The sequence below is a fragment of the Sphingobium sp. BS19 genome, assembly GCF_027925545.1.
In the GTDB taxonomy this organism is placed as follows: Bacteria; Pseudomonadota; Alphaproteobacteria; order Sphingomonadales; family Sphingomonadaceae; genus Sphingobium.
On sequence record NZ_BSEF01000013.1, the window covers coordinates 1 to 57,671 of the forward strand.

A 57,671-nucleotide genomic window follows, 5' to 3' on the forward strand; every position below is an offset into this window, starting at 1 on the left:
CCTCAAAAAGCCCCTTGCTCCCGTCGTGGTGAAAATCACCAGCGGAGGCGCTCGTCCAGACTACGCCGTCAACAACGAACCCAGCCCACAAAACCTCGGAGCGGCGGTCTCATGAATAAGACGGGCTAGAGGATGTCTGGAGCGATCTGCCACAGGCATTCCGCAGCGTATCGGTACCTGGCTTTCCAAACTACTTCATGGTGAACGGTCCCAACGGAATATTTGGCCATTCGTCCGCTATCCATTCTGCGGAAATTTCCACCGAATACATTATCCGTTTGATTGAAGCAGCAGAAGAGATGGAACTAAAGTCGATCAATGTTCGGCAAGACGTGTTTAAGGAATACAATAAAAGCGTTCAGGAATATTTCAAGGATACGACTTTTAACGGGAACTGCGACAGCTTTTACCATGATGAAAAGCATCGGGTCTGGTTCTTCTATCCTGGCGATCACATTGCCATGGAAACTGAACTGCGTTCCACGACGCTGGAAGATTTCGACGTCGTCCGTTGAGCGAGACGCGTTAATGAGAATGAGGGAGTAAAGCTGATGTCGGCGATGGTTGATGGCGGCAGCAACGGAGCCACGGTTAACGCCCGGCAAAAGCTGATTGAGCGTCTCGGCTTTGATCCAGAAGAGATGCGCCGCAAATATCGGGAGGAGCGCGACAAGAGATTGCGTCCCGAGGCTGATCGGCAGTTCACGAAGATGGAAGGCGGGCTGGAAGAACTGGCTACGGATCCTCATGTCAAAGAGCCCATATCGCGTGCGCCGCTGCAAGATGAAGTAGAAGCTGTGGTGGTGGGAGGAGGTTTGTCGGGTCTGGTAATCGCGACTCGTCTTCGTCAGTCCGGGCTTAGGAAAGTTCGCATTATTGAAGCGGGCGGAGACCTGGGTGGGAGTTGGTATTGGAACGACTATCCTGGCATCATGTGCGACGTGGAATCCTATATCTACATGCCGATGCTCGAAGAGATGGGCTATGTTCCGACTGAAAGATACGCCTCAGGACCCGAAATTCAGCGACATTGCAGAGCGATCGGCGAAAAGTTTGGTCTGTATGAGGACGCATGCTTTCAGACGCAGGTCACTGAAATGCACTGGAGTGACGAAGATGCGCGCTGGACCGTTCAAACGGACCGCGACGATGTTATCACTGCTCAATTTGTGATCGTGGCCATCGGCGGTCTCAATCGCGGACGATTGCCGCAGCTGCCAGGGCTCGAAAAGTTTTCTGGCCGGACATTCCATACCAGTCGCTGGGACTATGACTATACCGGCGGTGACTACAAGGGCGGCTTGACGGGGCTGAAGGACAAGCGCGTTGGAATGATCGGGACTGGAGCTACTGCAGTGCAGGTTGCGCCGCATCTGGGGCAATGGGCAAAAGAGTTCTTTGTTTTCCAGCGTACGCCCGCCTCAGTTGATATACGCGCCAACCGGCCGACAGATAGTGAGTGGGCAAAATCGCTCGAGCCGGGATGGCAATATGATCGCATGGAGAATTTCAATCGCATTACCAGTGGCATTCCGGTTGAACATGACGCGGTCAATGACGGCTGGACCGATAACTTTAAAACTCTGTACCTCGGCGATGGAGCAAAGAAGTTCGAGGATCTCGGACTGAGCCCGGCAGAACTTGGCGAGGCTGCTGATTTCCAGAAGATGGCGGACATCCGTGAGCGGGTCGCTTCGATTGTTAAGGACCCTGAGACAGCACAGGCCCTGATGCCATATTTTCCGCAGTTCTGTAAGCGACCGTGTTTCCATGACGAGTACCTTGAAAACTTTAATCGCCCTAATGTTCATCTCGTCGATACTATGGGTCGCGGGGTAGAAGCCTTCACCGAAAAAGGCGTCATGGTCGGTGGCAAGGAATATGAGCTCGATTGTGTTGTATTTGCAACCGGCTTTGAACCGAACGTGCGGGCGCCTCGCTTCACCAATGTTGGCGGATTTGAAATCTATGGCCGCGACGGCTTAAAGTTGTCGGAGAAATGGAGCGCTGGCGCGCGCTCGTTGCATGGACAGCATGTCCACGGTTTTCCCAATTTGATGATTGTCTCACCTATCCAGTCGGCTTACGCCTTCAACTGGCTGTATATCATAAATGGCCAGGCAGCCCAGGTTGAGTACATTATCAGAGAAGCGAAAGCACGTGGCTTGCGTACATTTGAAGTCACTGAGCCTGCTGAACAAGAGTGGGTTAATAAGATCATCGAACGGTCCGGTGTTCAGCGTGATTTTCTTGCATCTTGTACTCCAGGTTATTTCAATGGTGAGGGAAAGTTGTCCGACACCATCGTAGTTGACAGTGCTTATGCGGGTGGAAATGTGGACTATTTCGAAGAACTGAAGAAGTGGCGAGAGGCAGGGACGCTTTCTGGCCTGCAGCTTGAAAATTGATGACGGATTTGCGGAGAATTTAGCGAATGGAAGACTTGTTTACGCCACTGACGTTCGCGCGCGGACGAGAAATGCCAAATCGGTTTTTGCTGTCGCCTATGACGACCCGCCAAAGCAATGATGACGGAACGCTCTCGGACGAAGAATTTGAGTGGTTGATAGCGCGCGCGCGCGGTGGCTTCGGGATGACGATGACGTGCGCTTTGCATGTGCAGGCAATCGGACGGGGGTTTGCCGGCCAGCTTGGGATATTCGACGACAAGCATGTCACTGGATTGTCGCGCCTGGCCGAGGCGATAAAAAGTCACGGTTCGCTTGCGATAGCTCAAATCTATCACGCTGGGATGAGAGCGCCGAAGGAATTGAACGGAGCGTCGCCAGTCTGCCCTTCAGACAACGAAGCTACCGGTGCAGTCGGTTTGACGCTTTCGCAGGTAGAGCAGGTCGTTGAAGACTTTGTTGTGGCGGCCCGCCGCGCCGAGAGGGCTGGATTTGATGGTATCGAACTCCACGGCGCACACGGCTATCTCATAGGCGAGTTCCTCAGTCCGGTCATCAATCGCCGTACCGATCGCTATGGCGGAAGCTTTGAAAATCGTGCCCGCTTGTTGCAGGAACTCATCTCCGGCGTGCGCCAGAGCTGCGGCTCGCAATTCAACCTTGGCGTTCGCCTGTCGGGGGAATTGTTCGATCTGCGGTTGGCGGAAATGAAGGAACTGGCGCAGGATCTGATGCTGGGCGGGCAAATTGAATATCTCGACATGTCTTTGCTGGACGTGTTCAAGCAGCCCAAGGAGCCGGAACACCAGGGAAAAACCATTCTGGAACATTTCACGTCGCTTGAACGGGGTGGAACGCGTCTGGGTGCCGCAGGGATGCTGTGGGACGGAGAGCATATCGCCAAGGCATTCGCTGCCGGGCTGGACATGGTTGGCATAGGTCGCTCGGCGATCGTTCATCATGATCTCCCTATGCAGATGCGGGCGGACCAGAATTTCCATCCAGTTAAGCTGCCCGTCTCTCCGGAATACCTTGCCGGACAATGTGTCAGTCCCGCCTTTGTGGATTACCTGCTTGAGCTTTTCCCGGGCATTGCTGCCAATAGCGCAGCGGCGGCTGAAAATGCATCCGACGACATGCAAAGTCTGGTGTCTTCGGCAAGTTGATGGCTCTCTGACCACCGCCTGCATGCCCGATCCACGAAGCTGACCAATAATCAAACGATCTAGAAACCAAGAGAGGCAATCATGGACAAGCGGTTCGAAGGCAAAGTGGCGGTGATCACCGGTGGCGCATCGGGAATGGGTGAAGCAACCGTGCTCTCCTTCCTGCGCGGCGGCGGCAAGGTCGTGGTTGCCGACCTCAACGTTGAGGTAAATACTTTCGATGCGTTTGGCGATGCGGTCCTGCTGCACCGTACCGACGTTGGTGATCAGGCGCAGGTGCGGGCGCTTATCGAAAAGGCTGTCAGCCACTTTGGCCGGATTGATTGCCTGGTCAACAACGCGGGGATCGGCTGCCTTACCCTGTCGGAAGATCTCACGGCTGAGGAAGTGGACAAGGTATTCAAGGTGAACGCCGCCGCCGTGGTCTTTGCGTGCGGCGCAGCCATTCCTCACATGCGTCGGCAAGGTGGCGGAGCCATCGTCAACAATGCTTCCATATCAGGACTCTTCGGCGACGCGGGCATGCCAGCCTACAACATGAGCAAGGGAGCGACCATAAACTACACGCGCTCGCTCGCTGGAGCCGTGGGGCGCGACAACATCCGGGTGAACTGCGTGTGTCCGGGCTACACGGCTACGCCTATGTCGGAGGGACTGAAGGAGTTTCCCGAGTTGATCGACGCATGGAACGGGGCGATTCCGCTGGGCCGCGCGGGACACCCATCTGAAATCGCCGAAGCCATCGCCTTTCTACTGTCGGATGCGGCCTCGTATGTCCATGGTGCTGTCCTCCCGGTCGATGGCGGCGTTACCTCGCAAACTGGGCTTGCCGACCTCCGCCCCTTCCTGGCGGATATGGCGGCCTGAGCGCGCTCGATGTTCCGATGAAGAGGGATCGGTGAGGATCCAAGGGTAGCGCGCGTGGAGCAGCTACCAATGGAGCGTGGCGACTTCTCGACGGATAATGAACGGATCACAAAGGACAGTGACTATGAATAAGCGGTTCGACGGCAAAGTGGCGGTGATTACCGGCGGCGCATCGGGTATGGGGGAAGCAACCGTGCTCACCTTCCTGCGTGGCGGCGGCAAGGTTGTGGTTGCCGACCTGAATATAGAAGTCGATACCTTCGCCGAATTCGGTGATAGTGTCATCATGCATCGCACCGACGTAGGCGATCAGTCGCAGGTGCAGGCGCTCATCGAAAAGGCTGTCAGCCACTTCGGTCGGATTGACTGCCTGGTCAACAATGCGGGCACCGGCAACCTCACCGCCTCGGAAGATCTCATGGCCGACGAACTGGACCGGGTGTTCAAGGTCAACACAGCCTCCGTGGTCTACGCCTGCGGCGCAGCCATTCCGCATATGCGCCGCCAAGGTGGCGGATCCATCGTGAACAACGCCTCGATTGCCGGGCTGCTCGGCGATGCTGCCATGCCGGCCTACAACCTGACCAAGGCCGCAACGGTAAACTACACACGCTCGCTCGCGGGGGCTGTGGGGCGCGACAACATTCGGGTGAACTGCGTGTGCCCCGGCGACGTTAGGACGCCGATGACTACTGTGCTGGATAGCATTCCCAAATTGCGCGCGGCCTGGAACGCTGCGGCCCCGCTCGGACGCGCAGCAGAAGCATCCGAGATCGCCGAAGCCATTGCCTTTCTGCTGTCTGACGCAGCCTCGTACATCCATGGTGCCATCCTCCCTGTCGATGGCGGTGTTACCTCGCAAACTGGGCTAGCCGACCTCCGCCCATTCCTCAATGAAATGAAGGGATAGCCCAGCTGCCAATCGACTCTTAGTTTTACAAAAGCGCGCGAGAAACGCGCTTTTGTATCCGTCTTGTGCGGCATCGCTCGACACACACGCGTTGTGACGGCTGCAATCGGCAGAAGGAGTGACGGCGCGTTCGCGGTCAACATGGAGGAGGGGGAGGGCGTTTGTCGCGGGCCTTGAGACGGGGCGGAACCATGAGCGCCAAATGTTCGGACGACCGATCGAACGCGTGATGCAAGGAGCGATCCATGAGATATTTGCCACTCGAAAAGATTTGCAAGACCTCCCGGCACACGACTTTCTATAATGAGGCTGGTCCTGTCGACGGCACGCTAATTATATTTGTGCACGGCTGGCCAGAACTAGGCGTTAGCTGGCGGCATCAGCTCGCATGCTTTGCCAATCTCGGTTTTCGCGTGATAGCGCCAGATATGCGCGGCTATGGTCGCTCCAGTCTATATGCGCAGCACGAGGATTATGCTGTCGAGCATATCGTCACTGACATGGTTGAGCTGCTCGACAGCCTGAATGCTGAACGGGCCATCTGGGTTGGGCATGATTGGGGAAGCCCTATTGTCTGGAGCATCGGTGCACACTATCCTGAACGATGCCACGCTCTGGTCAACCTGTGCGTGCCGTATATCCCGCAAGGATTTGCACGTGCGAACCTCATTCCACTGGTCGATCGCACCATCTATCCGGAGGAAATTTTCCCATCGGGACAATGGGCCTATTGGGACCATTATGTAGCAGATTTCAAGGGCGCGGCGCGCGACTTTGAGGCAAATGTCGGCGCGATCATCAGGGGGCTGTTCCGACGCGGCAATCCGGATGCCGTTGACGCGCCCGAGGTCACGGCCCGTGTCACCAATGAAGGCGGGTTTGGTTTTTTTATCGACATGCTGCGGGACTTGCCACTCGACGAGCTGTTGATCACGCAGGAAGAGCACAGCCAATATGTGGCAGCACTGACGCGTGCGAGCTTCTTCGGGCCAAACTCTTGGTATCTTAACGACGCTCGAAACATCGCCTACGCGGCCCGTGCCCATAATGGCGGCCGGATTGACCTGCACTCCCTTTTCGTATCGGCAGCCTATGACGTTACCTGCAAAACTGCGGGAACGCGGCTCGGCGACCCTATGCGGCAGTCGTGCTCCCACCTTACGCAAATGGTCATAAAATCCGGTCATTGGATGGCGCAAGAAAAGCCGGTCGAATTGAACAGCGTCCTTGCACGCTGGCTTATCGAAACCGTGCCGCATCTATGGCCGAAGCCCGCTTAATCTTCAGCCAAATGGATACTTGCGATGCGCCGAGCCCTCTGGCGCCAGCCGTCTCGACGCGCAAATGCGGGCGATCGGGCCGGGCCGACTTTCACATATGCTCGCTGACGATGCCCCCGTCGATCCGGTAGATAACGCCGTTGGCGTAGCCTGCTTCACCCGAAGCCAAGGACGCGGCAAGCTCAGCGACTTCATAGGGGCTGTTGTCTCGTTCAGGCGCGGCCGCGCCTCCCGCGCGCGTCTCGCGGTTTTCCGGTGTCTGGCCGGCAAGGATCGACGCGATCATCCTTCCCGCCACTCGGCCGGGTGCAATACCGTTCACGCATATGCCCAGCTTGGCACATTCGGCGGCTGCAGCCCGGGTTAGTCCGATAACGGCGTGTTTACTGGCGACATAGGCAGAAAGATTCGCCCCCCCCGCTAACCCGGCAGTGCTCGCCATATTGATGATGCTGCCCCGGCCCTGTGCTGCCATGCAGTGAATGACGTGCTTCATGCCTAGGAATACGCCCACCACATTGACCTCGAGAACGCGCTCAAAATCGACAAGAGGGTAATCTGAAATAGGGGCAACTGGCCCTTCGATACCTGCATTGTTGCACAGTATATCTATGCGTCCGGTTTCGCTGAGCGCACGGTCTGTGAAAGCACGGACGCTTTCCTCATCGCTCACGTTGCCTTCCAGGGCCAGCAGGTCGGTGTTGTCTGAACACCCCAATAGTTTGTCGAGGGCCCTGCTGTCGCGGTCGACTGCGACAACAAACGCTCCTCGCGCATGAAGGCGCTGCACCATCGCGCGACCGATGTCCCCTCCAGCGCCAGTTACGATCGCTGTTTGACCCACCAATGAAGATTTCTTTGACATCGATTTCCTGCCCAATCAGCCGGCTGTATACCCGGCATCGACCATGTGGACTGAGCCGGTCAGTGCCCGTGCATCCTCGGATGCGAGAAAACAGACTGTTGCGGCAACGTCAGTAACCTCTGGCAGTCGACGAAGAGCATGAACCTGTGCCAGTGCGGCCCAATCTTCTTGCGATCGATGGTTCGTCATCGGCGTTTCAATGAATGTGGGGCAAACCACGGACACCCGAATGTTCTGAGGTCCCCAACTGAGCGCAGCTGTACGCGTTAGACCGACCACACCATGTTTAGCGGCAACATAAGCTCCGCCTTCGGGGTAGCCGACGACACCCAGCATTGAAGCGATGTTGATGATCGCGCCTCCGCCTGCGGCTTCGAGATGTCTGTATTCGGCTTGCATCGAGTAGAAGACGCCGGAGAGGTTGATTGCAATCATGCGATTCCAGACGTCGGACGGCATATCTTTCATTGGTCCGCCACTGCCACCTATCCCGGCGCTGTTGACCGCAACATCGAGCCGTCCGAACGCCTTGGCCACCTGGTCAATCGCGGTTGCGATTGCAGCGGGTTCAGAGACATCCGCCTGAACGCCTATGGCGCTACCGTGCCGCTCGCGAATCTGCTGGGCTACCTCGTTTGCAGCCTCACCATGGAGATCGAGAACGCCTATCGAAGCGCCTTCCGCAGCGAAACGTTCGCAACAGGCCAGTCCGATACCCGAGGCGCCGCCTGTCACGATTACGACTTTCCCGTTAAATCGACCAGCAAACGCGTTCATAAACTCTTCCTTATTGTTAGGTGTCATTCCGGTAGGCGATTTGAACCGCGATCAGCGAACTCACTGCAAAAGCCCACCAGTACATGACCTTGCATGCGTCGATGAAGCGCCAGCATGAATGACTTTTGTCCCGGCATCGCCGTCGAACAGTGCGCCAGGCTTGCGTTCGGGTCCAGCCATGAACTGCCGTTCGGCTAGTCTGCGATCGTTAATTCCACATACTTGGCAGTCACCGACTGCCAATCGGGCTCCGTTGTGGCAGTCGGTTAGCGGCCTAGCCGCGAGATTTCGGCCGGAAAGCCTTGATTTACATGGGCGGCGCTGTGCGCGAACGATGTCGGGGCTCATGGCAATTCCGATGATGGACCGTCGCAGCTGGTGCAAAAAGGCGCGTCATCCACTTTCGATGGGGTAGTTGACCGCGAGAGGTTGTCAAAGCTATTGAGACCGTATAGTAGAATTTGAGTCTGAATAACAGAAAGAATGGTCAGTGAACACTGCGAGCCAAGACATGTCAGAACTCCCCCTTGCGGGGATCACTGTGATCGATCTTGGGCAAGTCTATCAAGGTCCTTATGCCACGTTCCTGATGGCGAAGGCTGGGGCCGACATCATCAAGGTCGAGCCGCTTGGTGGTGAACCTGCTCGCGTTCGTGCCGAGGTTAGCGCTGGCGCGACGCTGCCGTTCGAAATGTTGAATGCCAATAAGCGCAGCATCACATTGAACCTTAAGACAGACCACGGACGCCAGCTTCTGCTGGATCTCGTGCGCGACGCTGACGTTCTTGTGGAAAACTTTGCGCCCGGCGTAATGGACAGGCTGGGCGTGGGTTGGGAAAAGCTGCGCCAGATCAATCCCCGGCTAGTCTACGGTTCAGGCAGCGGATACGGTCTTTCGGGTCCGGACCGCGACAACCTCGCTATGGATGTGACCATCCAGGCGGTATCCGGAGTGATGAGCGTTACCGGTTTGCCGGACGGCGAACCGTTGAGGGCGGGGCCAGCTATAGCCGATTTTCTCGGTGGCATTCATCTCTATGCCGGGATCATGACGGCGCTCGTCCAGCGCGGTCGAACCGGCAAGGGGCGGCTGGTCGAAGTTGCTATGCAGGAGGCTGTCTTCCCGACCCTCGCCTCGTCGCTGGGGCTGGCGCATGAAATGCAGGCCGAGCCACCGAGGACCGGCAATCGGCACAGCGGGTTGGCTGTGGCGCCTTACAATGTCTATCCGACTAGTGACGGCTTCGTCGCGATCATCGCTTTACGTGAGGGGCATTGGGATGCCTTGCTGACCCTGATCGGGCGGGAAGATCTGCGCGACGATCAGCGTTTTACGTCCAACGCGTCGCGTGTCGCCAACGTGGAAGAAATGGACGAAGTCGTTGCAAGCTGGACACGGCAATTCTCCAGCGCCGAAGTGTTCGAAAGGGCCAAACTGGGGCGTGTGCCATGTGCTCCGGTGCGCACCGTGCTCGAAGTGCTCAACGACCCACATATGCATGAGCGGGGAATGCTCGAATGGGTGGATAATCCGCGCCTCGGCCGCGTTGTGCTGCCTAACAGCCCGCTTCGCTTCCACGGTGCGGATTTAGTTCCACCGACGCCGAGTCCTGAACTTGGAGAGCACACTGCCATGATCCTTGCCGAAAAGCTGGGGCTGAGTGATCAGGATATCGCAGAACTCAAGCGCGAAAAAGCAATCTAGATTTGTTGGGGGCGCCGGGCGGAGTTTGTGATCGCCCAAGCCTGTAAGACCAAATAGCTGGGAGAGATCGAATGACTGACTTGGGCACCCTGGGAGCGTGGGAGCTACCCGAAGAGCTTCGTGCTCTTAAAGAAATGACTCGGCGCTTCATGGAAGAAGAGGTCCAGCCGCTCGAGGACAAGGTGCCGCACGATACCTACAAGTTCCCGCCCGAGATGTTGAAGCCGTTGCAGGACAAGGCCCGCGAGCTCGGCCTTTACGCATTTCGCGCCCCTGCGCAATATGGCGGTGCCGGTCTCAACCTGCTGGCCCAGGCGGTCGTCGCCGAAGAGGGTGCGCGCTGCCGCATGGGCTCTTATACCTGGGGCGGCGGGGCATTCGGCGACGATCCGCCGGACATCATCTGGTGCGGCAACGACGAGCAGATCCAGCGCTGGGGCGTGCCTACCGTTAAGGGTGAGCGCAAGGCCTGGATCGCGATCAGCGAGCCATCTGGCGGTTCCGATCCTGCCCGGGCGATCAAGACCCGCGCTGTGCGCGACGGCGACGACTATGTGCTGAACGGAAGCAAGACCTGGATCACCGATGCGGCCAACCGCGACTGGGGCATCGTCTTCGCCCGCACTGGCGATGCCGCCGACCGCCGGGGCATCACGGCCTTCATCGTTGAAAACGGCACGCCAGGCTTGTCGTTCAACGAGATCAAGGTCATCCGTTCCTACTCACCCTACGAAGTCTACTTCACCGATTGCCGCATCCCTGCGAGCCAGCGGCTGGGCGAGGAAGGGGAAGGGTTCAAGCTCGCTGACCGATTTCTCGCCGACAATCGGATCGCCTATTCGGCCAACTGCTTGGGCACCGCCCAAGCCGCGCTTGAGCTTGCAATCGAATGGGTCAAACAGCGGCATGTGTTCAAGTCGGCGCTCGCCGACAAGCAGGCGATCCAGTGGATGATCGCCGATAGCGAGATGGAGATCCGGGCTGCACGGCTGCTGACCTATCAGGCGGCGTGGAAGGGCGATCTCGGCCAGCCATTCAAACTGGAAAGCTCGATCGCCAAGGTAACGGCCACGGAGACGGCTGGCAGGGTCGTCGATCGCTGTATCCAGATGTTCGGCGGACTGGGCGTGACTCAGGCGATGCCGCTCGAGCGGTGGTACAGGGAGCTTCGCATCAAGCGGATTGGTGAGGGGCCGTCTGAGGTGCATCGGATGGTGGTTGCTCGCGAACTGCTAGGAAGCCGCAGCTAATTGCCCGAATGCAGCTTGGTCCCGAACGTCGTCCAATTTCGGTATCATGAAGGTGGGGGAGTTCAGGCGCTCGGCCAAGGTAGCTTCAACCGCCGGTTGCTGGTCCACACAGTGGGATCGATGAGATCTGCGTCTCTGGCAACCGGTGGTAACGGCTACGTGTTAATAAGCTTGGGTTTGCGAATGGCCGCTGCCACCATTGACCGAGTTCGTTAGTTCTATCACATAGAATTTTCTTCCACATAACAGAAGGATTGGGAGGGGAGATGCAGTCTGTTTCTTGCGTATCACGCATCTCCTCAAAGGATCGTTTTGCGTGGGCGAAGGTATTGCCTCGTGTCCCTGGCAAACGCGCGCGGGCAGAGTTTGCCGCTCTCGCAATTTTGCGACCGGTGCAGTTGGCTTCGCTGGCTGCGGCAACAGATAAGCTGCGGTGCTCAATCGTCACTGACGTAACATAGGACCGCCAAAAATGTCGAGCGCTGCCGCTAGCACATCTAAGGCACGGGACGAACAATCCTTCGATGTCGAACCGGTTGACCGGGTCGCAATGTACCGGCGCATTGCCTGGCGCCTGATGCCGTTTTTGATCATCTCCTATGTGATCAACGCCATCGATCGAACCAACATCAGTATGGCGCAACTCCGGATGGAGAGCGATCTGGGCTTTACTGCCGAGATTTACGGGATCGGTGTCGGCATATTCTATCTTGGCTATGTGATGTTCGAGGTGCCGAGCAACGTACTTCTCGAACGTGTCGGCATACGCAAAACGTTGCTGCGCATCATGGCCTTGTGGGGCATTGTATCCTCGTGCACGATGTTCGTAACAACACCGACGCAGTTCTACCTCGTCCGGTTTCTGCTGGGGATTGCGGAAGCGGGCTTCTATCCGGGCGTGTTGCTTTACATCACGCTTTGGTTTCCGTCTGCATATCGGGCGCGCATCACCGCAATGTTCATGATCGGCATGCCACTCGCCAGTGCGATCGGGTCGCCGCTCTCGGGTGCTATCATTGTCGGCATGGAAGGGGTTGCCGGTCTTCATGGCTGGCAGTGGATGTTTTTGCTCGAAGGTCTGCCAGCAGTTTTCCTCGGATTCGCTGCCATTTTCATTCTCACAGATCGGCCTGACGACGCTCAATGGCTTGCACCGGCCGAGAAGGCGGCTATTCGCGTCGACCTCGCTGCCGACCACGGTGTTCAGTCGCCAAACGGGCGCGAAGGCGTTGGTAGTCTGTTTCGTGACCCGCAATTCTACATGCTCGCCTTCGTCATATTCGGTGCTTACGCGCTTACTGGCGCGTCGCTCTGGACGCCCTTGCTTTTGCGTGATGCGGGAATAGCGTCGGTTGCAGGCATTGGCTTTCTTTCAGCCGCCCCTCCGCTTGTCTCGATCGCCGCGATGTATCTTTTTGCACGGCGATCTGACAAAATGCGTGAGCGTCGCTGGCATTTTTTTGCAACCCTGCTGATCGGCGCTTCAGCGCTATCGCTTCTTGCGGTGCTGCCGCTGAGCCCGTTGCTGGTGATCGTGCTTCAGACCGTTGCCATGTGTTGCAGCTTTGCGGGCGGGACACTGTTGACTGGCATTTTCGCAGCCTTCCTGCCCGACCGTGCACGCGCTGCTGGCATCGCGATGCTTACCTCGACCGGTGCCAGCGCAGCGATTGTCACACCGATGGCGATCGGCCAGCTGCGCGTTGCAACAGGCGACTTTTCGATTGCGTTGGTTATGCTGAGTGTTGTCGTGGTGGTGGCGGCACTTGTCTTTATAATGGGAATTCCCAAGAGCCGCATCAACGAGCGTCTGGCGGCGGCGTCATAGTGAGCGAATGTCCCGCCTCGCTTACGAGAGTATCCGGTGGGGTGTGTCGTCGCGAGCATCATGTCTCTGGCGCGACGCAGCAAAGTCGGCCGTTCATGTCGCCACGTGCTTCCTTTACAGGGGGAGTAGAGTGAACGTCCTATCAGGTGCCGGCGCGCGCATACGCCATCAGGTCAGCGATGCTGAATGGAAGAAAAGATTGGATCTAGCGGCGCTTTACCGCGCCATTCACATGTTCGGCATGACCGACATGATCGCCAATCACATCACGGCCAGAGTCCCGGATGAACCCGATCATATTCTGTTGAACGCATACGGCTTGATGTATGACGAGGTCACTGCGGCGAATCTATACAAGGTTGATCTGGATGGCAGGGTAATTCTCGCCCCAGAAGGCGATTATCGCATAAATTCCACGGGGTATGTCATTCACGGCGCCATCCATTCCGTTCGGCATGATGTCGATGTGATTGTCCATACCCATACGAGAGCAGGTGTTGGCGTAGCCTCGATGGCCTGTGGTCTGCTACCGCTCTCTCAGCATGCCGCCATTCTGGGAGAGGTCAGCTATCACGATTTCTGGGCGCCGTCGGTCGATTTCGCTGAGCGCCAGTCCCTGATCGATGACCTCGGCGAAAACAACCTGATGATATTGCGCAATCATGGGCTGCTCGCCTGTGGCCGCTCGGTCGCCCACGCTTTCGCCAATATCTTCAGGTTGGAGACCGCGTGCCGTATTCAGATCGACGCTATGGCGAGTGGTATGGATAATGTCCTGTTGCTGGAGAAAAGTCATCTCGAATCCACGCAGAAAGTGGTCCGGGGAGATCTCGGTTCGGCCAGTGCGGCTATCCAGTGGGAAGCGGTGCTGCGGCGTCTCAGCCGAACCTATGGATCTTTAGAGGAATAGTCAGACGTATCTGGAGCGATGCCGTGGCCGTAGATTTAAGAACTGTGAAAATGTCGCCGTTATCGGCCAGCCTTGGTCCGCGGGTTTGTGCGTCGATCCCGCTGGATGATCTGCCGCCCGTGTTTATAGAATCGAAGGCAGGCGCTTTAGATACTATTGACGATGTCGCAGCTTGGGTGACCGAGCAACGACCGGAATTGGACCGGCTGATTATCGAACATGGCGCGATCGTGCTGCGAGGTTTTCCGGTTCGCACTTCCGCAGACTTTGCGACTATCGTGGCATGCTTTCCTGCTTATGAGGGCAACTATAAGGGCGGTGCGGCCGCACGTCGCCCTCTTGACAAGGGTGTTTACGAAGCAACCCAACGAACGGGCGAGCAAACGATCCAGATTCATCAAGAGATGTTCTACGTCCGGGATTATCCGCCGCGCCTGGCGTTCTTCGCGCGAAAGGTTGCGGAAAAGGGCGGTGAAACGATAATCGCCGATATGCGCAGGGTTTCGGCCAACATTCCGGAAAAACTTCGCGAGAGGTTTGCTAGCTCGGGTATTCTGACTGTCCGCAACTTCGCTCCACCGACCGGATCGATGGTCGAAACCGAGCTTATGGATCGCCGCGGCTGGGACTTCGCTTTCTACACGGACTCGCGCGAAGAAGTGAACGAGGTGTGCGCGAAGCGTGGGATGGAGCCACATTGGCACGACGATAATAGCCTGACAGTCTACAGTCGGCTTCCAGCCTTTGTCCGCCACCCGGTAACGGGCGAGATGATCTATCGTAGCGCGATCCACACGAATCCGGACCAGCGAGCGACGCGCGAAAAGAGCGAGTCCGCTATAAAGCTCCGCGCATCGCAGAAAATCCCTAGCGATATTCTGTTGGGCAATGGCGAAGCACTGAATGACGAGGAGGAAACCGCGATGCTGCGGGTGGTCGATGACGCGACGATCGCGTGGCAGTGGGAAACCGGCGACCTGATGATCGTCGACAATTTGCAGATCGGTCATGGTCGCAACCCGTTTGTCGGCGAGCGGGCGACTGACGTCGCGATGATGAACTGAAACTATCGCAGGGAATGCTTCTGGTTAGTCGCATGTGAACACGCTGCCGAATTTGAGTTGTCACACTCCCACAAAATTAAGCTCTGCCACCTGAAAGGAAATAAACATGAGAAAGTCTAAAAAAGTCATCATGACCTGTGCGGTAACCGGATCGGTCCACACTCCGTCCATGTCACCCCATCTGCCGATCACGCCCGACCAGATCACGGCCGAAGCCATCGCTGCGGCGGAGGCGGGAGCGGCGATGATCCACTTCCACGTGCGCGATCCGGAGAACGGCAAGCCGACCCAGGATCCGAAGCTGTTCGGCCAGGTCCTGCCGCGGGTCAAGCAGCAGTCCAACGCCATCCTCAACATCACCACCGGCGGCGGACTGGGCATGTCGATGGACGAACGGTTGGCCCCGGCCATTTGGGCCAAGCCTGAAGTCGCCACGATGAGCATGGGCTCCATCAACTTCAATGTCGCCGGCGTTGCCGAGAAGATTACGGAGTGGAAATACGACTGGGAGCAGCCGTATATCGAGATGACCAGGGATTTCATCGCATCCAACACCTTCGCGCAGATCGAGCGCGGCATGCGTGAGCTGGGTGACCTGGGAACCCGGTTCGAGTTCGAATGCTACGATGTTGCGCATCTCTACAACCTTGCCTATTTCGTGGACAAGGGCTTGGTGAAGCCGCCGTTTTTTGTTCAGGGCGTTTTCGGAATTCTCGGCGGAATCGGGGCAGACCCGCAAAACGTGCAGTTCATGATGGCGACCGCGGAACGCCTGTTTGGCGACGACTATCTATTCTCGGTACTCGCTGCGGGTCGTCACCAGATTCCGCTGACGACCTTCGGCGCCCTGCTCGGCAGTTCCGTCCGCGTCGGCCTTGAGGACAGCCTTTTTCTGGGCCGAGGCCAGCTGGCGACTTCAAATGCGGAACAGGTCGCCAAGAGCCGTCGTATCCTCGAAGAACTGGGTCTCGACCTGGCCACACCGGAAGAAGCGCGGGCCATGCTTGAGACGAAGGGCGGCGATAACGTGGGCTTCTGATGTTTTGGCTGCCCGTGCGCAGACAACAGGCAGCAGGTAGCCAAGGCACGAATAAGCTGGGGCCCCGTCATCGGCATTTGTTCCGGTGACGGGCGTTCCAGAATGCTTCAGAAGCTTGGGTAAGCGGGGCAGGGCTGATAAAACTGAGAGCGCAGATAGTTGCTCCCCCGCCCATCCGCAGACTGACGCGACTCTTCGCACGCGATCGCTCATCAGGTTGCCGCGGGTGTCGCCTCAATTCTGGCTTTTTCTGCAACGAGATAGCTGTGCGGGCCGGTACTAGAATAGTTAAAGGAATGACGATGGAACCGACGCAGTTTCCCCCAGCGGCTCCGCGCAAGATGTTGCATCAGCGATCAGTGCGTTGCGACGGCTACCTGCGCGCTGATGGTCAATGGGAGGTCGAGGCGAGTCTGCGTGACACGAAATGCATCGATTTCGTGCAGATCACTCGCGGCCCTCAGAAGGCCGGTGCCGCCGTGCATGACATGAAGCTTCGGGTTACCGTCGATGACCAGCTAACAATCACGGCAATCGAATCGGAGATGGCCACGACCCCAATGCTTGCGTGTCAGGACGCCCGTGAATACCTGCATGAACTCATCGGCGTTCGCTTTGTTTCCGGTTGGCAGAAGGAGGCGCGTGCTCGAATCGGCCATCGGCATGCCTGCACGCATCTCATGGACCTCCTGGTTCCAGCAGCCACAACATTTTATCAGACTATGGGCTGGGGGAAAAACCCGGAGGGGGGCGGCGAGTTGGATCATGTAAGGGCGAGTGGCGATCGCCCTGGTTTCCTAGACCGCTGTTATGGCTGGCGCACTGATGGTCCGGGCGTGAGCGAACACTTTCCTCAATTTGCTGACAAGTCGGTCGACGAACGCAGCGAACCTTAGAGGCAATATAATGATCGATCAGCCCGGGCGTTGTTGAAGCGACAGTCTGGCAGGTGCCTTAACGCAGTTGTGTTGTTTTGCGCATTGGCGCGGAGCAAGCCGCAGGGACGGCACATTTCGCTTGGCCAATTAGAAATGTTCTATTATTCAGAATGACATTCCACTAAGGAGGAAATCCATGTCGATCGACTTTTCGCTCAGTAAAGAAGGTGTTGCCCTTATCACGATCAATCGTCCTGAGCGGATGAACGCAATGGACCCCGAGCATTACGAAGGTTTGACGAACGCTTGGTCCCGTGTTCGTGACGATGATGATGTTCGCGTTGCCGTAGTGACTGGTGCCGGAGACCGGTCATTCACCGTCGGCGCTGACCTGAAGTCGGCCGTCTGGACGCAAAGAGCGCCAGCTTCCAAGTTCTTCAAGACTCAGAACGACATGCTCCTCAATCGCGGCCTGGAAGTTTGGAAGCCAGTCATTTCCGCGATTAACGGCTACTGTCTGGGCGGCGGGGTCACGTTGATGCTGGCGACCGACATGCGCATTGCCTGCGAAAGCGCAACATTCAACGTGGCGGAGGTAAAGCGTGGCGGCGTGCCTGCTAACGGCGGGACCCAACGCCTTATCAAGCAATTGCCGTATGCCGTGGCCATGCGGCTGCTGCTCACGGGGGACACCATAACCGCACATGAGGCCGAACGCTGGGGGCTCATCAACGAGGTTGTGCCAACCTGGCAGGATGTTCTGCCAAAGGCCATGGAATATGCCGAAAGGGTCGCAGCCAACGCACCACTAGCCGTACAAGCGGCGAAGGAGTTGGCATTGCGGTCGATGGACCTGCCCTTGTCGCTTGGACTTCGCTTCGAACAATCGTTCGTGTCCTACCTGTTCAACACGGAAGATGCCGTAGAAGGACCCAAGGCATTTGCCGAGAAGCGCAAGCCCAACTTTCAGGGGAAGTGAAGGTTGCAGAGATTTGCCTCGCCGGAGAGCACCGTCCTGCCAAGTATCATGTCGTTTCACAGCGACGGGCAACGGTTAGGTTGCGATCCAGGCAAGACAAGTCCGGCGCAACGTCGATGTGATCGCCGGTCGGTCCGATTGAAGAGGATATGCCATGAATAAACTTTACCCTGATGCCGCCACGGCGCTGGAAGGGCTGTTGTTCGACGGAATGCAGATTTGTGCCGGGGGCTTCGGGCTCTGTGGCATCGCGGAGGGGCTGATCGATGCCATCCGGGACTCTGGGGTGAAGGATCTCGTCATCGCGTCCAACAATGCCGGTATCGATGGTGAAGGTTTGGGGAAGCTGCTCCGCAGCCGCCAGGTGAAGAAGATGATCAGTTCCTATGTTGGCGAGAACAAGGAGTTCGAACGCCAATATCTTTCGGGCGAACTGGAAGTGGAATTCTGCCCTCAAGGCACATTGGCGGAGCGCTGCCGCGCAGGCGGAGCCGGCATACCGGGATTCTATACCAAAACTGGCGTAGGCACACAGGTTGCGGATGGCAAAGAGGTCAAGGTTTTCGACGGACAGGAATATATTTTGGAGCGTGGCATCTTTGCCGACCTTGCCATCATTAAAGGATGGAAGGCTGACGAAACCGGTAATGTCATTTTTCGAAAGACCGCACGCAACTTCAATCAGCCAATGGCGACTGCAGCGAAGATCTGCATCGCCGAAGTCGAGGAAGTGGTTCCCGCAGGTAGCCTCGACCCTGACAGTATCCACCTTCCTGGCATATATGTGAAACGCATGATTGTCGGTGCGTCCAATGACAAGAAGATCGAATTTCGTACCGTTCGCCAGAGGGAGGCGGCCTGATGACCAAACATGACGACCGGATGAAAGGCTGGACCCGGGATGAGATGGCTGCGCGCGCTGCGAAGGAGTTGCGCGATGGATTTTACGTAAACTTGGGCATTGGCATTCCTACCCTCGTCGCGAACCACATTCCCGATGGGGTGGAGGTGACCCTGCAGTCCGAGAACGGTATGCTTGGCATCGGTCCTTTCCCCTTTGAGGGCGACGAGGACCCGGACCTTATCAATGCAGGCAAACAGACGATCAGCGAGTTGCCGCACAGCTGCTATTTCAGCTCGTCCGACAGTTTCGCCATGATCCGCGGCGGGCATATCGACCTGACGGTGCTGGGCGCGATGGAGGTGAGCGAGAAGGGCGACATCGCCAACTGGATGATCCCGGGCAAGATGATCAAGGGCATGGGTGGCGCGATGGATCTCGTCGCCGGGGTCAAGAAGATCATCGTCGTCATGGAGCACACGTCCAAGGACGGCAGCCCGAAGCTTATACCCGAATGCACCTTGCCGCTGACCGGCAGGAATGTAGTCGACATGATCATCACTGACTTGTGCGTGTTCCAGCGTGCCGACGACGATTCGTCTTTCCGGCTTATAGAACTGGCACCCGGCGTAACTGCGAAGGAAGTCGCGGCGAAAACGACGGCAAAATACGATATCGCGCTATCGGCTGCATAACGGCTGGCGTTGCTGGACGCAGCGCATGGTGCTCAGTACGACCACGCTATTGCCATGCGTCTCGGCAATATATAATTACAAGAATTCCGATAGATCAGAGTATCTATCAAATAGATTAGGTTAACTCGTGTTTTTATATAAATGTGTATATTGATAGTTGTTATTTATATATTCAATATAAACGAGATATTTATTGCAGTAGTAGGTATTAATCTATATTAATGAAATTATATTTACATGTATAAGTGATTTTTAGAATCGGTGTATCTGTGAAACATGCGGTGAGATCATGCTCGGATGAGTGGGTGGGCCGTTATGTGAGGCTATCACCGAGCAATAGTCCGAGTGCGTGAACTGCCATAGTTCAGAAGCGTTGGCACCAGTATCAGGAGAAGGTTATGCGAGGCACAGATGCGAGGTAAGGTCGTCATCGCGGGTATGGGTCAAACGAAGTTTGGCAGCCTTCCGGGCCGCACGACCATTTCCTTGGTAGTGGAGGCGGTTCGTAACGCGCTTGAGGATGCAGGCATCGAAAAGGATCTTGTCGATGCGCTGCTGGTTAAGCCGCCGACTTCCCTTCCAGGCATGATGACCGGGCAGAAAGTGGCCGAAGCAATGGGCCTTAAGCCTAAATTCGGCATGGCTTGGGATCAGGGCGGCGGAGCGGTCACCGGCTGTATTTCCTATGCGAGCTTTTTGATCGAGGCTGGCTTGTGCGATGTTGCGGTCGTCACCTTCTCCGATAATCCGAAGTCCTTCAGTGCGGCATCGTATAGCGCTGCGCTCGGCGATACGGCCACGTTCGGTTATGTGGCGGCAGCGGCGAGCTACGCGATGGTTGCGCGGCGCCACATGAAACAATTTGGCACAACAGAACGCCAGTTGGGTGCCATTCCCGTGAATGGGCGGCGCAACGGAACTACAAACCCAAATGCGCAGCTCCGTGTGCCTCTGGACATTGATGAGTATTTGGAAAAGCCATTCCTGATCTCGCCGTTCCGACGCGACGACTTCGCTCTGGTCAGCGACGGCGGTGCCGCTTTGGTGCTTATGAGTGCGGAGCGCGCCAAGCAACTCGGGGTTCCTGATCCGGTTCCGATCCTTGGCTTCGGCGCCGGCCAAGAAAGCTGGAACGTCGAACTGCGGAATGATCTGACCACAACTATGGCCGCGACATCGGCGGCGATGGCGTTTCAGATGGCCGGCCTCGGACCGCGGGATATGGATACGGCTCAGCTCTATGACTGCTTTTCAATCGTGCCGATCATCACACTCGAAGATTACGGCTTTTGCGCGAAGGGCCATGGCGGGCGCTATGTCGAAGAGGGTGCAATCGGCCTGGACGGCGAAATCCCCATGAACACCGCAGGCGGACTGCTCTCGGAAACAGGCATGCCAGGCATGCAGATGGTTTTGGAGGGAATCCGCCAAGTGCGTGGCACCGCAGCAAATCAGGTTAAAAATGTCAGAAACAGTATCATCAGCACACAGGGAGGGATCATGCAAACGCACGGAACGCTGATCATCGGTCGTTGACCATGGATCGGGATCCTTCACTGCTGCCGCTACCGGACGACGGTCCGGTCCAACGTCCATTTTGGGATGCCGCCAAGGACGGCAAGCTGGTGTTTCAGCGCTGCCAAAATTGCAATCACGCCTTTCTTCCAGGGCGTGAGGAATGCCCGCGATGCTTGAAGCCGGACTTGGTTTGGGAAGAAGCTTCGGGGCGGGCAACGCTTTATTCCTGGGTCGTCTATTACCGTCCTTACGGCGAGGCTTACAAGAGTCGCGTCCCCTACACGGTTGGCATCGTAGTATTGGAAGAAGGCCCTCGGTTCGCAAGCAATATCGTTGATGTGGCTGATCCTGAGGCGCTGGAGATTGACCAGCCGCTGGAACTCAAGATTGAGGTCGACGATGGGATCGCGATTCCCCGCTTCAAGCCTGCGGTCGCAGTGTAGGGTGCGACACCGCACCACTCATTGCGGCCTTCTGCCTTCCAGACGCCTGCCGTTCCGATAATTGACGTGACTATGCTGCGGCCATTTAGGAAATGCGCTTCGGCACGAACGAAGTAATTGGGCGGCACCGCGTGGAACGTAGTCGTGCAGGCTGCAATGTAGGGGATAATTGCTGACCGACACGACAAGCGTATTCGAAAATGTTCGCGAATGCTCAAGAACGGCTGTAACCATGCGCCGCTTGTCTGAAGGGGGAAGGTCAGACCGACGGCAATTGGACGCATATTGACTTTCATTGGAGTATGTCCTTGTGCACAGTCAAGGAGATTGCATAATGGGTCAGGGCGAACAGGGTGACGAAAAAGGCGCGTCGGAACGGCTCGATACGACGTTAGTCAAGGGACTGCGTATTCTGGAATGCTTGGCTGAGGCTAGCGAGCCATTGGGCGTCTCTGCGCTGAGCGATATCCTAGGGATCGGGCGAAGCAACATGCACCGCCTGCTCAAGACGCTGGCCGCGACCGGCTATGTAGCCCAAGAGCCTCGTACGCGTCGATATCTTGCAACGTTGAAGTTGTGGGAACAGGGTTCGGTGATCGCAGAGCGGAGCCGCCTCAGACGTGCGGCACATCCCGTGTTGCGCAATCTAAACGCCGAGACGGGCGAGGTCGTATTCTTGTCGATCTTGCACGGCAGCGATATCCTGTATGTCGACAAGATCGACCCTGTGGTTCGCTTCTCCACGGCTGCGCGCTCCGGACTTCGTGTGCCCGCGGTCTACACCGCGAGTGGAAAGGCCTTGCTTGCGCACCAGCCTAATTGCGCTGAGCTGGTGAACGAGAGTTTGACGCGGCTCAATTCATTCGATGCGAACCAGCGTGCAGACCTCTTAAAGGAAATGGAAACAATCGCTGAAGAAGGTTGCGCATACTCGTTCAGCGGTTGGACGGCACATGCCCAATCGGTTGCCGTCGTAGTGCCTAACGCCGACTTCCCTCCGGTGGCCGCAATCGGCACGGTGGTCCTTAAAGACGGGGGGGGCGGATCTCTCGCGCGGATGCGCCGGTTTGTACCGATGCTACAGCGGTCCGCAGCGGAGCTCGGCGCGGCTGTGGCACCCATCGTCAATCCGATGTGATTGCGGTTCACCCGATCCGCCCTCAAATTACCGCAAGCTTAGTCTAAGGACTTCCTCGCGTTGTTTCGGCAACGGCGTGCTTCGCTTAAGCAAACTGGATGGAGACCAAAAGAGAGTTGGGACAGCGCCCAATAACATGTCGGCGTCACTCCGATAGCCCATCGCGGCATCTCACGCTTTATCGTTGACTCATGGGTACTCATCTTTTCTGATGCTTGGGAACGTCTCTCCTTGGCTTGGAATTGGTCACGCAACAATGACATCATCGGGGCCGCTGGACGTCCTATCGACCTGGTCCGATCACTTTGCCAAACGCGCCTGCAATGCACTGGCGGCGCTCTATCGCGAGGATGCCGTGCTCTATGGATCGAGCGACAGCTTGCTGTCGGGACGGAACGCCATCCGGGACTACTTCGCTGCACTGCCTGCGGAAGGGTCGGCCAGTGCCAGATTTGACGATCTTGTCCTTGTACGGTTGTCGGGCACGACTGCGGCGGTTGCCGGCATGGTCCATTTTTCGATCGGCGCAACCTTGCTGACAGTACGCATTACCTTAACTTTCGTCGAAGACGGCGGCGTGTGGCGGATAGGCATGCACCATGCCTCAACGCCTGGGATGTTATCGAACGTTCGGCGCTGAATGCAATTCCAAGCGATTCCGAAGATGTCCGACCCGCGGTCATTTGACGGAGAGCCTCCACAAAGGACAACACCCTATGTCAATGATCGACTCCGATCGCGATGGTCACATCCTGACGATCACTTTGAACCAGCCCGAGAAGCTGAACGCGCTGACAGCAAAGGCGTGTCATGAACTTGCGGCGCTGTGGGACCTCTATGAGGCCGACAATTCCCTGCGCGTGGCAATCGTCACCGGGGCGGGTCGCGCCTTCTGTAGCGGTCATGATCTTGCCGACGACATGGAAGCCGGTATGCCGGAGACGGGCTGGGCAGGGCTTTCGCGCCGGAATACTATGGACAAGCCGATCATCGCCGCGGCGAACGGCCTGGCTCTGGGCGGCGGCTTTGAGCTTGCCCTCGCTTGCGACCTGATCATAGCGGACGAAAAGGCAAAATTTGGTCTGCCGGAGCCACTCGTTGGATTTGCAGCACTTGGGGGCGGGGCGAATCTGTTACCTGTGAGCATGCCTTGGCATGTGGCGATGCGGTATTTGCTGACCGGCGAGATGATGGACGCGCAAACGGCGCGACATTGGGGTTTGGTAAGCGATGTGGCTCCCGCAGGCACCAGTCTCGATGTCGCGCGCAAATATGCAGAGGCCATTCTGCGGGCCGCTCCCGCCGCGATCCGGGCCACAAAGGCGGTGGCTCGGGCGGCCGTGGAGCCTGCCGCTAGAAAGCAGGAACTGTACGAGCTTTCGATGACGTGGTTCAAACACATCTTGGAACTCGAAGACACGCGTGAAGGCGAGAGTGCCTTCAGGGAGAAGCGCACGACTCGCTGGACAGGTCGCTGAGGAGTAGCGCCGACTTCAGGGAAGCTAGGCGGGAGCCTGCTAGCTTCGCGCGGTCCCTCGCCTTGTGATCAAGCGCGTTCTTCTTGTTTGCTCGAATGCTCGCGAGCAAATGCTATGTACCAAGCGGCCGTATCGGGATCGTGTTGCAGCGCCGAAGCGAATTGACCCGTTTCAATGTGGGCTTCAAGCATCTGGCGGAGGGGAACTTCCAGTCGCTTACCCGTCGCGGTGTACGGCACGGCAAGCGCTTCAAGGATCAGGTCCGGCACGTGGCGCGGGCTAAGCTTGTGCGCGACCAAATCTGCGATGTGAGTGCGCAATTCGTCATCCAGCGTACGCCCTCCCGCAAGTCGGACGAATAGCAGCAGCTGGGCGCGAAAGTGGCCTGCCGAGGGGCAAACGGCAATCGCATCGGTGACCAGGCTTTCGCCGATGAGTGCTCGATAGATTTCGTTGCTACCGATCCGTACGCCATGCCTCTTGATAGTGGCATCCGAGCGACCGGAAACCCGGCATCCGCCGTCCTCGAAGATGGTAATGATATCCCCTTGCCTCCACTTGCCGGGCACCTCGGAAAGATAGGTTTCAGCAAGCCGCACGCCGTTTGGGTCGTTCCACAGGTATAGCGGGGCATTGGGGAAAGGAGAGCAGATGACGAGTTCGGCGGGGTGCTCCCTCACTGGTTTCATGCTTGCGTCGAATGCTTCCACATTCATCCCGAGCATGCGAGCGGAGAGTTCCCCGGCGCGGGTCGGCAGCAATCGCACGCCGCCCGCATAACCACCGCAAATCTCGGTTGACCCCGCTTGCGAAACGATTCTCGTGCTCGACGGAAGCGCTGTCACCAGCCAACTACAGACAGCCTCCTCCGCCACGGCCCCTGCCAGAACAACCACTTCGAGCCGCGTGAGCGCATGATGGGCAACGGGAACGTAGTCCTTGTCCATCATCCTTGAAATGAAGCCGGGGCTGGTGCCGAATACAGTCGCGCCCGATTGTTCCGCAATCGCCCAAAGCCTGTCGATATCAGGATGGAACGGGCTGCCGTCGTAGATCACAACAGGTGCGCCTAGGCTCAGGCCGCCTAGCATGAGGTTCCAGACGATCCAGCTGGTAGTACTGTAGAAGAATAGTACTGATTGGTCAGATACTTCTATATGGAAGCTGAGATCCTTCATCGTGCCTAGCAGTGCACCGATATGGCTGTGCACGATGGCTTTGGGTGGACCCGAGGTTCCCGATGTGTAGACGATCCAGAGCGGATGATCCGCTGGCACAGCTTCGAACCGAAACGCTTCAGACGCAGGAGCAGGTGTCGCGGTGAGAGATGTCCAAGTAGATGCGTCGCAATGTTCTGAGGCAAGCCGATCAGTATTGTCCGAGATTACTATGACGTGTTCGAGGGACGGTAATGCACCGATGATTTCGTTCAGCGTTGCACGTCTGTCATGGTCCTTGCCCGCATAGCGATATTGCGAAACAGCCAGGAGCGCTTTCGGTTCGATCTGGCCAAACCGGTCAATGGCGGCAGCCGCCCCGAATTCAGGGCTGCAGCTGGACCAGACCGCGCCGATCGCCGTGGCAGCAAGCATGGCGACGGCAGCCTATGCGATGTTGGGCACATACCCAACGACCCGGTCACCGGGCTGAATTCCCATGGCCCGCAATCCGGTTGCGACTTGCCGTACGGTTGAACCCAGTTTCGACCAACTCCAGTCGGATCGGCTGCCATCTTCGGCATGGCAGATGAGCGCCGTCTGATCTGCGCGGCGGGCTTCATGCCGCAGCAGATGTTGCGCAAAGTTCAACCGCGCGCCGGGAAACCATCTCGCGTCTCGTATCGCATCGCCGTGCAGGACTGCTTTATAGGCTGCGCTAGCTTCGATGCCGAAATAGTCCCAAAGCGCACCCCAGAATTGCGCCGGGTCGCGGATTGACCATTCCCAAAGCTCGGCATAGTTGCTGAAGGACAGGCTGCGCTTGTCGGTCAACCACCGCATAAGCGCGGTTATGTTGGAGCGTTCCATATCCTCCGGGGAGGGCCGCCACAGTATCCTTCCTCTGGGCGCAGAAATCGGTGATCCTGCCGCTACTGTGCCAGCAGGGTCGATCCTGTCCCGATGTGGCGGCTGATCAACCAAACTCCTTCTCCCAATTGGACAATACCGGCCCCGTATTTTGCGGGTTTTACCATTCGGGTATCGCTACAATTTTAGTATTGGCACCTGCAACTACCTCGACTCTTCTCGGCCTTCGTACACCGTGCCGACTGAATAGATCAGGTCAGTTTCCGTGAAGCGCAGCTTTCATCTCGGCAAATAGGGTGTCGATGCGATGTTCCAGTTCCGGATGGGTAAAGAGCCAGAATTTATCGGTGCCGAGAGCATCCGCGACCTGTTTGGCCACTTGGGCCGGGTCCAGCCCGTTCCGAAGCATTTCGGTAAGTTCGTCCAGATTTTCTCCGACTGGGCGACCGTCTGGCGAGCGGCTGGCATTGGATTCAAGGATATTCGTTCTCACTGCCCCAGGCACAAGAACGGAAACACCGATGGGGCGGTCAGACATTTCATCACGCAGCGCTTCGCAGAGGACCGCGACCCCGGCCTTCATGGCGGCATAGACGCCCGTTCGCGCGGTCGGCGAGAAGATCGACATGGAGGAGGTGGCAATGATGTGTCCCGGCGTACCCGCTGCGAGGATGCGACGTGCGCCATGGGTAAGGCCATAGAACGCGCCATCAAGGCTAACGGAGCGGGACCATTCCCAAGCGTATAATGGCGTTTCGGTGAAAGGAGTCGTGCTGCCCATAACGCCAGCATTGCTGACCAGCACGGCGAGCGGCCCGTGGCGTGCCTCTGCAAGGTCCAGCGCAGCAACCCAGCCTGCTTCGTCGCGAACGTCTAGTTTGATCGCAGAGGCTCCCTCGATGCCTGCAGCGACGCGTTCCGCCCCTACAAAATCGATGTCCGCGACAACAACCTGCATCCCGCGAGCGCCGAGTTCTTCGGCAATCGCTCGACCGATGCCGCTGGATGCTCCCGTGACAAACGCCATTTTTCCTGAAAACTGTTGATCATGCATCGCTATGTTACCTTCTGAATTGCTGCGGTATTGCCGTGGGTCGCGTCGTGCGATCCAATCAGGCTTCCCGGCCTGCCAAAAATCCACCGTCCACGTTGACGACCGAACCCGTCACGAAGCTGGCCCGCTGCGAAACGAGGTAGACAATTGCGTCTGCGATCTCGTTTGGCTGGGCAACCCGCCCCAATGGATGGACGGCAGCCGAATGAGCAGCGCCGACAGCATTGCCGAGTAGCTTCGAGGTCAGATTGGTAGAGACGATGCCGGGCGCGACGGCATTCACGCGAATATTATAAGGTGCGAGCTCCAGCGCGAGTGTTTTAGTCAGCCCGACAACCCCGTGCTTCGACGCGACATAGGAACTGCGGTTCATTATGCCCGTCAGGCCGGCAACAGACGCCACACTGACGATCGCGCCGCTGACGCCGGCATCCACCATCCGCCGCGTGACGACCTGCGTGAAGTGGAATACGGCAGTCAGGTTGATGTCCACGACATTCTTCCAGTCTTCCAGCGGAATGTCGAGGATGCCGCGCCATTCGCCAATACCGGCATTATTCACCAGAATACGGATCACGCCTAGAGCCGCTTCGGCGTCGGCGGCGGCCTTGATGACATCCTGCTCGCAACCGACATCGCAGGTCAGGCCAATGGCATTTCCTCCGTGCTTGATGATGTCCTCTGCAGTGGCACGCGCCGCATCGCCGTCCCGATCAACGACGGCGACTGAGGCACCGACTTCACCAAGTAAAAGAGCTGTTGCGCGCCCGATGCCAGCCCCGCCGCCGGTCACGATCGCGGGCATTCCGGTCAGGCCCAAGTCCAGGCCAACCATTAGCCGGACACCCGCGCGTGAGACTGCGTAGCGGCGCGTGGCCCATTAGATCGGTCGATCATACTGTACCGCATCATCACAAACTCTCCTGAATTGCTTTAGTCCATTCGTTTTAGACGGTAATGGTCTCCTGTCTAAATGCAACGAATGGCTTGTATCGGCTTATGCTTTAGCGCCCCGCTGATAATGTAGCAGGCGCCCCAATGTTTCGACCTGATGGAGCAGCGGGATCGGCGTTCCATTGGCTTGGGCGATGGCTCCGGCGATACCGATATCCTTATGGAGGATGTCAATCTTGCCGGCATAATCCGGGCGTATATAGCCGCGAGACAGCTCCATATAGGCTTCGATCAGACCTTTCAGTCCGCCCATTTCCTCAGCAGCGGACGCACGCCTGTATTCGCCCAGCACGGTGGAATCCGCAAAACCTCCGGTCAGAGCCTCTGAGAGCGTCTTGGCGGACAGTCCAGCCGCTTCCGCAAACGCAAATGCTTCCGCGATAGCTGCGGTGGTGATGAAGCCGATGATCTGGTTACTGGCCTTGGCGAGTTGCCCCATCCCCAGGTCACCTACATGGGTCAGCCGCTTTGCGAGGCTTTCCAGGATAGGCGCGGCTGTTTCAAAATCTTCGCGGCGTCCCCCGACCATTATTGCAAGAGTGCCTGCCCGGGCGCCTGGTGGTCCCCCGGAAACCGGCGCGTCAAGCCAAGTTGTGCCTGTCTGCGTGTACAGGCGATGCGCAAGGGCCTGGGTGTCCTTGGGCGAAATGGTGGAATGATCGACAATGATCCGTGGCGCAGCGCTTGCGCTGGCTATTCCATCTGGCCCGAAAACGACGTCCGCCACTGCCTCGGCCGAAGAAAGGCACAGGCATACGATATCGCACATGGTCGCGAGTTCGGATGCAGAATGCGGGACGGGGAAACCTTGCGCTGCAAAGGGGTGTGTGCGGGCAGTAGTGCGGTTCCACACCGCCACTTCGTGGCCTGTTTCGTGCAGGCGCATCGCCATCGAAGCGCCGATGTCGCCCAGACCTATGAAGCCCACTTTTGGGGTATAGTTATTTCCCGTCATGGCCGCGCTTCAACCAGTACCAGCCTGATGTGCCGTTCTTGTCTCTGGTGTGGCTGAGCAAGCCGTTGTGCGCTGTAAGGGCACTGTTGGTAGCCATCAGCACGGTAGTATCGACCTCAAGCGCGATCGCGTCTCGGGTAACGCAGGTCATGGAGCGTGTCCTCCTCATTGCTGCATCCATGTTATAGATCGGCACTGCTTGGCACCAGTGTCGCTGGCTGCTATTTTCTTATCGTATGAGAAAGGGAACGCCACAGATCGCCGTAGTCAGGCGTAGCCTCGCCCTGCTTGATGAGGTTGTTGCTGACCAGCGCGGCCTGACCGAGATCGCCCGTGATCTGGGTATTCCACTGTCGACAGCCTATCGCCAAGTCGCGACGCTGGTTGCTGAGGGCTATCTGGTGCGGTCAGCCAATGGCCAGCACACTGCCGGTCACCGTCTGCTGCGCCTGCTGGGCAGAGTCGATGAAAAGCAAATGATCGCCAACGTGGCAGGTCCTGCGCTGCACCGTCTGGCTGCCCGGGTCGGCGCGATCGTTCAGCTTGGCACGCTTGATAATGAGATGGTCACCTACAGGATAAAAACCGGGCAGGGTGCCGGCAGACTGTTCACCAAGGTGGGCATGCAGATGGAGGCCTATTGCACCGCGATAGGCAAGGTTTTGCTAGCGGAATTGTCTGAGCGTGAGCTTGATGCGTACCTCTCCAATGGGCCGTTCGTGCCACTAACCGAGCGAACCATCGTCGGACCACAGCACCTGCGTGAGGAATTGGCAAAGGTACGTGGCGATGGGTATGCGGTCGATAATGGTGAAGCCGCTGAGCGGTTGTTCTGCCTCGCGGTCCCCGTGCGCTCGGCTGTCGGTCAAATTCAGGCGGCGGTTTCGGTTTCACGAAGCAATCGGTTGACCGCAAAAGATAGGGCAGACGTGCTGGAGCTTTTGCACGAGACCGCTGCGGAGATCGAATATACGCTTGCGGGAATGGAATTCCCAGCCCGTCCGATTAATTAGTGGGTGAATGGCAATGTTATTCTGGTCAACTATCTCATCCCACCACATGGGCGTCGAATGCGACCGGGCAAATGCAGCGAAGATATGAATAACCTGATCGGACGGGAAAGTTCGCTCGGAATGCGGATGGTCGGTCGCAAACAACAGCGCCGACATCCTGATTCCATGACGGATCGCCATCGATGAGCCAGTATCGTCCAGATCTGGTTTGGCATGCGGGAAAGCTTGGACCCGACGCCGTTCGCATGGCCGATAGCACGGCCGCTAACGAGCGAAAAACATTCAATTATATATCTATCACAAGGCTGAAGATGAATTTAGAGGCGAGATTTTGGGAAGGCAACTTGCCTCGTTCCCCGATGGCTAGGGAGAGTGGCAACATCATGGCCGTAGAGCGGGAGAACCCGGCGCGCGTCCCTTTGCTCGAGGGCTGCCAACTTTGGCATCGCTCATTCAGCGGCGGTGGAGACGCCTGATGTCGATCACCATGCCTGTTCCAGATATTGCTACCCTTCAAAAGCGGGAAGCAATCATTGCTGCGATGCGCGCCATCGTGCCGGGTGACGGTGTGATCGATGAAATCGATGCGTTGCGCCCCTATGAATCCGATGGGCTCACGGCCTACCGCCAGCCCCCGATGCTGGTCGTTCTGCCCGACACGGTAGAGCAAGTTTCTGCCGTGCTGCGCTGGTGTCATTCCGAAGGCGTAAAGGTTGTGCCGCGGGGGTCTGGCACGTCGTTGTCGGGCGGCGCCTTGCCGCTGGCTGACGCGGTTCTGCTCGGTATGGGGAAATTCAAGAAAGTTATAGAGATTGACTATGACGAACGAATTGCCATCGTCCAACCGGGAGTGACAAACCTTGCGATCACGCAGGCGGTAGAAGGCAGGGGCTTTTACTACGCGCCGGACCCATCGAGCCAGATCGCCTGTTCGATCGGTGGTAATGTGGCTGAGAATTCAGGCGGTGTGCATTGCCTTAAATACGGCCTTACCACCAACAACGTGCTTGGCGTGGAACTGGTGCTCATGGACGGCGAGATTGTCCGGCTAGGCGGCCGGCATCTCGATCCAGCCGGGCTTGACCTACTGGGGGTGGTTGTCGGGTCTGAGGGGCTTTTAGGTGTCGTGACCGAAGTCACCGTGCGCATTCTGCCCAAGCCGCAGACCGCGCGCGCCATCCTGCTGGGTTTCCCCGACGCGGAGCGGGCGGGTGCCTGCGTCGCCCAGGTGATTGCAGAGGGCATCATCCCGGCGGGCATGGAGATGATGGACAAGCCGGCCATTCACGCCGCGGAGGCATTCGTTAAGGTCGGTTATCCGCTGGACGTTGGCGCGTTGCTGATTGTGGAACTGGACGGCCCTGCCGCCGAATGCGATCATCTGATCGAGGAGATCGATCGCATAGCGGCCGAGAATGGCGCAGTCACCCGGCGCGTGTCCAACAATGAACAGGAGCGGCTCGCCTTTTGGGCCGGACGCAAGGCTGCATTCCCGGCGGTCGGACGCCTTGCGCCTGACTATTATTGCATGGACGGCACGATCCCGCGCCGTCGCCTGCCCGATGTGTTGCGGCGGATGGAAGAGCTCTCGACTCATTACGGCCTTGGGGTCGCCAACGTGTTCCATGCAGGCGATGGCAACCTCCACCCGCTGATCCTGTACGACGCCAACCAGCCCGGGCAGCTCGACAAGGCGGAAGAATTTGGCAACGACATATTGCGCCTTTGCGTCGAAGTGGGCGGAGTGTTGACCGGCGAACATGGCGTGGGTGTGGAAAAGCGGGATTTGATGCCAGAAATGTTCAGCGAAACCGACCTCAACCAGCAGCAGCGCCTGAAATGCGCTTTCGATCCGCTGTTGCTGCTTAATCCGGGCAAGGTCTTCCCCCGACTGCACCGTTGCGCCGAACTGGGCCGCGTCCATGTGCATGGCGGACAACTGCGCTTTCCTGACATCCCGCGCTTCTGATGTCTGATATCAAGCCTCAATCCGCACAGGATGTGTGCGATGCGCTCGCCGACGCCAAACGCGATGGCGTTCGCGTCGAAATTCGTGGCGGCGGCACCAAAGCGCTGATTGGCGCGCCTCGCGACGTACGCGTTATCAGTCTCGCGGCAATCACTGGCGTGGTCGATTATGATCCGGCCGAGCTGGTCCTCACCGTGCGCGCCGGAACCCCGCTGGCAGAGATCGAGGCGCTGGTCGCCTCCGAACGGCAGATGCTGGCATTCGAGCCGTTCGATCATGGTCCGATATTCGGAGAAGCGTCAGGCGCGGCGACCATCGGCGGTGTGATTGCCTCTGGTGTGGCCGGATCAGGGCGGATAACGGCCGGCAGCGCACGCGATCATCTGCTTGGTTTCACGGCCGTTTCCGGGCGCGCTGAAACTTTCGTCGCGGGTGGCAAGGTCGTGAAGAACGTGACCGGTTTCGACCTGTCGAAGCTTTTTGCGGGGAGCTGGGGTCGGCTGGGCGCGATAACAGAACTGACGGTGAAAGTTCTGCCGAGGCCGCGCGTGTCCGCCACACTTGCGATAGAGGGGCTGGATTGCCGCGCATCCTGCTCTGCCATGGCCAGCGCTCTTGGCAGTCATGCGGAGGTATCAGCCGCCGCGCGTCATCCCGATGGTACCACGCTGTTTCGCGTGACAGGCTTTGAACCCTCGGTCGAGGCGCGCTGCGCGATGTTGCCGCAATTGCTCGGCGATCATGGCGCGATGGAGCGCATTGATCCGACAGTGGCCGATGCCCTGTGGCGGGATGCGGGCACGGGCGTTTCGCTTCGCGGTGAGGTGCTGTGGTGTCTCCATGTTCCTCCGGGTCGGACGCCTGAAATTATCGAACAGCTCGCACCGCACGGTGCCCGCTGGTCGCTGGATTGGGGCGGGGGACGGATTTGGGCTGCCGTTGACAGCGATGCGGCGCCTGTTCGTGCCATCGCCCAGGCAGCGGGAGGCCACGCCATGCTGATCCGGGCGCCATTGGAGATGCGGTCGACACTATCTGCACATCATCCGCGCCCGTCAGGCGTTGCCGCGCTGGAGGCGCGAGTACGCCGCGCCTTCGATCCCGACAGTCTGTTCGAGACCGGACGATTTCTGGGTGAGGAGACGACCGATGCAGACTAATTTCGCGCCCGAAACGCTGGCCGATCCAGCCATGCAATCGTCGGAGTCGGTCATCCGCAAATGTGTTCATTGCGGATTTTGCACGGCGACCTGTCCGACCTACACGCTCCTTGGCGATGAACTGGATTCGCCGCGCGGGCGCATCTACCTGATGAAGGACATGCTCGAAAATGAGCGGGTGCCGACGGAAAAGGTCGTCAAGCATATCGACCGCTGCCTGTCCTGCCTGTCCTGCATGACGACCTGCCCCTCGGGGGTTCACTACATGCACCTGGTCGATCACGCGCGCGCCTATATCGAGGAGCACTATCGGCGGCCCCTGGTTCAGCGTTTCTATCGCGCGCTGCTGGCGTCCATCCTGCCGCATCCCGACCGCTTTCGACTGGCCCTGCGGCTGGCGCCACTGGCGCGACCATTCACGCCCGTCCTCCGGCAATTCAGAGCCTTTCGCCCGCTCATCGCGATGCTCAACCTCGCACCACGGTCGCTTGAGGCCAAGGCGCCCACTGTGGCGTCACCCGCCTCCCAGAGCAAAGGCCGGGTGGCAATCCTCCAGGGCTGTGCCGAACCAGCGCTGCGCCCGGAATTTCGCGCGGCTGCGGTGCGCCTCATCAATCGCTGTGGGTACGACGTGATCTTCGCGGCGGGTGAAGGCTGCTGTGGCGCATTGGTACATCATATGGGCCGCGAGGAAGCCGCCCTCGAAGCCGCCCGGCGTAATGTTGATGCCTGGACGCGGGAGATCGAGAACGGCGGGTTGGCAGCAATCATCATCACGACATCCGGCTGCGGCACGACGATCAAGGATTATGGCTTCATGCTGCGCGATGATCCGGTCTATGCAGCCAAGGCGGATCGGGTCGCAACGCTCGCCCGCGATGTCAGCGAGTTTCTGGACGAAGTGGGGCTGCCGGCAACGCGCCCGACCGGGCTGAGCGTGGCCTATCACGCGGCCTGTTCGCTCCAGCATGGGCAAAAGGTGACAGACGCACCAAAGCGCCTTCTGACGCAGGCGGGCTATGCCGTTCTGACACCGGCAGAAGCCCATTTGTGCTGTGGTTCGGCGGGGACTTATAATATCCTGCAGTCTGAAATCGCGGATCAACTGGGCGATCGCAAGGTCGCAAATATTGACCGGCTCGAAGCACAGGTCATTGCTGCCGGTAACATTGGGTGCGCGATGCAGATCGGCCAGCGCACCCACACCCCGGTCGTACATACCGTCGAGTTGCTCGATTGGGCGACCGGGGGCCCTGTACCGCCAACACTTCATCATCTCGCATCAAAAGGAACAGACGCATGAGCCGTATCACACTCCAACAGGCAACGACCGTCATCACCGCCGCTTTTGCCAAGGCACAAGAGCTCAAGCTGAAGCCGCTCGGCGTGGTTGTGCTGGATGCTGGTGGCCACGTTATTGCCTATCATCGCCAGGATGGCGCTTCCACCGGTCGTTTTCAACTGGCAGTCGGGAAAGCTGCAGGGGCCTTGTTCCTCGGGATGTCGTCCCGTAAGATCGGAGACATGGCCGGTGAACGAGCTTCCTTTCTTAGCTCTCTTGGCCCGATTGCGCCTTCGGGGGTTGTGCCCGCCGCTGGCGGTATTATCGTCGTCGATGCCGAAGGCCTCGCAATCGGGGCAGTAGGGATTTCTGGCGACCTGTCCGACATGGATGAAGCCTGCGCCATAGCGGGAATCGAAGCAGCCGGATTGCGCGCTCAGGGCTGAGCGAGTTCCACGCCCCCTTACGCAGTGGGAATCGATGCGCAAAGTTAGCGAGCAGCGCTGCGTAAGACTGGGCGACGGTAGTAACAATGGACCGGCCAGCAAGGAGGTAGCGGAAGTTCGGTTCGTGCACTCCTTGCGTACGTATTTCTTGCGGGGGGGCAGCGAGGCTCATGAAACAGAACGGGCAGCCGCTGCGCAAGGGCCTGGCTACCTTCTGAGAGGACCCCCACAGACGCGACCAACATGGCTAAGGGTCCACGATGATCCCATTTCTCACCATCCACTCGGGTGTCGTCCCCAGTTCAATCCTTGCCGCGCCCACCATTCTTCTTCGATCCCCTCGACTTAGGCCGGACTGCCGGGCTAAGCCTGTGGCAACGCTGCGGCGAGAAGAGAATGAAGGAATGTTCATGCAATCGATGTTGAAAGGCGGCGTTGTTTCGCCCGTCATGATGATGTGCGCGCTGGGTGTGGCGATGCCGGCATCCGCGCAGGCACCCGTTTCGAAGCCATTGACGCTGGAGCGCGTGTTCGCCAGCCCCGATCTGTCAGGGCCGCAGCCACGTGCGCTCAAGCTATCGCCCGACGGAAAATTCGTGACGCTGCTCAAGCCGCGCGCGGCTGAGAAGGAACGCTTCGATTTGTGGGCGATCGATACGGCGTCCGGGGCGGAGCGGATGCTGGTCGATTCGAAGAAGGTCGGCAGCGGCGCTGAACTGAGCGAAGCGGAGAAGATGCAGCGCGAACGTGCGCGGATCGGCGACAGCAAGGGCATCGTGGCCTATGATTGGGCGCCCGACGGCAAGCATATCATGGTCCCGTTGGATGGCGACCTGTATCTGGCCGGACTGGACGGAAAGATCACGCGGATCACCAATACGCCGCAGGGGGAACTCAACCCCACCGTCAGCCCGGCGGGGGGCTATGTCTCGTTCGTGCGCGACGGCAATCTGTTCGTGACGCGCGCGGACGGGCAGGGTGAGAAGCAACTCACCACTGGGGCATCCGACACGGTAAGCTGGGGCGTGTCCGAATTCGTGGCACAGGAAGAAATGGACCGCACCACTGGCCATTGGTGGTCGCCGGGTGACCGCTATCTCGCGGTCGCGCGCGTCGATGAAAGCCCGGTTGGCATCGTTACCCGCGCCGCCATCGGAGCGGACGGAACCAGCGTCTATGCGCAGCGCTATCCCAAGGCTGGAACGCCCAATGCGCTGGTTGATCTCTATGTGATGAAGCCGGATGGTTCCGGGCAGATCAAGGTCGACATGGGGAGTAATCCCGATGTCTATCTGGCGCGCGTCAACTGGTCGAAGGACGGCAAGGCGCTCTATGTTCAGCGCGAAAGTCGCGATCAGAAGCGGCTCGACCTTCTTTCGGTCGATCCCGTCACGGGCAAGTCCACGGTGGTCCTGACCGAACGCGCGAAGACCTGGATCAACCTCCACAACAACTTCCGCGCTCTGGCCGATGGCAGTTTTCTGTGGTGGTCGGAGCGGACCGGTCATGGGCATCTGTACCACGTGAACGGTGCGAAATGGACCGCGCTGACCGAGGGGCCGTGGGAAGTGAAACAGGTCGCGGGGGTCGATGAGGCCAAGGGACTCGTCTATTTCACGGGCAACCGCGAAACGCCGCTGGAGGATCAGTTTTACAGTGCTTCGCTGCGTGGCGGGAAAAAGCCGACGCCTGCGCGCGAGTTGACGAGCAGCGGATGGTGGAACGATGCGGTGATGGACAGCGCCGCAACGCGCATCATCGTCAGCCGCAGCAACAGCGATCAGCCCAAACAAATCTATCTGGCCGATGCCGGTGGCACGCGGCTGCGCTGGTTGTCCGAAAATGCGCTGGACGCCACGCATCCCTATGCGCCCTATATGGCGAGCCATGCGAAGACGGTATTCGGAACAATCAAGGCAGCGGACGGATCGACGCTGTATACCAAGATCATGACGCCGCCGCTGGAACCGGGGAAGCGCTATCCCGTGTTCATGATCCATTATGGCGGTCCGGGTGCGGGGCGTCAGGTGACGAACCAGTGGGGCGGGGCGCTGAACGACTATCTCGTGCAGCAAGGCTGGATCGTTTACGCGGTCGACAATCGCGGCACGCCCGATCGTGGCAAGGCATTCGAGGATCAGATTTACAAGGCCATGGGAACGGTCGAGGTCGAGGATCAGCTTGCCGGGGCCAAATGGCTCAAGGCACAGCCTTTCGTCGATCCGGAGCGGATCGCGACTTATGGCTGGTCCTATGGCGGCTATATGACGCTAAAGCTGCTGCAGAAGGCGCCCGGTACGTTCATGGCGGGCATTTCCGGCGCGCCGGTCACCAAATGGGATTTGTACGACACCCATTATACCGAGCGCTATCTGGGCGATCCCAACACGAAGGATAGCGCCTATCCTGCGTCGGGCGCTCTGGAAGAAGCCGATGCGTTGAAAGATCCTATGCTGCTGATCCACGGCATGTCGGACGACAATGTGGTGTTCGACAATTCGACGGCGCTGATGGCGAAGATGCAGGGCGCTGCCGTGCCGTTCGAAACGATGGTCTATCCCGGCCAGACGCATCGTGTCGGCGGGCCCAAGGTCTCGGTGCATTTGTGGAACACTATCCTCAATTTCCTCGCACGTCATGATCCGGCGAAGAAATGAGGAAGGCCCGGCGTTACTTGGGTAACGTCGGGTTGGCCTTCGGCGGCGCGAATATTTGTGCTGGCGGGATGTTATACGCGCCCGCTGGCGCCCCCGGTGGTGGCGGGGTTTTCCCTCCGCTGCCGGAGCAGATCGGATCATTATCGGGGCATGGCAATATCTGAACGGACGGCACGCCATAGCGCCTGCGCCATTCTTCCAGACGGCGCAGATAATCGGCATAGGCCGCCCAGAAATCCTGAAACGGCTTTTCCAGTCTCTTCAACGCTTCAGGCGCATAGGGAATCAGCGCTTCGGGCGCCATCCCGTTGATCGTAGTCACGACGTCCCGAGCGACCGGGCAAAAGGCCTTTTGGGCTGGTGGCAACGAGAAATAATTATAAACGACGGTGTATATCTTATCACGCATCGTCACGGCATCCGCGCCATATTTTACGACATAGGTCGCATCCGCAGTCATATTGGCCCGAGACAATGGCAGCACATGAATACGCAACATGCTATTGTAATTCACGCCCATGATATCCCCTGCATCCCGGCATGACAGCGCTGCGACGTTCAGCGCCATCCGTACATGCCACAAGGCTTGCTCTCCAGTCATGTTCCGGTTCGGCGTGATGTAGAGACCTTGCGCATCGATAGGAGGCAGGTCGAGATTCTCTGCCGACCCCAGAGGTGGCAAAGGCATGACCGTGGGGATGACTTGCGGTGGCGCATAGACGGGCGGCGGGGGCTTGGCGCAACTGGTCAGAGCAATGGCCGCTGCGCTTGGGATATATACCAGCAGGCGGCGGGACGCCCGCGCTTTCATCATCATCCGTTCATTCCACCTGACACGATCCATCTGCAATACGCGCAGAGGCATAAGTCGATCCCCATATTAACCATATCTGAAACCCGCTTTGAAATTGAGATCAGGCGCGCCCGTCCTGCGGTTGTCGGATGGCGTGGGAAGAATTGTGGCTGTGGTGAGTCCAGCTGGGTTCGAACCAGCGACCTACTGATTAAAAGTCAGTTGCTCTACCGACTGAGCTATGGACCCACAGGCACGGCGCGCAGCCGGGCGATTGAGTAGCGGTCCCCTAAAGAGGGTTGGGGCGATGGTCAACCGGCTTCCTGCGTGAAAGGCGAACGGCGAGTTGATGAACTGTCAATCCGCCCACGGGATCGCGCCAATCCGGGGCGATCCGCGCGAGAGGATGTAGCACGAAATCGCGGTCGCGAAAGGCTACGTGCGGGATCGCGAGATTGCTTCCTGTCCACAGGCCTCCTGACCAGAGAATGATGTCCAGATCCAACGTGCGTGCGCCCCAGCGCCTGCGTCGGCGGCGACCGTAGCGATCTTCGACATCCTGCAGATGGGCAAGCAGGGCGGGGGGGGGGAGGTTGGTTTCGACGATGGCGACCGCATTCGCATAGCGCCGTTTCGAAGGGCCGACGGGCGCGGATTGGATAATCTTGGACCGCGCTAGAAGCGAAAGCGGTGGGCTATCCAGCGCGTCCAGCGCGCGATCCACCAATGCGACCGGACCAAGCGCCCCGGTCAGCGACTGGTTCGACCCCAGCGCAATAACATAGGTGTGGAGGACTGTGCTTGCGTCGGCCATCCTGACGCGCCTATCGCACAGCCATGACATTGCAAGCCCCTGAAAGTGCTATCCCGCAGACCGAGCCGCCACGCGATTGTCCGTTGTGCCCGCGGCTGGTCGCCTATCGTCATGCGTGCCAGGCGGAATTTCCGACATGGTGGAACGGGCCAGTGCGCGTGATGGGCGATCCGGCGGCGCGGATTGCGATCATCGGCCTTGCGCCGGGCAAGCATGGCGCTAATCGGACGGGTCGGCCCTTTACCGGGGATTATGCGGGCGACCTGCTGTTTGCGACGCTGGCGAAGTTCGGATTGTCCAACGACAGCTATAACAGCCGCGTCGACGACGGGTTGATGCTGAACGACATCATCATCCTGAACGCCGTCAAATGCCTGCCGCCGCAAAATAAACCGACACCTGAAGAGATCCGCACCTGCCGGCCGTTTCTGGCAAAAGGCATCGACGCTTTGCCCAATGTGCAGGTTTTCATCGCGCTGGGCCAGATTGCGCATCAGTCGGCGGTAAAGGTGTTGGGCGGGCGCTTGCCAAAGGCACGGTTCGGGCATCTTGCCGAACATCGAATGCCCGATGGCCGTATGCTAGTCGATAGCTATCACTGCTCGCGCTACAACACGAATACCGGGCGACTGACGGCGGAGATGTTCGAGGCGGTGTTTGCCCGCGCGCTGGCGCTTGTTTCGCACAGCGCTCCAATTGACTAAGCCCTGCCTGCCCCCTACATCGCGGCGCATATAGGTCTATGGTCCGCAAGGGCCGGTCCGCCCCCGGAAACATAGGAAATTGCATGTTCGGCGCCATCGCCAAAACGATCTTCGGGTCATCCAACGAACGCTACGTCAAGTCGATGCAGAAGACGGTCGACAAGATATCGTCGTTCGAACCGCAGATTTCGGCGCTTTCCGATGCTGATCTTGCCGCGCAGACGGTGCGTTTCCGTGAACGGCTTGCGGCTGGCGAAACGCTGGACGACTTGCTGCCCGAAGCATTTGCGACGGTGCGTGAAGCGGCGAAGCGGACGCTGGGCCAGCGGCATTATGACGTCCAGATGATCGGCGGCATCGTCCTGCATCGCGGTGAAATCGCCGAGATGCGGACGGGCGAAGGCAAGACGCTGGTGGCGACATCGGCAACATACCTCAACGCGCTTGAAGGCAAGGGCGTGCATGTCGTCACGGTCAACGATTATCTGGTGCGGCGTGACTGCGACTGGATGGGTCAGGTCTATCGCTTCCTGGGGCTGACTACCGGCGTCATCGTTCCCAATATGCGCGAAGATGAGCGGCGCGAAGCTTATGCCGCCGACATCACCTACGCGACGAACAACGAGCTTGGCTTCGATTATCTGCGCGACAACATGAAGTTCGATCGCGCATCGATGGTCCAGCGACCCTTCAACTACGCGATCATCGATGAAGTCGATTCCATCCTGATCGACGAAGCCCGTACGCCGCTCATTATTTCCGGCCCGACCGACGACAAGTCCGACCTGTATCGCTCCGTCGATCTGATCGTGAAGCAATTGTCCGACGAAGATTACGAGAAGGACGAGAAGCAGCGCTCCATCACGCTGACCGAGGATGGCACCGAGAAGATCGAGCGCCTGCTGGAAGTAGCCGGCCTGATCGAAGGCACGAACCTCTACGACTTCGAAAATACGCAGGTCGTGCATCATGTGAACCAGGCGCTGCGCGCGGTCATGATGTTCCGCCGCGACATCGATTATATCGAGAAAGACGGCAAGATCGTCATCATCGATGAGTTTACCGGCCGCATGATGGATGGACGCCGCTGGTCCGATGGTCTGCATCAAGCCGTCGAAGCCAAGGAAGGCGTCGAGATCGAGCCGGAGAACCAGACGCTCGCATCAATCACCTTCCAGAATTACTTCCGCATGTATCCCAAGCTGTCGGGCATGACCGGCACCGCCGCGACCGAAGCGACCGAATTCTACGAAATCTACAAGATGAACGTCGTGACGATCCCGACCAACGTGCCGGTGCAGCGGATCGACGAGGAAGACGAATTCTACAAGAACACGCAGGACAAGTTCCGCGCCATCGCCAAGGCTATCGGTGAAAAGGCAAAGATCGGTCAGCCGGTTCTGGTGGGTACGGTTTCGATCGAAAAGTCCGAAATGCTGTCCGACTTCCTGAAGGAAGAAGGCGTCGAACACGCGGTGTTGAACGCCCGCTTTCACGAACAGGAAGCCTATATCGTCGCGCAGGCGGGCCGTAAGGGCGCGGTGACTATCGCCACCAACATGGCCGGTCGCGGCACCGACATCAAACTGGGCGGCAATGCCGAGTTCCGCATCGAGCAGGAACTGGCCGACACCCCCGAAGGTCCAGAGCGCGACGCAGCGATTGCCAAGATCGAAGCGGAGATCGACGCGGAGAAGGCCGAAGTGCTGGCCGCTGGCGGTCTGTTCGTTCTGGGCACCGAACGCCACGAAAGCCGACGCATCGACAATCAGCTTCGCGGGCGTTCTGGCCGTCAGGGCGATCCCGGCCTGTCGCGCTTCTACCTCAGCCTTGAGGACGATCTGCTCCGCATCTTCGGCCCGGACACTTTGTTCGCGCGGATGATGAACAACAATATGGCCGATGGCGAAGCGATCGGTTCCAAATGGCTGAGCAAGGCCATCGAGACAGCGCAGAAGAAGGTCGAAGCACGCAACTACGACATTCGCAAACAGGTCGTCGAATATGATGACGTGATGAACGATCAGCGCAAGGTCATCTACGAACAGCGCGCCGACATCATGGACGCGGAAACAGTGGACGATGTGGTCATCGACATGCGTCACGAAACCGTGAACGACATCGTTGCCGATGCGTGCCCGCCGGGCACCTATCCCGAACAGTGGAATGTCGAATCGCTCAAGGCGCGCGCAGCCGAGACTCTGGGTATCGAACCCGATTTCGATAGCTGGCTGAACGAAGACTCGGTCGATCCGGAAATGCTGGAGGAGCGTCTTGCCGCGCTCGCCGATACGCAGGTTGCGGAGAAGATCGCCGATCTGGACGCCGAAAGCTGGCATGGCGTGGAGAAGAGCATCCTGCTCCAGAACCTCGACCACCATTGGAAAGAACATCTCTCCACGCTCGACGCGTTGCGGCAGGTCGTCCATCTGCGCGCTTATGCGCAGAAGACGCCGATCAACGAGTATAAGCAGGAAGCCTTTGCGCTGTTCGAGCGGATGCTGTCGAACATCCGCGAGGATGTGACCCGCACGATTGCCAATGTGCAGTTCCGCATGGACAATGATCCGATGCCGCAGTTCGATCTGCCCGTCCTGCCCGATTTCATCACGACGCATATCGACCCGTTCACCGGGGAAGATGACAGCGCTGATCAGGATGCAGGAACCTCTGGCTTCATCACCACGACACTGCCCCGTCCGACAGTTGGCAGCGCAATGGGCGGCAATCCCTATGAAGGGCAGGACATCAGCCGCAACGCGATGTGCCCCTGTGGATCGGGTCTCAAGTACAAGCATTGCCACGGCCAACTGGTCTGATCGTCAATGACGGCGCTGGCGCTGCTTTTCGGCCTTACCGCAGCGCTTTATGCTGCGGTGGGGTTTGGAGGCGGGTCGACCTATAATGCGCTGCTGGCGCTCTGGGGGGTCGATTACCGGATACTTCCGGCGATAGCGCTGATCTGCAACATCATCGTCGTGACGGGTGGATCCATACGCTTTGCCCGTGCGGGTCTGGTGCCGTGGCGGAGGCTATGGCCGATCCTGCTCTTATCTGCGCCGCTGGCCTGGGCCGGTGGGCGGATGCCGATATCCGAAGCGCTGTTTACCGGGATGCTTGGGCTGTCACTGTTGGCGGCGGGCCTGCTGCTGCTGTTTCAGCCGGAGCGTAGTGAGGATTTGCCCGATTCCCAGAGCCGCGTGCTGACGCCCATTCTGGGTGCGGGCGTTGGTTTTCTGTCCGGACTTGTCGGCATCGGCGGGGGTATTTTCCTTGCGCCGATCATGCACCTCATTGGCTGGGCACGCGCGAAACGGATCGCGGCATCGGCAAGCGTGTTCATCCTCGTCAATTCCATCGCCGGACTGGTCGGGCAACTGATGAAGATCGACGATCCGGTGCTGGAAGGACAGTTGCTGTCCTATTGGCCGCTCGGCGTCGCGGTCCTGATTGGCGGGCAGCTTGGGAGTCACGTGGGCATCCGCTTGCTCCCGGCGTCACTGGTGCGCCGGGTGACGGCCGTTCTCATACTTTACGTTGCGGTGCGCATGTTGGGGAAATGGGCAGGCTGGTTCTGACCGCGCGTCCTTATCGCATCCAAAAAGGGGTGCGATGTGGACTGGAGCGTTTCCGATTGCGAACCATATAACAAACCGACAGTCCGGCGATGCGCGAATCCGGCAAGGCGCGGGCGCATCACGCCTGTCGCCCGATGGCTCTCGGGCATGACGGTAACACCCAGTCCAGCCGCGACCATCGCCAGCACGCGATCATCCTGAACCGAGCGCAGCGCAAAATGCGGGCGAATGCCCCGCTCGGTGAAATGTCGGCTCGTTTCAGACAGCACTTCGCAATGCCGACGGACGATCATCACGTCGCCTGCCAGTTCCTCTGCCCCGATGACATCGCGGTGGGCCAGTCTATGGGTCGCCGGCACCGCGAGCGCATATCCTTCCTCGATCAATGGTTCTTCCAGAAACCGTTCGCCGCCACGCCTGACCAGAGTCAGGGCCACATCGATTCTGCCCTGTCCCAGATGCCGGACCAGTTCCCGCTCGCTGCCTTCGAGCAGTTCGATCTGGGTGCAGGCCTGTGCCGCAGCGGTAACCGCTGGCGTGACCAAATGGCTCGCAACGCTGCCCAGCCAACCGATACGCAATAGGTTGTCTCAACGCCACTGACCGCTTGCTGCGCGAGCAGAAACTCCGTCTCGATCTTCCGGGCATGGCCAAGAAAGCGTGACCCCGCATCGGTGAGGCCAACACGCTGATTGGACCGCATGAACAGTGCGGCGCCCACCAATCGCTCCAGTTTGGCTATGCCGACTGATAATGTGGGTTGCGACACGTTGCAGTGACTGGCTGCTCGCGAGAAAGTGCCGTGGTCTACCACTGCAAGAAAATAGCGAAGAAGATATCGATCGATCATAGACCGTGTCTATACACTCCTTGTCCGTCTTTCAATTTTCCACCGCATCGAAATGTCGCTATCCTGCCTACCAATAGGAGAGCCACGCATGACCGACTTCGATTTCGCCCTAGGCGAGACCGCCGACATGATCCGCGACACGACACGCCGATTTTCCGCCGAGAAGATCGCACCGATCGCGGCGAAGATAGACGCCGACGACTGGTTTCCCCGCGAATTATGGCCCGCCATGGGCGCATTGGGCCTTCACGGCATCACGGTTTCGGAAGAAGATGGCGGGCTGGGGCTGGGCTATCTGGAACATGTCATCGCCTGCGAAGAAGTGTCGCGGGCATCGGCTTCCGTCGGCTTGTCCTACGGCGCGCACAGCAATCTGTGCATCAATCAGATCGCGCGCTGGGCCAATCCTGAGCAGAAAGCGAAATATCTCCCCGGCCTGATTTCCGGTGAGCATGTTGGCAGCCTAGCAATGTCGGAGGCGGGCGCCGGATCCGATGTCGTCGGCATGAAACTGCGCGCGGACAAGGTGGATGGTGGTTATCGCCTGAACGGCACCAAATTCTGGATCACGAATGCCGCCTATGCCGACACGCTGGTCGTCTATGCCAAGTCCGATCCGGCGGCTGGATCGCGGGGGATCACGGCGTTCCTGATCGAGAAGGATTTCACGGGCTTCTCCATCGGGCAGAAGATCGACAAGATGGGGATGCGTGGATCGCCGACCGCGGAGTTGGTGTTCGACGATTGCTTCGTGCCGGACGAGAACGTCATGGGACCGGCAGGCGGCGGCGTAGGCGTGCTGATGAGCGGCCTGGATTATGAGCGGTTGGTGCTGTCGGGGATTCAGCTTGGTATCATGCAGGCGTGCCTCGATACGGTCATCCCTTATGTTCGGGAGCGCAAGCAGTTCGGCAAGGCGATCGGCACGTTCCAACTAATGCAGGCGAAGGTTGCCGACATGTACGTCGCGCTCAGTTCTGCGCGGGCTTATGTCTATGCTGTGGCGCGGTCGTGCGATGCGGGCAAGACGACGCGCTTCGACGCGGCGGGCGCGATCCTGTTGGCGAGCGAGAACGCCGTGAAGGTGGCGCTGGAGGCGGTGCAGGCACTCGGCGGGGCAGGTTATACGAAGGATTGGCCGGTCGAACGCTATCTGCGCGACGCGAAGCTGCTGGATATTGGCGCGGGGACCAACGAAATTCGGCGGATGCTGATCGGTCGCGAACTGATCGGGGGTGAGGCGTGAGCGCACCTGTCCTCCCAACCGCCGTTCAGACCGACAGCGAAACCTTCCGCGCCAATGCGGCCCACAACATCGCGTTGTGCGATGCGCTTTACACCCGCGTGGCGGAGGCGGCGCAAGGCGGCTCGGAAAGCGCGCGCGCGAAACACAGTGCGCGTGGCAAGCTGCTTCCGCGTGGGCGCGTGGAGCGCCTGCTCGATCCGGGTTCGCCGTTCCTTGAGGTCGGGCAACTTGCCGCCAACGGTTTGTATGGCGACGAAGTGCCGGGCGCGGGGATTATTGCCGGGATCGGGCGAGTATCCGGGCGTCAGGTCATGATTGCCTGCAACGATGCCACTGTGAAGGGTGGCACCTATTACCCGATGACCGTGAAGAAGCATCTGCGCGCGCAGGAAATCGCGCAGGCGAACCGGCTGCCGTGCATCTATCTGGTCGATAGCGGTGGCGCGAACCTGCCGCATCAGGCGGAGGTCTTCCCCGACCGCGATCATTTCGGCCGCATCTTCTACAATCAGGCGCAGATGAGCGGCATGGGTATCCCCCAGATCGCTTGCGTCATGGGAAGCTGCACGGCGGGCGGCGCTTATGTGCCTGCCATGTCGGACGAGAGCGTCATCGTGCGCAATCAGGGGACCATCTTCCTCGCCGGGCCGCCTCTGGTGAAGGCGGCGACGGGCGAGGAGATCACCGCAGAGGATCTGGGCGGCGGTGACCTGCACGGGCGCAAGTCCGGCGTGGTCGATCATGTGGCAGAGAATGATGCTCATGCGCTGACGATCGTGCGCGATATCGTGTCGACTTTGCCGGAGAACCGGACGCCTGACATCGCCTTGAAGGAACCGCGTCCGCCCAAATACGATCCCGAAGAACTCTACGGCATCGTCCCGCAGGACGTCCGCGCGCCTTATGATGTGCGCGAAGTCATCGCCCGTATCGTGGACGGCAGCGAGTTTCATGAATTCAAGGCGTTATACGGCACGACTTTGGTCTGCGGCTTTGCGCATATCTGGGGGATGCCGGTCGCGATCCTGGCCAACAATGGCGTGCTGTTCAGCGAAAGCGCGGTCAAGGGCGCGCACTTCATCGAACTGGCGTGTCAGCGGCGTATCCCGCTGCTGTTCCTTCAGAACATCTCCGGCTTCATGGTCGGCGGCAAATATGAGGCCGAGGGGATCGCCAAGCATGGCGCGAAACTCGTCACTGCCGTCGCCACGGCGCAGGTGCCCAAGATCACGGTACTGATCGGCGGCAGCTTTGGCGCAGGCAATTACGGCATGTGCGGCCGCGCCTACGCCCCGCGTTTCCTGTTCAGTTGGCCCAATGCGCGGATCAGCGTGATGGGCGGCGAGCAGGCGGCGAGCGTCCTTGCCACCGTTCATCGCGACGCTACGGAGTGGACACCGGAGGAAGCCGAAGCCTTCAAGGCGCCCGTCCGCCAGAAATATGAGGACGAAGGCAATCCCTATTACGCCACTGCGCGTCTGTGGGACGACGGCGTAATCGACCCTGCGCAGACCCGCGACGTGCTGGGGCTGGCCTTCGCCGCGACGCTCAACGCGCCAGTGCCCGAAAAAGCGTCCTTCGGCGTGTTCAGGATGTGATGACCATGATCCAATCTCTCCTCATCGCCAATCGCGGCGAAATTGCGTGCCGGATCATTCGGACGGCTCGGCAAATGGGCATCCGCACGGTCGCGGTCTATTCCGATGCGGATGCCAAGGCGTTGCATGTGCGGCAGGCGGATGAAGCGGTGCATATCGGGCCGTCGCCTGCGCGCGAAAGCTATCTTGTCGGCGATAAGATCATCGCGGCGGCTAAGGCTACGGGCGCGGAGGCGATCCATCCCGGCTATGGTTTCCTGTCCGAAAATGCCGATTTCGCGCAGGCGGTGATCGACGCAGGATTGGTCTGGGTCGGGCCATCGCCGGACAGCATCCGCGCGATGGGCCTGAAAGATGCGGCCAAGGAACGGATGATCGCAGCGGGCGTCCCGGTCACGCCGGGTTATCTGGGCGAGGATCAGTCCGTAGCGCGATTGAGTGCCGAGGCCGACAGCATTGGCTATCCCGTGCTTATCAAGGCCGTCGCCGGAGGCGGGGGCAAGGGAATGCGGAAGGTCGACAGCGCCGTCGATTTCGCCGATGCGCTGTTGTCCTGCCAGCGCGAAGCTGCGTCCAGTTTCGGTAACGATCAGGTGTTGCTCGAAAAGTGGATCACCAATCCGCGCCATATCGAAGTGCAGGTGTTCGGCGACACCCACGGCAATGTCGTCCACCTGTTCGAGCGGGATTGCTCGTTGCAACGCCGTCACCAGAAGGTGATCGAGGAAGCACCAGCCCCCGGCATGCACGAGGCAACGCGCGAAGCGATCTGCGCCGCCGCCGTGCGCGCGGCCAAGGCTGTCGATTATGTGGGCGCAGGGACCATCGAGTTCATCGCCGACGGATCGGAAGGCCTGCGCGCTGACCGCATCTGGTTCATGGAAATGAACACGCGGTTGCAGGTCGAGCATCCGGTTACGGAAGAGATCACGGGCGTCGATCTGGTCGAATGGCAGTTGCGGGTGGCTTCGGGTGAGGTGTTGCCGAAGCGGCAGGATGAGTTGTCGATCAATGGCCATGCCATTGAGGCAAGGCTGTATGCAGAAAATCCGCTCAATGATTTTCTCCCAAGTACGGGAGTCCTAGAGCGCTATCATATTCCGTATGCTTTGCGCGCTTATGGTTGGTGGGATGCCAATCGGGGTTTTCGGACGAGTCATCGAGATAGCGAAAATCGGGTTCGGATCGATACTGGGGTGTCCGAGGGGGACGCTATATCCCCTTATTATGATCCTATGATTGCCAAGCTCATTTGGCATGATAGCGATAGAGCATTCGCAGCAATAAACCTTAGCTTTGCGCTAAATCAGGTTGAGATTTGGCCTGTGAAACATAACGCGCAATTTGCTGCCTCGTTGATTGGTTGTCCTGAATTTGTCAGCGGTAAAGTCCACACAAGCTTCATTGAGGAAAATGCAAATCTCGGCGATCTAATAAATGGCCCAGAAGAGTGGGATTTGAATGCCGCCGCAGCGCTGTTAGTCGACCAGTTTGATAATAGCGGACCAATAGGCTTTCGTCTCAATGCGGAACGCCGCAACATGGTAAGAATGCGTGTTGGCGGCGATTGTTATGAAGGCGATTTCGAACAAGGTGTTCCTCCCAGTGTGTTGACGTCGATGCAAACAACCGTCGCCGCCGATGGCGGCGTCTATGTTTCGACGTTTGGGACGACGCTTAAATACTCGTTTGATGAGGTGCGAGGAACTGCAGAGGGCGCAGCCTCAGACGGTGCCATCATCTCCCCCATGCCGGGTCGCATAATCGCTTTGCTCGTTTCGGAAGGCGAGGCTGTCACCAAGGGGCAGAAGCTCCTCACCCTTGAGGCCATGAAGATGGAGCATAGCCTTGTCGCGCCTTATGACGGGACGGTGGCTGATCTAAACGCCACCGAAGGCGGGCAGGTGAGTGAAGGTGCGGTGCTGGCCCGGATCGAACCGGTGGGAGGGTAGCGCTTACCGCTCGTTCAACCGCGGCATCAGGTCCACGAAGTTGCAGGGGCGGAAGCGGTTGTCCAACTGCGTGACCAATATCCCGTCCCACGCATCCTTCACCGCCCCGGTCGATCCGGGCAGCGCGAAGATATAGGTGCCGCGCGCGACGCAGGCGGTGGCGCGCGACTGGATCGTGGATGTGCCGATCTTCTCATAACTCAGCCACCGGAACAGTTCCCCGAAGCCGGGAATTTCCTTGTCCAGCACACGGGCAAGCGCTTCAGGCGTCACGTCGCGTCCGGTTACGCCGGTGCCCCCGGTGGTGATGATGCAATCGATCTGCGGATCGTCGATCCACGCATGGAGCCGTGCGACGATGGCATCCTTGTCATCCCGCTCCAGATAGCGCGTGGCGACGACATGACCTGCCGCTTCAATGCGCTCCACAAGCGTATCGCCGGACCTGTCGTCCGCCAGGCTGCGCGTGTCGGAAACGGTCAGTACGGCAATGCGAACGGGCGTGAACGTCACGCTCTCGTCAATAGGCACTAGCGACTTTCCCATTTGCGCTCATGCGCACCAGTGTCGTGCCTTTGGTCGTAGGGAAACGTGGCCACATGCCCTGAGCCATGCCCGTCATGCAATCTGCGCTGCCCTTGGCCTGAAGCTGATACATCCAGTAATTCCGCATAACGATATTCACATAGGCGCGCGTCTCGTAATAAGGCAGCGATTCCATGAAGAGCAGCGGATCGCCGCCATCCTTCACTTCGTAATTCCAGCGTTCGACCGGCGTAGGGCCGGCATTATATGCGGCCATCACCTTGGGCAGCAGACCGCCCGTCGCAGGCATATCGCGCAGTTGTTCGAGATAACGCTGGCCATATTCCATGTTGGTCGATGGCGCATGCAGTTGCGCCATGCTCACCGCGCCGCCATTAACATCGCCTGCCGTGCCGGGTCGCACCTGCATAAGTCCACGCGCACCGGCGCTGCTTACCGCATCGGCACGGAAACCCGATTCCTGTAACGTATGTGCAAAGACGAGCGACGGATCGACGCGCCATCCGCCATCCGGCGTCCATCGCGGTGCGGGGAAGCGGGCAAAGCTGCCCGGCTGCTTACCCGCCGGACCGTTATGCGCCAGCCAAAGCTGGGTTGCGGGCAGGTTTAGCGTCCCCGCCAGCTTCAACAGCGCATCATATTGGGCATTGCCGCCGATACGTGCCTGATAACGCAATGCCTCATCAGCGGACTTGTCCCGCCCAATCCCCGACAAGGCGACAGCCAACCGTGCGTTGGGTGCATCTTTCAGCGCGCGCGGTAGAGCATCGCCTTCGCCGACAGCCAGAATCTGCGCATGCGGCGTAAGGCCTAAGGTCTCGCGCGCCAGCAGTCCGTAGAATGTCTCCTGCGCCTTGGCCGCCACCTTCAGCATTCCAGCGACCTTGGCCGGTTCGCCGCAATTCATGTAGGCGCGCGCAGCCCAATAGGCACCGGCTGCTCGCATGTCGGCATTACCCGCCAGCGCCGCGACATTGGCAAAGGAAGGCCCCGCAGCCCGACAGTCCTTTTGCCGCCACGCCGCAAGCCCGATGGTCCAGTGCGACTGCACCGCCCAATCGCCGCCGGTGTCGTCGATCAGCGCCTTCGTGGCGAGGCGACGCGCGTTGGCGTCGTCATTTTCGATATAATAGGACCATGCCACACGCTGCCGCCATTCGGTGCGCCCTTGCGGCGTCAGCAGAGGTTCGACTGCGGCCACTTCCAGTTCGGCACCCGCCGGATTGTCCGCCTTGATCAGCGGCAAAACCTTGGTGCCCAAGGCTTGCGCGACGACGTCGGTCTTCACAGTTGCGATATATTCACGGCGCGGCGCAGCCCCCAGCCATACCAGCTTCTGCACCTGTGGGAGCGTGGGCAATATTTGCGCACCCCGGCGTTGCGCGAGGCGGCTCAACTGGTCTGCCTGTGGCAGCCACGACGCCTTGTTGACGAGTGCCAGCAAGTCGAACAGTTCGACCTTTGGCGAGTTTTTGGCGAGGTACAGTTCCGCCAGCGCATAGGACCGAACGTCGTCGCCCTCATCCAAGGTGGCGATCTGTGCCTTGGCATCTGGCCAGCGCTGTTCGTCGATGGCCGCGAAGATCGCCCGGTAGCGCATGCGAACATCGCCATTGGCTACCAGAGGCTGCGTTACTTCCGGCGCAATGCGGAGCGTATCGTCGGGAGCAGCCTGAGCGGTGGTGGCGGTAAGGCCAGTGCCTATCAAAGCCAAAGAAACGAGCGACGTACGGATCATGCAGGCTGCGCCTCGATCAAAAGTTGCAATTGGCGCCAGCATCCCCGTTTGGCCGATGGTTGCTTCAGCAGGAAGCGAGGATGCGACGTCGCGATGGCATCGACAGTGCCGCCTTCATGGTTAAGAGGTCGTAAACTAAAGACATTCTCTTCGTCAACCGTCGGCAAAAGCGCACGGCTCGTCTTGTCGCCTAAAATGAGCACCCGCCGTGGACCGACAAGGCTGATGTGATGCCGCATCCTGTTGGCAAGCTGAACGCCATCGCTCTCGCCTATAATACCCCCGGTGGGGCGCATCAGCGCGAGCGACGTGATATACAGATGCTCTCGCTTTTGCCCGATGGCGCACATCATGGCGTCGAACAATCGGCCCGCGTCGCCGCTTAGCAGGGCGCCACCTTCCATGTCTGCAATATCCGGCATGTCACATATAACCATAAGGCCAGGCGCGGGCGAACCGACCGGCAGAACCCGTTTCGCCTGACCCGTCAATTGCGGCCATGCAAGTTCGGGGAGCGCCATGTCGGTCGCCAACCACTCGTGAAACGTCTCCAGAGTAGCGGGCAAAACCGGAGGTAATAACACAAGTGCGGTATCGATAAGCGGAGCCGTAGGCTGAGGGACGGGCTGAAGCCAGTTTACGGGCGTTTCGGAGACAATTGATGTCACACCCGCCATTTCCCACCAGTCGATCAGCGATTCGACTGCGGTATTCGCTTCATGATCCCCCGATCCCAACATATTTAAGGTAAGGCGCAGAGGTTGACGAGCGCGTCAAGAAAAGTCATCGCGCAATCTGTCAAAGCGTTTGCGAAAAACGGTGGTTGGTTGGTCCGGAACAGGCAACTGGAGCAGGGCGGCAGCCACCCCCGAGGAGAATGTCTATGAGTGACCGGGAATCGATGCCGTATGATGTCGTCATCGTTGGGGGTGGCCCTGCGGGACTGAGCGCGGCGATCCGCCTGAAACAAATGGCCAACGAATCTGGCAGCGAAATCGCGGTGTGCGTGTTGGAAAAGGGCTCGGAGATCGGCGCCCACATCCTGTCGGGCGCGGTGATCGACCCCAAGGCGCTGGACGAGCTCCTGCCCGAATGGCGCACCTCCGGCTGCTCGCTGGCCGAAGTCCCGGTGACCGACAATCGCCATTGGGTATTGTCGGAGAAGGGGCAGTTCTCCATGCCGCATATCGCGTTGCCCCCCTTCATGAGCAATGACGGCACCTACACCGGATCGCTGGGCAACCTCTGCCGCTGGCTGGCCGAGCAAGCCGAAGGGCTGGGCGTCGAAATTTTCCCCGGTTTCGCGGCCGCCGAGATTCTTTACAATGACGATGGCTCGGTAAAGGGCGTCGCTACGGGTGACATGGGCATCGCGCGCGATGGCGAGAAGAAGGGCGACTATCAGCCCGGCCTCGAACTCCACGCGAAATATACCTTCTTTGCCGAAGGTGCGCGCGGCCACCTGACCAAGATTTTAAAGCGCCAGTTCGCGCTGGACGCCGATTGCAGCCCGCAAGTTTATGGTCTGGGGATGAAGGAATTGTGGGACATCGATCCTGTCAAGCATCAGTCAGGTCTGGTGATCCATACGCAGGGCTGGCCGCTGACGGACGCCTATGGTGGTGGGTTCCTCTATCATCAGGCAAACGGCCAGGTCGCCTTGGGTTTTGTCGTGGGTCTGGGATACCGCAACCCGCATCTATATCCGTTCGAGGAATTTCAGCGCTGGAAGCAGCATCCCTCGATCCGCCAATATCTGGAGGGTGGGCGTCGCGTGTCCTATGGCGCGCGGGTCATCAACGAAGGCGGCTGGCAGTCCGTGCCGAAGCTGGAGTTCCCCGGCGGCGCGCTGATCGGTTGCTCGGCCGGTTTCGTGAACGTGCCGCGCATCAAGGGCACGCATACAGCGATGAAGTCCGGCATGTTGGCGGCGGAAGCAGCCTTCGCGGCCATCGTAGCCGATCGCAGCAGCGACGAACTGACGAGCTATGGCGAAGCGGTGCGTTCGAGCTGGATTGCCGATGAACTGAAGCTGGTCCGCAATGCCGAGCCGTTGCTCGCCAAGCTCGGCAACAGCATCGGCACCGTTCTGGCGGGCATCGACATGTGGATGCGCACGCTCAAGATCGGCTTGCCCTTCACGCTCAAGCACAAGCCGGACAATGAGAAGCTGTGGCGCAAGGAGCATTGCGCCGAGATTAAATATCCCAAGCCCGATGGCGTCATCAGCTTCGACCGTCTGTCGTCGGTGTTCCTGTCGAACACGAACCATGAGGAGGACCAGCCGGTTCACCTTCAGCTCAAGGATCCGGCGGTTCCGATCAGCTACAATCTGCCGCTCTATGACGAACCTGCGCAACGCTATTGCCCGGCGGGCGTTTACGAAGTCGTGGGTGAGGAAGAGGGATTGCCTCGCTTCCAGATCAACGCGCAGAATTGCGTCCACTGCAAAACATGCGATATCAAAGACCCGACGCAGAACATCAACTGGGTCGTACCGGAAGGCGGCGGAGGACCGAACTATCCCAATATGTAGGCATCTGTTCCCCTTGGCGATACTGGCCACCGCAATGATCCCGGTTGGGGCCGGGGCGGTGGTCGATACGCCTGCGCTCAACGCTTATGCGCGGGCGCGGCTGGCCGATGGGGACGGGGCGCTGACTATTGCGGTGGACGGCTATGCGCAGGCAATGGCTGCCGATCCGGACAACGCAGTGCTGGCGCTGCGGTCCTACCGACAGGCTCTTGAAGCGGGCGATATGGGGCTGGCTTTGCGCTCCGCGCGGGTGCTGGATGCAGCGGGCGTATTGCCGCGAGACGGAACCCTCCTGTTCGCCATCGATGCCTTGAGCCGCAAGGATTGGGATGGTGCGCGCCACTGGGCAGATCGGTTGAAGGCCGAAGAGAATTTCGCCTTCCTCGCGCCGTTTTTGACCAGTTGGGTTTCGGTAGTCGATGGGCCGTATGTGGCGCCGTTGGCGGATGAAAAGAGCCAGTTCGCAACATTGACCGGGCGATACATCGACGAGCATGTGGCGCTGCAGGCGCTTGCTCGTGGGCAACAGGCGGAGGCCGATCCGGCCATTCTTCGCGCCCTGTCGTTGCAGACTTCGACGCAGGTTGGTTTGCGGATAGCCCTTGCGATGCGTTTGACCGCGCTCGGTCGGAGGGACGATGCCGCTGCGCTGCTCAATCGCGATGACCCCGCATTGATAGCTGCCAAGGCGGAACTTGCGACAAATAGGCGGATATCCACTCCCGCGCTGACGCCCGCGCAGGGTTTCGGGCGGACATTTGCACGTCTTGCCGACGATGTGGGCGGCGGCAACAGCCGTTCACTGGCACTCACACTCGCCCGCCTCGCCAGCTTTTCCGATCCCAAAAGCGCGGAAATGCGCGTGGCCCTCGCGCGGCAACTCGCGCTGTCCGATTATTCGGACGCTGCGATTGCCGAAGCGATGAAGGTGCCCCGCGGATCTGTATGGGCGGCGGTTGCCGACGACATCCGCATCAGCGCGCTGTCGCAATCGGGTCGGCAGGATGAAGCGCTGGCGGTTGCGCGCGAGACGGTGGCGCAGCCCGATGCGACCGCCGCACAATATCTGCAACTGGCAAACCTTCTGTCCGATATGAAACAATTCGGCCCCGCCGTGGACGCTTACCGGCAAGCGCAGCAGCGGCTCGCGGGTGGCGTGGCCCCTTGGTCACTCTACCTTCTCGAAGGCAGTGCGCTGGAGCGCGGCGGGCGCTGGGCCGAAGCAAAGGTTGCTCTCGATAAGGCATTGGCGCTCGCGCCCGAAGAGCCCGTCGTACTGAACTATCTCGGCTATGCGCAGGTCGAACGGCGACTGAATGTTCCCGCAGCACTGGCCCTGCTGCGCAAGGCCAGCGCATTGCGCCCCGACGACGCTGCGATAGCAGATTCGCTGGGTTGGGCGCATTATGTCTCGGGCGATGCGCGCAGCGCGGTTCCGGTGCTGGAAAAAGCGGCTGCAGGCGCACCTGATGATGTGACGGTCAACGAACATCTGGGCGATGCTTTGTGGGCGGTCGGTCGGCGCTACGAAGCGCGATACGCCTGGACGGCGGCCAGCACATTTGCCGAGGGGGAAGCGGCAACGCGGATCGGCGGCAAGGTGCGCGGCGGCTACAAACCGGAGCTATCCGCGCCTTGAGCCTTCCTCGATCCGATACCGAAATCGCTTATGCCAAGATCAACCTCGCGCTGCATGTCCGGCGGCGGCGGGATGATGGCTATCACGACATCGAAAGCCTGTTCGCGTTTGCCGAGGATGGCGATGAACTGGCCGCGACGGTGCGCGATGATGGCGCGTTGACCCTAGCCATTGCTGGACCCTTTGCGGCGGGGCTGGATACAGGGCCGGACAATCTGGTCCTGCAGGCCGCAAAGGCTTTGCAGAACTACGCAGGTGTCGGCATAGGTGCCGATATCCGCCTGACCAAGAACCTGCCAGTCGCGTCGGGAATAGGCGGTGGATCGGCAGATGCTGCCGCTACGTTGCGCTTGCTGGGGCGTCTGTGGTCGCTTGATATCGACATGATGGATATCGCCGCAGCTTTGGGGTCCGACGTGCCAGCCTGTCTCGTCAGTCGCACCTTGATGGGCACCGGGCGCGGAGAGGCGCTGGACCTTCGGACGATAGAGGGGCTGTCTGGAATGCCGCTGTTGCTGGTCAATCCGGGTGTCGGCTTATCCACAGCGCCGGTGTTCGCAGGATGGGATACAATCGATAAGGGGCCGCTAGATGCCAGCGATCTTACGACGATCGTGGAGGACGGACGCAATGATCTTTATCCACCCGCCGCCACGCTCGTGCCCGTAATTGCGGATGTAGTTGCGTCGCTATCGGCCCAACCCGGCGTAAAGCTCGCCCGCATGTCCGGTTCCGGCGCCACATGCTTCGCGCTGTTCGCTTCCACAGAAGCCCGCGATGCCGCCGCAGAATCTATGCCGCCCGTATGGTGGACGATGGCGACAAGGATCAGAAGTGCATGAGCGACGCCTTCACCCTCATTCCCGCGCGGGACAGCAACATACTTATCATCGCCGATCACGCATCGGCTTTTGTGCCATCGGACATCGACCTAGGCATCGATCCGGTGCTTCTGAACGAGCACATCGCTGTCGATATCGGCGTGGCGGAAGTGGCGCGACAACTGTGCGCACGCACTGGCTGCGGTGCGGTGCTCGGTGGTTTGTCCCGTTTGGTGATCGACCTCAACCGGGAAGAAGACTCTCCCGGCCTCATTCCGACCGAGAGCGACGGCCACCCCATTGTCGGTAATGTCGATGCTGACCGCGACGCTCGCATCAATCGCTTCTACCGCCCTTATCACGCCGCGGTGACGGCGGCATTGGATGCCATGACGCGCCCCTTCATCCTGTCGTTGCACAGTTTCACGCCGTCATTATCGTCGCGCGATGAGCCGCGCCCGTGGCATATCGGCATACTCTACAACACCGACGACCGCGCAGCGCGTATCGCGATACCCATGCTGGAAGCTGCTAGTCTCAATGTCGGCGATCAGCTTCCCTATTCCGGCACCGTCCTGAACGCGACGATGAATCGCCATGCCGAGGCGCGCGGCATTCCCTATCTGGGCGTCGAGATGCGCCAGGATCTGGTGCGCGATGCCCCAGGACAGGCGCGATTTGCCGATTATCTCGCCCCCGTGATGGAAGCGTGCCGTAACGCTCTTGCGTAAACGCTGCCTTTTTGGAAAGAGGCCCGCACAACGAAGGGCCAATCATGACACATACTTTCGACAAGGCGAAACTTCCCAGCCGTCACGTATCGGTAGGGCCGGAGCGCGCACCGCACCGCAGCTATTACTACGCTATGGGCCTGACCGAGGAAGAGATTGGCCGCCCCTTCGTCGGTATTGCTTCTGCCGGTAACGACAGCGCGCCGTGCAACACGACCCTGAACGATCAGGCTGATATTTGCCGCGATGGCGTCAACCGCGCAGGCGGTATGCCGCGCCGCTTCAACACGATCACCGTGACCGACGGCATCGCGATGGGGCATCAGGGCATGAAAAGCTCGCTCGTCAGCCGCGAAGTCATCGCCGATTCCGTCGAACTGTCCGTGCGTGGCCACTGCTACGATGCGCTGGTGGCCTTTGCTGGATGCGACAAGTCTTTGCCGGGCATGATGATGGCGATGCTGCGCCTCAATGTCCCTTCGATCTTCGTCTATGGCGGATCGATCCTGCCGGGTCATTTCCACGGCAAGGACGTGACCGTGAAGGATGTGTTCGAAGTCGTCGGCAAA

48 protein-coding genes, 1 tRNA gene and 3 pseudogenes (1 of these 52 running past the window's edge) are annotated in these 57,671 nt (G+C 59.1%); 38 read left to right on the forward strand and 14 right to left on the reverse strand.

All coding sequences use genetic code 11. The features are described from left to right. Nucleotides 1-197 precede the first annotated feature (197 nt). The 6 genes from QMG56_RS15525 to QMG56_RS15550 all read left to right on the forward strand — a co-directional run bounded on the left by QMG56_RS15525 (nucleotide 198) and on the right by QMG56_RS15550 (nucleotide 6,631). Entirely contained in the window at nucleotides 198-515 is a 318-nt protein-coding gene (locus QMG56_RS15525; RefSeq protein WP_281823181.1) for a hypothetical protein, read from the forward strand. A 36-nt stretch (nucleotides 516-551) separates the two neighbouring features. Continuing rightward, nucleotides 552-2,408: an NAD(P)/FAD-dependent oxidoreductase gene (locus tag QMG56_RS15530; RefSeq protein ID WP_281823182.1), complete on the forward strand. Its 1,857-nt coding sequence runs from the start codon at nucleotides 552-554 to the stop codon at nucleotides 2,406-2,408. Nucleotides 2,409-2,434: 26 nt separating this feature from the next. Further along, on the forward strand, nucleotides 2,435-3,574 hold the full coding sequence (locus QMG56_RS15535) for an NADH:flavin oxidoreductase (RefSeq protein WP_281823183.1): 1,140 nt from the start codon (nucleotides 2,435-2,437) through the stop codon (nucleotides 3,572-3,574). Between the two features lie 81 nt (nucleotides 3,575-3,655). Then, a complete protein-coding gene (locus tag QMG56_RS15540; protein WP_281823184.1) occupies nucleotides 3,656-4,441 on the forward strand; it encodes an SDR family NAD(P)-dependent oxidoreductase in 786 nt (261 codons plus the stop codon). Between the two features lie 124 nt (nucleotides 4,442-4,565). Then, on the forward strand, nucleotides 4,566-5,351 hold the full coding sequence (locus tag QMG56_RS15545) for an SDR family NAD(P)-dependent oxidoreductase (protein ID WP_281823185.1): 786 nt from the start codon (nucleotides 4,566-4,568) through the stop codon (nucleotides 5,349-5,351). Between the two features lie 245 nt (nucleotides 5,352-5,596). Next, complete coding sequence (locus QMG56_RS15550; RefSeq protein WP_281823186.1) at nucleotides 5,597-6,631, forward strand: alpha/beta hydrolase; 1,035 nt, start codon at nucleotides 5,597-5,599, stop codon at nucleotides 6,629-6,631. 91 nt (nucleotides 6,632-6,722) lie between these two features. Here the strand turns inward: QMG56_RS15550 and QMG56_RS15555 are convergent, their stop codons facing one another. Both QMG56_RS15555 and QMG56_RS15560 read right to left on the reverse strand, forming a co-directional pair. After that, entirely contained in the window at nucleotides 6,723-7,496 is a 774-nt protein-coding gene (locus tag QMG56_RS15555) for an SDR family NAD(P)-dependent oxidoreductase (protein ID WP_281823187.1), read from the reverse strand. A 15-nt stretch (nucleotides 7,497-7,511) separates the two neighbouring features. Continuing rightward, the gene (locus QMG56_RS15560) at nucleotides 7,512-8,273 is read right to left on the reverse strand and encodes an SDR family NAD(P)-dependent oxidoreductase (RefSeq protein ID WP_230190437.1); all 762 of its coding nucleotides are present in this window, start codon (nucleotides 8,271-8,273) and stop codon (nucleotides 7,512-7,514) included. 511 nt (nucleotides 8,274-8,784) lie between these two features. On the opposite strand from QMG56_RS15560, the gene QMG56_RS15565 reads away from it, so the two are divergent. The 15 genes from QMG56_RS15565 to QMG56_RS15635 all read left to right on the forward strand — a co-directional run bounded on the left by QMG56_RS15565 (nucleotide 8,785) and on the right by QMG56_RS15635 (nucleotide 24,039). Beyond that, entirely contained in the window at nucleotides 8,785-9,978 is a 1,194-nt protein-coding gene (locus tag QMG56_RS15565) for a CaiB/BaiF CoA-transferase family protein (RefSeq protein WP_230190438.1), read from the forward strand. Between the two features lie 71 nt (nucleotides 9,979-10,049). Then, nucleotides 10,050-11,228 carry an acyl-CoA dehydrogenase family protein gene (locus tag QMG56_RS15570; RefSeq protein WP_230190439.1) on the forward strand — a complete coding sequence of 393 codons (1,179 nt, stop codon included), beginning with the start codon at nucleotides 10,050-10,052 and terminating at the stop codon, nucleotides 11,226-11,228. Nucleotides 11,229-11,700: 472 nt separating this feature from the next. Beyond that, nucleotides 11,701-13,056 (forward strand): MFS transporter, encoded by a 1,356-nt coding sequence (locus QMG56_RS15575; RefSeq protein ID WP_281823188.1) that lies wholly within the window; start codon nucleotides 11,701-11,703, stop codon nucleotides 13,054-13,056. A gap of 130 nt (nucleotides 13,057-13,186) precedes the next feature. Continuing rightward, the gene (locus QMG56_RS15580) at nucleotides 13,187-13,966 is read left to right on the forward strand and encodes a class II aldolase/adducin family protein (RefSeq protein WP_281823189.1); all 780 of its coding nucleotides are present in this window, start codon (nucleotides 13,187-13,189) and stop codon (nucleotides 13,964-13,966) included. Nucleotides 13,967-14,016: 50 nt separating this feature from the next. Continuing rightward, on the forward strand, nucleotides 14,017-15,030 hold the full coding sequence (locus tag QMG56_RS15585) for a TauD/TfdA family dioxygenase (protein WP_281823190.1): 1,014 nt from the start codon (nucleotides 14,017-14,019) through the stop codon (nucleotides 15,028-15,030). 130 nt (nucleotides 15,031-15,160) lie between these two features. Next, nucleotides 15,161-16,069, forward strand: a complete 909-nt coding sequence (locus QMG56_RS15590; protein ID WP_309298575.1) for a 3-keto-5-aminohexanoate cleavage protein — start codon at nucleotides 15,161-15,163, stop codon at nucleotides 16,067-16,069. Nucleotides 16,070-16,365: 296 nt separating this feature from the next. Next, a complete protein-coding gene (locus QMG56_RS15595; protein ID WP_281823192.1) occupies nucleotides 16,366-16,965 on the forward strand; it encodes a DUF2889 domain-containing protein in 600 nt (199 codons plus the stop codon). A 178-nt stretch (nucleotides 16,966-17,143) separates the two neighbouring features. Next, a complete protein-coding gene (locus QMG56_RS15600) occupies nucleotides 17,144-17,926 on the forward strand; it encodes an enoyl-CoA hydratase/isomerase family protein (RefSeq protein ID WP_230189765.1) in 783 nt (260 codons plus the stop codon). Between the two features lie 154 nt (nucleotides 17,927-18,080). Next, a complete protein-coding gene (locus QMG56_RS15605; protein ID WP_230189764.1) occupies nucleotides 18,081-18,788 on the forward strand; it encodes a CoA transferase subunit A in 708 nt (235 codons plus the stop codon). Next, nucleotides 18,788-19,462, forward strand: coding sequence for a CoA transferase subunit B (locus QMG56_RS15610; protein ID WP_281823194.1), 675 nt, complete (start codon nucleotides 18,788-18,790; stop codon nucleotides 19,460-19,462). Before QMG56_RS15605 ends, QMG56_RS15610 begins: the two co-directional genes overlap by 1 nt. Nucleotides 19,463-19,873: 411 nt before the next feature. Next, a complete protein-coding gene (locus QMG56_RS15615) occupies nucleotides 19,874-20,998 on the forward strand; it encodes a thiolase family protein (protein ID WP_281823195.1) in 1,125 nt (374 codons plus the stop codon). A 2-nt stretch (nucleotides 20,999-21,000) separates the two neighbouring features. Then, nucleotides 21,001-21,423 carry a Zn-ribbon domain-containing OB-fold protein gene (locus tag QMG56_RS15620; protein WP_230189761.1) on the forward strand — a complete coding sequence of 141 codons (423 nt, stop codon included), beginning with the start codon at nucleotides 21,001-21,003 and terminating at the stop codon, nucleotides 21,421-21,423. Nucleotides 21,424-21,757: 334 nt separating this feature from the next. After that, nucleotides 21,758-22,561 (forward strand): IclR family transcriptional regulator, encoded by an 804-nt coding sequence (locus QMG56_RS15625; protein WP_230189760.1) that lies wholly within the window; start codon nucleotides 21,758-21,760, stop codon nucleotides 22,559-22,561. A gap of 256 nt (nucleotides 22,562-22,817) precedes the next feature. After that, nucleotides 22,818-23,201: a nuclear transport factor 2 family protein gene (locus QMG56_RS15630; RefSeq protein WP_281823196.1), complete on the forward strand. Its 384-nt coding sequence runs from the start codon at nucleotides 22,818-22,820 to the stop codon at nucleotides 23,199-23,201. A 76-nt stretch (nucleotides 23,202-23,277) separates the two neighbouring features. Next, entirely contained in the window at nucleotides 23,278-24,039 is a 762-nt protein-coding gene (locus QMG56_RS15635) for an enoyl-CoA hydratase-related protein (protein ID WP_281823197.1), read from the forward strand. 68 nt (nucleotides 24,040-24,107) lie between these two features. Here QMG56_RS15635 and QMG56_RS15640 read toward each other — a convergent pair. From QMG56_RS15640 to QMG56_RS15665, 5 genes and pseudogenes are all read right to left on the reverse strand, one after another. Continuing rightward, nucleotides 24,108-26,066: pseudogene (locus tag QMG56_RS15640) on the reverse strand (acetoacetate--CoA ligase). Nucleotides 26,067-26,322: 256 nt separating this feature from the next. Continuing rightward, nucleotides 26,323-27,093, reverse strand: coding sequence for an SDR family oxidoreductase (locus QMG56_RS15650; RefSeq protein ID WP_230189756.1), 771 nt, complete (start codon nucleotides 27,091-27,093; stop codon nucleotides 26,323-26,325). A gap of 85 nt (nucleotides 27,094-27,178) precedes the next feature. Continuing rightward, nucleotides 27,179-27,955 carry an SDR family NAD(P)-dependent oxidoreductase gene (locus tag QMG56_RS15655; RefSeq protein ID WP_281823200.1) on the reverse strand — a complete coding sequence of 259 codons (777 nt, stop codon included), beginning with the start codon at nucleotides 27,953-27,955 and terminating at the stop codon, nucleotides 27,179-27,181. A 162-nt stretch (nucleotides 27,956-28,117) separates the two neighbouring features. Beyond that, a complete protein-coding gene (locus tag QMG56_RS15660) occupies nucleotides 28,118-29,029 on the reverse strand; it encodes an NAD(P)-dependent oxidoreductase (RefSeq protein WP_281823201.1) in 912 nt (303 codons plus the stop codon). Further along, on the reverse strand, nucleotides 29,016-29,180 hold the full coding sequence (locus tag QMG56_RS15665) for a hypothetical protein (RefSeq protein WP_230189753.1): 165 nt from the start codon (nucleotides 29,178-29,180) through the stop codon (nucleotides 29,016-29,018). Before QMG56_RS15665 ends, QMG56_RS15660 begins: the two co-directional genes overlap by 14 nt. Nucleotides 29,181-29,265: 85 nt before the next feature. On the opposite strand from QMG56_RS15665, the gene QMG56_RS15670 reads away from it, so the two are divergent. The 6 genes from QMG56_RS15670 to QMG56_RS15695 all read left to right on the forward strand — a co-directional run bounded on the left by QMG56_RS15670 (nucleotide 29,266) and on the right by QMG56_RS15695 (nucleotide 37,556). Then, nucleotides 29,266-30,042, forward strand: a complete 777-nt coding sequence (locus QMG56_RS15670; protein WP_281823202.1) for an IclR family transcriptional regulator — start codon at nucleotides 29,266-29,268, stop codon at nucleotides 30,040-30,042. Nucleotides 30,043-30,517: 475 nt separating this feature from the next. Then, entirely contained in the window at nucleotides 30,518-32,011 is a 1,494-nt protein-coding gene (locus QMG56_RS15675; RefSeq protein ID WP_281823203.1) for an FAD-linked oxidase C-terminal domain-containing protein, read from the forward strand. Next, complete coding sequence (locus tag QMG56_RS15680) at nucleotides 32,011-33,171, forward strand: FAD-binding protein (protein WP_281823204.1); 1,161 nt, start codon at nucleotides 32,011-32,013, stop codon at nucleotides 33,169-33,171. The genes QMG56_RS15675 and QMG56_RS15680 overlap by 1 nt, the downstream gene beginning before the upstream one ends. Then, nucleotides 33,161-34,474 (forward strand): glycolate oxidase subunit GlcF, encoded by a 1,314-nt coding sequence (glcF, locus tag QMG56_RS15685; RefSeq protein WP_281823205.1) that lies wholly within the window; start codon nucleotides 33,161-33,163, stop codon nucleotides 34,472-34,474. Before QMG56_RS15680 ends, glcF begins: the two co-directional genes overlap by 11 nt. Then, the gene (locus tag QMG56_RS15690) at nucleotides 34,471-34,899 is read left to right on the forward strand and encodes a heme-binding protein (RefSeq protein WP_281823206.1); all 429 of its coding nucleotides are present in this window, start codon (nucleotides 34,471-34,473) and stop codon (nucleotides 34,897-34,899) included. Before glcF ends, QMG56_RS15690 begins: the two co-directional genes overlap by 4 nt. A gap of 449 nt (nucleotides 34,900-35,348) precedes the next feature. After that, nucleotides 35,349-37,556 (forward strand): DPP IV N-terminal domain-containing protein, encoded by a 2,208-nt coding sequence (locus QMG56_RS15695; protein ID WP_375713711.1) that lies wholly within the window; start codon nucleotides 35,349-35,351, stop codon nucleotides 37,554-37,556. 13 nt (nucleotides 37,557-37,569) lie between these two features. Here QMG56_RS15695 and QMG56_RS15700 read toward each other — a convergent pair whose 3' ends face one another. The 3 genes from QMG56_RS15700 to folK form a co-directional block, all read right to left on the reverse strand. After that, nucleotides 37,570-38,421: a hypothetical protein gene (locus QMG56_RS15700; RefSeq protein ID WP_281823207.1), complete on the reverse strand. Its 852-nt coding sequence runs from the start codon at nucleotides 38,419-38,421 to the stop codon at nucleotides 37,570-37,572. Nucleotides 38,422-38,522: 101 nt separating this feature from the next. After that, nucleotides 38,523-38,598 (reverse strand) — tRNA-Lys (locus QMG56_RS15705). A 40-nt stretch (nucleotides 38,599-38,638) separates the two neighbouring features. Further along, nucleotides 38,639-39,163, reverse strand: coding sequence for a 2-amino-4-hydroxy-6-hydroxymethyldihydropteridine diphosphokinase (folK, locus tag QMG56_RS15710; protein ID WP_281823208.1), 525 nt, complete (start codon nucleotides 39,161-39,163; stop codon nucleotides 38,639-38,641). Nucleotides 39,164-39,186: 23 nt separating this feature from the next. Between folK and QMG56_RS15715 the strand changes: the two genes are divergently transcribed. From QMG56_RS15715 to QMG56_RS15725, 3 genes are all read left to right on the forward strand, one after another. Beyond that, on the forward strand, nucleotides 39,187-39,867 hold the full coding sequence (locus tag QMG56_RS15715) for a uracil-DNA glycosylase (RefSeq protein WP_230189745.1): 681 nt from the start codon (nucleotides 39,187-39,189) through the stop codon (nucleotides 39,865-39,867). Nucleotides 39,868-39,950: 83 nt separating this feature from the next. Then, complete coding sequence (gene secA / locus QMG56_RS15720) at nucleotides 39,951-42,686, forward strand: preprotein translocase subunit SecA (protein ID WP_281823209.1); 2,736 nt, start codon at nucleotides 39,951-39,953, stop codon at nucleotides 42,684-42,686. Nucleotides 42,687-42,692: 6 nt separating this feature from the next. Next, nucleotides 42,693-43,445, forward strand: a complete 753-nt coding sequence (locus tag QMG56_RS15725; RefSeq protein ID WP_281823210.1) for a sulfite exporter TauE/SafE family protein — start codon at nucleotides 42,693-42,695, stop codon at nucleotides 43,443-43,445. On the opposite strand, the pseudogene QMG56_RS15730 reads toward QMG56_RS15725, so the two are convergent. Beyond that, nucleotides 43,400-44,295: pseudogene (locus tag QMG56_RS15730) on the reverse strand (LysR family transcriptional regulator). The gene QMG56_RS15725 and the pseudogene QMG56_RS15730 overlap by 46 nt on opposite strands. 88 nt (nucleotides 44,296-44,383) lie before the next feature. Here QMG56_RS15730 and QMG56_RS15735 point away from each other — a divergent pair. The 3 genes from QMG56_RS15735 to QMG56_RS15745 are packed head-to-tail and all read left to right on the forward strand — an operon-like array spanning nucleotide 44,384 to nucleotide 49,091. Next, nucleotides 44,384-45,541, forward strand: a complete 1,158-nt coding sequence (locus tag QMG56_RS15735) for an isovaleryl-CoA dehydrogenase (RefSeq protein WP_281823211.1) — start codon at nucleotides 44,384-44,386, stop codon at nucleotides 45,539-45,541. Next, nucleotides 45,538-47,139, forward strand: a complete 1,602-nt coding sequence (locus QMG56_RS15740; RefSeq protein ID WP_230189740.1) for a carboxyl transferase domain-containing protein — start codon at nucleotides 45,538-45,540, stop codon at nucleotides 47,137-47,139. The genes QMG56_RS15735 and QMG56_RS15740 overlap by 4 nt, the downstream gene beginning before the upstream one ends. Before the next feature lie 5 nt (nucleotides 47,140-47,144). Then, nucleotides 47,145-49,091, forward strand: coding sequence for an acetyl/propionyl/methylcrotonyl-CoA carboxylase subunit alpha (locus QMG56_RS15745; protein ID WP_281823212.1), 1,947 nt, complete (start codon nucleotides 47,145-47,147; stop codon nucleotides 49,089-49,091). 3 nt (nucleotides 49,092-49,094) lie between these two features. Here the strand turns inward: QMG56_RS15745 and moaB are convergent, their stop codons facing one another. From moaB to QMG56_RS15760, 3 genes and pseudogenes are all read right to left on the reverse strand, one after another. Then, nucleotides 49,095-49,622, reverse strand: coding sequence for a molybdenum cofactor biosynthesis protein B (gene moaB / locus QMG56_RS15750; protein ID WP_281823294.1), 528 nt, complete (start codon nucleotides 49,620-49,622; stop codon nucleotides 49,095-49,097). Next, a complete protein-coding gene (locus tag QMG56_RS15755; RefSeq protein ID WP_281823213.1) occupies nucleotides 49,612-51,375 on the reverse strand; it encodes a lytic transglycosylase domain-containing protein in 1,764 nt (587 codons plus the stop codon). The genes moaB and QMG56_RS15755 overlap by 11 nt, the downstream gene beginning before the upstream one ends. Before the next feature lie 38 nt (nucleotides 51,376-51,413). Continuing rightward, nucleotides 51,414-52,115 (reverse strand): annotated as a pseudogene (locus tag QMG56_RS15760) (uracil-DNA glycosylase family protein); the annotation flags it as partial. A gap of 143 nt (nucleotides 52,116-52,258) precedes the next feature. Between QMG56_RS15760 and QMG56_RS15765 the strand changes: the two are divergent. The 5 genes in view from QMG56_RS15765 to ilvD are tightly spaced (at most 44 nt apart) and all read left to right on the forward strand, a layout consistent with a single transcriptional unit that may run on beyond the window. Then, complete coding sequence (locus QMG56_RS15765; RefSeq protein WP_281823215.1) at nucleotides 52,259-53,911, forward strand: electron transfer flavoprotein-ubiquinone oxidoreductase; 1,653 nt, start codon at nucleotides 52,259-52,261, stop codon at nucleotides 53,909-53,911. Between the two features lie 13 nt (nucleotides 53,912-53,924). Then, nucleotides 53,925-55,550, forward strand: coding sequence for a hypothetical protein (locus tag QMG56_RS15770; protein ID WP_309298573.1), 1,626 nt, complete (start codon nucleotides 53,925-53,927; stop codon nucleotides 55,548-55,550). Beyond that, nucleotides 55,547-56,392: a 4-(cytidine 5'-diphospho)-2-C-methyl-D-erythritol kinase gene (locus tag QMG56_RS15775; RefSeq protein WP_281823216.1), complete on the forward strand. Its 846-nt coding sequence runs from the start codon at nucleotides 55,547-55,549 to the stop codon at nucleotides 56,390-56,392. The genes QMG56_RS15770 and QMG56_RS15775 overlap by 4 nt, the downstream gene beginning before the upstream one ends. Continuing rightward, on the forward strand, nucleotides 56,389-57,102 hold the full coding sequence (locus tag QMG56_RS15780; RefSeq protein ID WP_281823217.1) for an N-formylglutamate amidohydrolase: 714 nt from the start codon (nucleotides 56,389-56,391) through the stop codon (nucleotides 57,100-57,102). Before QMG56_RS15775 ends, QMG56_RS15780 begins: the two co-directional genes overlap by 4 nt. A gap of 44 nt (nucleotides 57,103-57,146) precedes the next feature. Then, nucleotides 57,147-57,671: the beginning of a dihydroxy-acid dehydratase gene (ilvD, locus tag QMG56_RS15785; RefSeq protein WP_281823218.1), read on the forward strand. 1,197 nt of this gene lie beyond the right edge of the window; 525 of the gene's 1,722 nt are visible here — the first part of the coding sequence; it begins with the start codon at nucleotides 57,147-57,149; its stop codon lies off the right edge, out of view.

Excerpts from the sequence above, each read along its gene's own strand:
- QMG56_RS15525 (WP_281823181.1), top strand. The coding sequence starts at position 198 with ATGGTGAACGGTCCCAACGGAATATTTGGCCATTCGTCCGCTATCCAT.
- QMG56_RS15530 (WP_281823182.1), top strand. The coding sequence starts at position 552 with ATGTCGGCGATGGTTGATGGCGGCAGCAACGGAGCCACGGTTAACGCC.
- QMG56_RS15535 (WP_281823183.1), top strand. The coding sequence starts at position 2,435 with ATGGAAGACTTGTTTACGCCACTGACGTTCGCGCGCGGACGAGAAATG.
- QMG56_RS15540 (WP_281823184.1), top strand. The coding sequence starts at position 3,656 with ATGGACAAGCGGTTCGAAGGCAAAGTGGCGGTGATCACCGGTGGCGCA.
- QMG56_RS15545 (WP_281823185.1), top strand. The coding sequence starts at position 4,566 with ATGAATAAGCGGTTCGACGGCAAAGTGGCGGTGATTACCGGCGGCGCA.
- QMG56_RS15550 (WP_281823186.1), top strand. The coding sequence starts at position 5,597 with ATGAGATATTTGCCACTCGAAAAGATTTGCAAGACCTCCCGGCACACG.
- QMG56_RS15555 (WP_281823187.1), bottom strand. The coding sequence starts at position 7,496 with ATGTCAAAGAAATCTTCATTGGTGGGTCAAACAGCGATCGTAACTGGC.
- QMG56_RS15560 (WP_230190437.1), bottom strand. The coding sequence starts at position 8,273 with ATGAACGCGTTTGCTGGTCGATTTAACGGGAAAGTCGTAATCGTGACA.
- QMG56_RS15565 (WP_230190438.1), top strand. The coding sequence starts at position 8,785 with ATGTCAGAACTCCCCCTTGCGGGGATCACTGTGATCGATCTTGGGCAA.
- QMG56_RS15570 (WP_230190439.1), top strand. The coding sequence starts at position 10,050 with ATGACTGACTTGGGCACCCTGGGAGCGTGGGAGCTACCCGAAGAGCTT.
- QMG56_RS15575 (WP_281823188.1), top strand. The coding sequence starts at position 11,701 with ATGTCGAGCGCTGCCGCTAGCACATCTAAGGCACGGGACGAACAATCC.
- QMG56_RS15585 (WP_281823190.1), top strand. The coding sequence starts at position 14,017 with ATGTCGCCGTTATCGGCCAGCCTTGGTCCGCGGGTTTGTGCGTCGATC.
- QMG56_RS15590 (WP_309298575.1), top strand. The coding sequence starts at position 15,161 with ATGACCTGTGCGGTAACCGGATCGGTCCACACTCCGTCCATGTCACCC.
- QMG56_RS15595 (WP_281823192.1), top strand. The coding sequence starts at position 16,366 with ATGACGATGGAACCGACGCAGTTTCCCCCAGCGGCTCCGCGCAAGATG.
- QMG56_RS15600 (WP_230189765.1), top strand. The coding sequence starts at position 17,144 with ATGTCGATCGACTTTTCGCTCAGTAAAGAAGGTGTTGCCCTTATCACG.
- QMG56_RS15605 (WP_230189764.1), top strand. The coding sequence starts at position 18,081 with ATGAATAAACTTTACCCTGATGCCGCCACGGCGCTGGAAGGGCTGTTG.
- QMG56_RS15610 (WP_281823194.1), top strand. The coding sequence starts at position 18,788 with ATGACCAAACATGACGACCGGATGAAAGGCTGGACCCGGGATGAGATG.
- QMG56_RS15615 (WP_281823195.1), top strand. The coding sequence starts at position 19,874 with ATGCGAGGTAAGGTCGTCATCGCGGGTATGGGTCAAACGAAGTTTGGC.
- QMG56_RS15620 (WP_230189761.1), top strand. The coding sequence starts at position 21,001 with ATGGATCGGGATCCTTCACTGCTGCCGCTACCGGACGACGGTCCGGTC.
- QMG56_RS15625 (WP_230189760.1), top strand. The coding sequence starts at position 21,758 with ATGGGTCAGGGCGAACAGGGTGACGAAAAAGGCGCGTCGGAACGGCTC.
- QMG56_RS15630 (WP_281823196.1), top strand. The coding sequence starts at position 22,818 with ATGACATCATCGGGGCCGCTGGACGTCCTATCGACCTGGTCCGATCAC.
- QMG56_RS15635 (WP_281823197.1), top strand. The coding sequence starts at position 23,278 with ATGTCAATGATCGACTCCGATCGCGATGGTCACATCCTGACGATCACT.
- QMG56_RS15650 (WP_230189756.1), bottom strand. The coding sequence starts at position 27,093 with ATGGCGTTTGTCACGGGAGCATCCAGCGGCATCGGTCGAGCGATTGCC.
- QMG56_RS15655 (WP_281823200.1), bottom strand. The coding sequence starts at position 27,955 with ATGGTTGGCCTGGACTTGGGCCTGACCGGAATGCCCGCGATCGTGACC.
- QMG56_RS15660 (WP_281823201.1), bottom strand. The coding sequence starts at position 29,029 with ATGACGGGAAATAACTATACCCCAAAAGTGGGCTTCATAGGTCTGGGC.
- QMG56_RS15665 (WP_230189753.1), bottom strand. The coding sequence starts at position 29,180 with ATGACCTGCGTTACCCGAGACGCGATCGCGCTTGAGGTCGATACTACC.
- QMG56_RS15670 (WP_281823202.1), top strand. The coding sequence starts at position 29,266 with ATGAGAAAGGGAACGCCACAGATCGCCGTAGTCAGGCGTAGCCTCGCC.
- QMG56_RS15675 (WP_281823203.1), top strand. The coding sequence starts at position 30,518 with ATGTCGATCACCATGCCTGTTCCAGATATTGCTACCCTTCAAAAGCGG.
- QMG56_RS15680 (WP_281823204.1), top strand. The coding sequence starts at position 32,011 with ATGTCTGATATCAAGCCTCAATCCGCACAGGATGTGTGCGATGCGCTC.
- glcF (WP_281823205.1), top strand. The coding sequence starts at position 33,161 with ATGCAGACTAATTTCGCGCCCGAAACGCTGGCCGATCCAGCCATGCAA.
- QMG56_RS15690 (WP_281823206.1), top strand. The coding sequence starts at position 34,471 with ATGAGCCGTATCACACTCCAACAGGCAACGACCGTCATCACCGCCGCT.
- QMG56_RS15695 (WP_375713711.1), top strand. The coding sequence starts at position 35,349 with ATGATGATGTGCGCGCTGGGTGTGGCGATGCCGGCATCCGCGCAGGCA.
- QMG56_RS15700 (WP_281823207.1), bottom strand. The coding sequence starts at position 38,421 with ATGCCTCTGCGCGTATTGCAGATGGATCGTGTCAGGTGGAATGAACGG.
- folK (WP_281823208.1), bottom strand. The coding sequence starts at position 39,163 with ATGGCCGACGCAAGCACAGTCCTCCACACCTATGTTATTGCGCTGGGG.
- QMG56_RS15715 (WP_230189745.1), top strand. The coding sequence starts at position 39,187 with ATGACATTGCAAGCCCCTGAAAGTGCTATCCCGCAGACCGAGCCGCCA.
- secA (WP_281823209.1), top strand. The coding sequence starts at position 39,951 with ATGTTCGGCGCCATCGCCAAAACGATCTTCGGGTCATCCAACGAACGC.
- QMG56_RS15725 (WP_281823210.1), top strand. The coding sequence starts at position 42,693 with ATGACGGCGCTGGCGCTGCTTTTCGGCCTTACCGCAGCGCTTTATGCT.
- QMG56_RS15735 (WP_281823211.1), top strand. The coding sequence starts at position 44,384 with ATGACCGACTTCGATTTCGCCCTAGGCGAGACCGCCGACATGATCCGC.
- QMG56_RS15745 (WP_281823212.1), top strand. The coding sequence starts at position 47,145 with ATGATCCAATCTCTCCTCATCGCCAATCGCGGCGAAATTGCGTGCCGG.
- QMG56_RS15755 (WP_281823213.1), bottom strand. The coding sequence starts at position 51,375 with ATGATCCGTACGTCGCTCGTTTCTTTGGCTTTGATAGGCACTGGCCTT.
- QMG56_RS15765 (WP_281823215.1), top strand. The coding sequence starts at position 52,259 with ATGAGTGACCGGGAATCGATGCCGTATGATGTCGTCATCGTTGGGGGT.
- QMG56_RS15780 (WP_281823217.1), top strand. The coding sequence starts at position 56,389 with ATGAGCGACGCCTTCACCCTCATTCCCGCGCGGGACAGCAACATACTT.